The organism is Citrobacter sp. Cb080 (assembly GCF_030334745.1).
Taxonomy (GTDB): domain Bacteria; phylum Pseudomonadota; class Gammaproteobacteria; order Enterobacterales; family Enterobacteriaceae; genus Citrobacter; species Citrobacter braakii.
Genome location: NZ_JAOWDG010000037.1, coordinates 57,672 through 114,746, shown reverse-complemented (window position 1 = coordinate 114,746; position 57,075 = coordinate 57,672). Strand labels below are relative to the sequence as shown.

Below are 57,075 nucleotides of genomic sequence, written 5' to 3'. Positions count from 1 at the left end.
TTCAGCGAAAGTCAAAAATAGTTTTGATGAATTACTACCCGATCCATGGCTTAAGGCTGAAGATGGTATTTTTCGGTTCAGAAGTTACATGCAGGCCAGGGCCGGACGTGAAAAGTATTTTGATCTGTGCGCAGTGGGTGAGTTTTTTCAAGCGGAAAAACTGAACAATTACGCTGGTGGCATTGCAAGAAAATACCCAGAAATAAAACAAGACGTTGCTGAAGAAGTGATGAATCTGGTGTTTCGTAAGCTTTTGCCATTGCTTCCAGACACGACTTACAATATTGGCATTCATCAAATAAGAATAACGACAGATGACCGAAGGCCTGGATATCCCGCTCCAGAGGGTATTCATAAAGATGGTTTTAAGTACATTGCAATCTATTGCAGCGAAATTGAGAATGTGACTGGTGGAGAAACCACGCTTATTCCTAATCATGATGGGGGCAATGATGCCTCTACGTTCAAACTGCATGCGGGCGATGCAGTAATATTCAATGATGTGAATTATCAGCATTATACCGCGGCAGTGGTTCCTTTGTTGCCAGGAAAAGGTTATCGGGATGTATTTGTCATTACATTTGATATTGAATGAGAAAAACAATGAATATCTTGCTGTGTCCACCAAAAATTATTTTTCAGCACTCACGTGAAGAGTGGCAGTCATTGCAATCAGTGGCCCCGGTTCTGATTGCAACGTGCGCAAGCCAGATCGATAATATTCTTGATCATATGAGGGCAGGTTTTTCTTTCCTTTTTTATGAAAACTTTAATGATAATCCCTTCGTGGAAATGGATATTTACCACTACACCCAGGACAATAAAGCAACGGGTATCTTTTACCTCGCCGAAATCGATGTTCTGAGGGCCGCGCGAATCAGCGATCGTCTGGGTTTGACACACGACCGTGAAAAAAAGGCCATGTTCTTCCGTGATAAATTTATGATGAAATCGCTTGTTCAGTCTCATCAGTTACCGGTTCCTGCTATGGCACGCGTCGACAGTGCGACTGCGATGGCGCGATTCATTGCCGAACAGGGATATCCCTGCGTCATCAAACCTAATGATGGGCGTGGATCACAGGGCGTGGTGGTTCTTAAAAATGAAGGCCAGCTTTATAAATATCTGGCGCAGGTTAAGCCGCCAGAGTATCACAATCTGCTCATTGAAAAATTTATCGAAGGCGAAGCTTATCAAATTAATGCGTTGTATTTAAAAGGAAAGGCGATATTTGTTTCTGCATCTCGTGCAACCGTCTCCTGCCTGGATTTTCTATCCGGGAAAACATTAGGTCTGGTTATGGAAGATGACACGCCGCTGCATCGTAAACTGATTGCCTACACCAAATATCTTGCTGAAGAGGTTTTTCCAACGGAAGAAAACGCATTGCTTCACCTTGAAGTTTTTGTTGATAAAGATAACAACATTATTTTTGGCGAGCTTGCTTGCCGATTAGGTGGCTGCTTTGTCAATGAAGAATTAGGGGCCGCTTTTGGTCTTGATCCTCGAATGACCTGGCTTAAAGCCAGTTTATGCGAAATCTATCCGCAGGATTTATCGCAAAGACAACCCGTTTACGGGTTGGCCAATTAAATGTGCCGCCTGCACAGGGCACGCTCCTCTCTATTGCGGAAAAATGTCCATTGCCTTTTGTGGTTAAATATCGGGCAACAGGTGTCGTCGGCCGCCAATATGACGCGATGAAATTAACAAATGGCGAGATCGTGAGTGCTATTGTTCAAGCGGAGTCCAGCCGGGAAATACACGAACGTCTTGATGCATTGACCCAATGGGTTGCTGAAAATACCCTTTGGGTTAACGAAACCGTTCACTGAGTATTTAACACTCCCGGTAGCCAGGAGAAAGGTGTATGAAATTATTGTTAGGTTTTGCTCTTTGTATCCTGGCTGGGTTGGGTTTTACCTATTGCAACGTTCCGTTAGGTATGATGTTTGGCCCCCTTATTACCGTGCTGGTGTTAAAACGTACCGGTCTTTCTGTGCCAGTACTGCCGGGCAGCCTGACGGTGATTCAACTCTCTCTTGGTACGTCAATTGGTCTTTTATTTCGCGATTTTTCTTTTGGGGCGCAAGGAAATATCGCATTTTTACTGGTGTTGTTATTAGTATGCTTATCCCTGCAATTCACCGCATGCTACTTGTGGTGTATTCACCGATTACGCTGGAGTAAGGAAGAGGCGTTATTGGGCGCCGTTCCGGGGGCAATGGCAGCGGTATTAGCGCTAGCGTCCCATGTTAAAACGCCGCCGCAAAAAATTATCATTTCGCACTCGCTTCGGCTCATCACATTGACCTTATTTGCCGGATATATTACCGGCGGTGCGCAAACCCATATGGCCATGCCGCCTGTATTGTTTGCAACGACTAATGTGCTCTGGCTATTGGGTATTGTCTTTGCGGGCTATGTGTTGGGCAAATGCCTTGAACGCTTCCACTTTCCTGCGCCCTTTATGATCACGTCGTTGCTTTGTGCAGCACTCCTGCACCCTTTGTCATCTCAGACTGTGTTTTTTCCCGATATTTTCAATCAGTTCAGTATGATCCTGATGGGCATATTACTGGGGCATCATTTTATTGCGTTTACGTTGACTGCATTTTTGCGTCATCTTTGGTCTTCAATACAGCTCATTGCTATTGGACTGGGTGTGACGGTCATGATGGCATTTACAGCGGCGCATCTTCTGGATTATCCATTTTATGTATTGATGCTCTCCTGGGTTCCCGGGAGCGTGGAATCAATGTCCTTTGCGGCACTGGCGCTTAACGCGAATGCGAGTTTTGTGATGGCAAGCCATATTATACGCATGTTGCTCATCCAAACGATCCCTGCAATAGTTATCTACCGCAAAAGAGAGGTTATAGAAGGTAATAGCGCTAAAACCAGTAAGCCGACGAGGCCGCTGTAGGGGGTTATGACCTCCGTTATGAGCATAACGTTCGTTGCGAATTTTATACAGCTCATCATGAACAGCCCGTAGGTGGACAGGGAGATCATTCCGCTGGAAAACGCAAGTGCCATTGCTTTTGGCGAACGCTTTTTTTGGGTGCAGGCAATATTATATTCCCGCCGCTGGTCGGCATGCAGGCGGGCGCAAACGCCTTTAATGCAGGCTTTGGCTTTATCATCACAGCGGTTCTGTTCCCGGCGCTGGCGATTATTTCCCTTGCCATTAATGGCGGTGATATCGCGGAATTAACGAAACCCTTAGGCAAATGGCCGAGCCTGATTTTTATTGGCATTTGCTTTTTAACGCTGGGGGTTTTATTTGGTACGCCACGCACCGCGACGATTAGCTACGAAGTCATCACCGATGGCGCAGCTAGTTCCCTGATGCAGAAGATTATATTTTCCGCCGCGTTCTTTGGCCTTGCTGGCGCGACGCTGGCTAAGCCCGGAAAACTGCTGGAAATCGTCGGTTTCTTCCTTTCGCCCATTAAAATTAGTGCCCTGATTTTTATCGGCGTATGTGCCTGGTTACATCCGATTGGTGAGCTCACGACCGCCACAACCGCGTATCAAACTCGCGCGTTCGATACAGGGTTCGTCAACGGTTATCAGACCCTGGATGTGATCAGTGCGCTGTGCTTTGGCGCCATTATCACCCACACGCTTAAGCAGCGCGGGATCCACCATCCGCGGGGCATCTTCACCCATTCCATCGCCGCAGCCTTTATCGCCGCTGCAGGTCTGGCCGTGATTTATATCTGCTATCTGTCGATGGGGTCCCACAGCCCGGTGCGGGGCGCAACGAACGGTATGCGGGTGATGAGCGCCTATGTCGAGACTGTTTTTGGCGTTTATGGCCGGGTGTTGTTGGCGGCGATCATTACCCTCGCCTGTCTGGTCACGGCCATTGGTCTGACGACCGGAACGGCGCGCTATTTCAACCAGACGACCGGTGCGTCTTATGGGCTGCTGGTGACGCTCTCCCTGATGGTGTCAGCAGCACTTGCCGTGCTGGGACTGAATTCCCTCACCGCAATGGCGGTTCCCGTGCTGTGCGCCATTTACCCGGCTGCGCTGGTCGTGGTCGCGCTGGGCATCGTTAGAAAATGGACAGACGTGCCGACGAATCTGTATCAGTTGCTTTTCTATAGCGCCCTGGCAGTGGGAATAATGAGCTTGTTTGTAAAATCCTGAATGAACAGCCGCAAGTTCGGAAGATGTCTTTTCATTTTCGCTCAAAGCAGACCAGGCAATCAGTTGGCCTGTCTGCTTCGAGTCAGAAGCTAACATCGATAAAAAATAACTTAATGGTCGAGCTCCACCAACTTCAGACCTTAGATTGCGTATTCAAAGTTTGAGGGTAAGACTGTCACAACGGACATGTAGACTTAACAGGCCGTATATATTACAAATTTAATATCACTTTTCTCTCATAAAGTAAGGGCCTATCCCATGTCTTTAATCATACGACAAGCAACATTAGCCGATTCGGCATTACTAAATGAGCTTGGCTACCGCTTCTATACTGCGCACTTTAAGCATATGTGGAAGTCAGAATCAGAATTTGATAATTATTTGGAGGGTGAATATTCACTTCCTGTTATTGAGCAGAGTATTAATGATAAAAACATTAGCTGGTATATAGTTGAAATCGAGCAGCCGATTGGTTTTGTGAAGCTGACATGGCAAGCAACTGTCCCGAATACAGACATCAGCGGTGTTTTACTTAATAAACTCTACCTTGCCCCAACCAAAACGAATCAGCATTACGGTCAACTAATGTTTAATAAAGTCATAGATCTTGCCCGAAGTCAGGGGAAAAAATATTTATGGCTGGAGGTTCTTGAACAAAATGAACGTGCTCAAAAATTCTATAAAAAGCAGGGAATGAAACACATCAGCGACATCATTTTCGAAACAAATTCACAGAGGAGCATACTCAAGTTAATGGGGATGTGTATATAAGGCCCGCTCCTCGCTCAGATCAGTTACCCTGACACGTGTGCAGCCTGGCCTTCATTCATAAATTCTCAGTGTATCGATAACTGCTCGCAGAGCGGGAGACACATTGCGGTGCGGATAATAGAGAAATGAACCTTCCAGGCGTTGACTGTAGCGTTGTAAAACTCTGATGAGCGAACCCTCTTCTAAATCATCGGACACCAGTTCTTCCGGAACATAAGCCAGCCCCAGCCCCAGTCTTGCGGCTTTGGCTTCCATATAACTGTCAGCAAAAGCCCATTGTCCCTGCGGCTGATGAGTTATTTTTTTACCATCCTGTTGAAGCTCCCATGTATAGAGGCTTCCATCGCCAAATTGATAAGCGATGCAGGGATGAACCGCCAAATCTGCCGGGACTTGTGGAAAGCCATAGCGGCGAAAGTGTTCTGGCGTACCAACAATGGCCATCTCCATGTCGGGGGAAATACGGACCGCTATCATGCCACCGCCAACTTCCGGTCCGAGACGTACACCGGCATCGAATCTTTCCGCAATAATATCGACAAACCGACTTTCGCTGATGAGTTCCAGCCGGATGTCAGGATAGCGTTGCTTAAACACCGCAAGCTTTGGCAGGAGCAGTTTATCAATAGCGTGCTGACTGGCATTAATCCGTACCGTACCTGACGGGGACTGGCGATAATGGGCCAGCGTGGCAAGCCCCATATCTAAAGCGTCGAATCCTGACTCAATGGTCCGGTAGAGTTGTTCGCCGGCATGGGTGAGCGATAGCCTACGCGTAGTGCGAGCCAGAAGCTGAACGCCCAGTCTTTCTTCAAGTTCGCGTACGGAACGGCTTATACCTGATTGTGCCAGGCCGAGTCGTTGCGCCGCAGCGGTAAAACTCCCTTCCCGCACCACCTGCATGAACAGGTATAAATCATTATAGTTTTCCCGTTTCGCCATCACGTTTCCCTCGCTATCGCATCACCATTTAGAACAATATGGTATTAATTCTAGCAATTTTACCCCTCTAATAAGCACTATTACTGCTCACTATAATGCTCGCATTGCAACAAAGCACAGCAGTGTTGTCCGTATGAAACCTGTATCTATCACGTTTTATGAGGGGATTTTGATGACTGCCTTCACCAAAAAACTGACAGCCGCGATACCAGCCATGCTGCTCTGCGCATCATTAAGTGGAGTTACAACGATGAGTTATGCCAATACAACCAATCCGAACGCGCCAGTTTCACTGGTCGAGACATGGGATAAAACCTTCGCTAAAAGTACGAAAGTTAATCACCGTAAAGTGACCTTTCAGAACCGCTTCGGGATCACCCTGGTCGGTGATCTCTACATTCCAAAGGATCGCGGCGAGCGCAAACTGGCGGCCATTGCCATCAGCGGGCCTTTCGGCGCGGTGAAAGAGCAGTCCAGCGGTCTGTATGCGCAGACGTTGGCTGAGCAGGGATTTGTTACCCTGGCTTTTGACCCTTCATATACGGGGGAAAGCGGTGGCTATCCGCGTAACGTTGCCTCTCCGGATATCAACACCGAGGATTTCAGCGCGGCTGTTGATTTCCTTGGCCTGCAAAATGAGGTTGATCGAAATCGTATCGGATTACTGGGTATCTGCGGATGGGGCGGGATGGCCTTAAACGACGCCGCGATGGATACACGCGTGAAAGCGGTGGCGACCAGCGTGATGTATGACATGAGCCGTGCGATGGGGCATGGCGTAGGTGATGGTAAAGACCGTTATACCACTGCGGATCGTCGCGCCGTATTACAGTATCTGAACGCACAGCGCTGGGAAGATGCGAAGAACGGAGCTTTCGCGCCCGGCGGGCATGACATTTATGTTGATGAAAAGGGGAACGTCAGTACGTCGAAACGTATTCTGCCAGAAACGTTACCCACAAATCCCAATCCGGTTCTGAAAGAATTCTTTGATTATTATCGCATGCCGCGTGGTTTCCATGCGCGTTCGGTCAACTCAACCGGGGCCTGGAATGCGACGATGCCGCTGTCATTTATGAATATGCCGCTGCTGAGCTACGCCAATGAAGTCACTATCCCCACGCTTATCGTGACCGGCGAAAAAGCCCATTCACGCTATTTTGCTGAAGATGCCTTTAGGACGATCGGCAGCAATGAGAAAGAGCTGGTGATTGTGCCGGGGGCAAATCATGTTGATCTGTACGACAACGTTGCGGGTAAGATTCCGTTTGCTAAATTTGAGCAGTTTTTCAATACCAACCTAAGATAACCGCCCCAAGCCGCCTGATATTTGCAGGCGGCTGTAAATCGCCTGCACATCATTTTCATCCATGTTTTGACGTGATTTCCTGAATGACGTCTGTCCGGACTGCGCCTGAACCTGGCCGATTCGATATTAAGAGATCTGATAATGTCCACAGTAAGACTAAAACCGCATTACGAAAAAAAGCATGCGCATTGGGGGGGCGTGTTTGCCATGACGCTGTGCGTGTTTGTGGTGATCGCTTCCGAGTTTATGCCGGTCAGCCTGCTTACGCTTATTGCCAGTGATTTACACATTACCGAAGGGCTGGCTGGCCAGGGAATTGCAATCTCTGGCGCGCTGGCGGTCATTACCAGCCTGACTATCTCCCATATTGCCGGAGATCTGAACCGAAAACATCTCCTGCAGGGGCTGACGGTTTTAATGGCCATATCGGGGATAGTCGTCGCCCTGGCACCCAGCTATCCGGTTTATATGCTGGGGAGGGCCCTGCTTGGGGTGGTCATTGGTGGATTCTGGTCCATATCTGCTGCAACCGCCATTCGGCTCGTTCCGCAGCATCAGGTTCCCCGCGCGCTGGCGATTTTTAACGGTGGGAACGCGCTGGCTACCGTTGTAGCGGCACCGCTTGGCAGCTATCTGGGGACGACCGTGGGCTGGCGAGGGGCTTTTTTATGCCTCGTTCCCCTGGCTATAGCCGCGTTCATCTGGCAGTGGGTCAGCCTGCCATCGATGGAAAACGATAAAAAACAAAAATCCCAGAGATCTATGCATCGTCTGTTCCGCATCACCATTGTCCCTGCGGGACTCCTGGCCTGCGGGCTCTTCTTCATGGGGCAGTTTGCCTTATTTACCTACGTGCGCCCCTTTCTCGAAACCGTAACCCGCGTAGGCCCTTCTGGTCTCTCTCTGATTTTGCTCGCAATAGGCGTGGCGGGTTTTGTCGGCACACTGGCCGTATCAATATTCCTGAACACAAGTTTTTATCAGACTTTAATCATGATCCCCCTGCTTATGGCAGTGACTGCCGGGGCGTTACTGCTGGTTGGACACAGCATCTGGGCTGTTGCCGTATTGCTCAGCCTGTGGGGACTACTAGCAACGGCTGCGCCAACGGGATGGTGGACATGGATAGCGCGGGCACTACCCGAAGATGCAGAGGCGGGTGGTGGCTTAATGGTTGCGGTGATCCAGCTATCGATTGCCCTGGGTTCAACGGCAGGTGGGTTGGTATTCGACACTCTGGGATGGCGCAGTACTTTTGGCTTGAGTGGTTTCTTACTTCTGGCGGCGGCAGCAATGACGATTGTCACATCCCGTCAAAACAGCAAAGCAAACTAGAACTATCCATTCATTTCTGGCGTGCTCTCTGTCATGGCATACGGCAGAGAGCCGAGTGTCCGCCCTCGCTGATCGCGGACCTTTAGCCCAGTTATCTTCTATTTTTTCACCAAATATTTTCGCATCAGTGCATTTTGTAATGTCACTCCGCGACAGGCAGGAAACCCACGTTCCACAACATGAAAGCCGTGTCGTAGAAAGAACGCCTCCGCAGCCTTACTGACATTTGAAGTCAGTTCGCCAATTCCACGTTGTCTGGCTTCTTCATGAATGCGATTCATCAGTAGTGTCCCTACTCCCTGTCTCGGGTAGGTTCCCGAGACAAAGAAATGGTCAATGTACCCATTTGGCTGAAGATCTGCATATCCAGCTATTTCACCATCCACTTCAACAACAAAGGGGCGTAATTCCTTCATATGATTGGCCCATTGTTCCGGGTCGATATCCGTTGGGGCCCACGCATCTATTTGTTCCTGTGTGTAGTAATGTGATGCGAGGGTATGTACAGAAGATAAAAAGACGCTGAATAACGAAATTTCATCTCCATTACTAAACCTTCTGATTTTCATAAGACCTCGTCAGGAGAGTGACTTGTAGAACAATACCATTTTTGGTGTAGCAGAGCGTCAGCCCCTCGTGGTGAGTTTAATGGGTCAATGCAACGCTATTCTTAATCAAGGGAGATGCTCAGGCAACGCCGTTGAGTCAACATCAAACCATCGGCCTGTGGCGGTAATGTCGCTACGCCACGGGTAAGGCTTTTTCCAGTTGAGTATGTAATATTGACTTATTGTGTAAAAAGATTACTTTTCAGGACATGAAGAAGATACTCATTATTGTTCCCGATGGCGGTATGCTGTTTGAGTCCGCCGGTATTGCCGACATTCTGATGCAGGCCAACCGCCTGCATCCCAAAGGCGCTACGGAGACGTGTTACCAGGTTCAGTTAGCGACAACGCAACCGCATCAGGTGATCCATGGTCAGTCCGGCCTAAATCTACTGGCAGATCATCGCCTACATGAGATAGATCCTCGCGAACCTCTCGATACCATCATCATCACTGGCAGAGGTCAAAACCCGCAGGAAGGGATTGCAGTGGTTGACTGGCTACGCCTTGCCGCTCCCCACGCCCGCCGCATTGCATCCATTTGCGGCGGCGCGATGCTGCTGGCAGAAACCGGGCTGCTGGACGGCAGACGAGCCACCACCCACTGGAAGCTACTGGAAACTATGCAGGCAGAATTCCCAAAGGTGCGCGTCGAAAGCGGTCCGCTCTATATCCAGGACGAACACATCTGGACATCAGGTGGCGTCAGTTCCGGCTTTGACCTGACGTTAGCGTTAGTTGAAGAGGATTACGGCTTCAGTCTGGCGCGCGACGTCGCTCAGGATTTCGTCATGTACCTGCGCCGTCCCGGGGGACAACTCCAGTTTAGCCGCTACAACCTTCAGCAGACCAGCACCCTGGGCCCGATTAACGATCTGCTCACCTGGCTGCTTGAGAACCTCACCGCCGATCTCAGTGTGGATAAACTGGCGGAAAAAGTCGCCATGAGTCCGCGTAATTTCACCCGCGTGTTTACCCGAGAAACGGGCGCATCACCGGCACGCTATGTGGCTGAAGCCCGTCTGGCCGCAGCACGACAGCGTCTGGAGCAGACCAATGAGACGCTGGAGCGTATCGCCGAACAAACAGGATTTGGTAGCAGCATTAACCTGCGACGGCTGTTTGAAAAACAGCTTCACCTGACGCCTGGTGAATATCGCCAACGCTTTCACTGTCGTAAAATGGCGTAAAGTGATCCTTTTTTGTCATTTACGCCAACACGTGACCGGCCTAAATTTACTCCAGAGACAACAGATAAGGAGTTCATCATGGTAAAGGTCGGTATTAACGGTTTTGGCCGTATCGGACGTAACGTACTGCGTGCTGCACTGGGTAACCCGGAAATCCAGATCGTGGCAATCAACGATCTGACAGACAGTAAAACGCTGGCGCATCTGCTGAAATACGACTCGCTGCTCGGTAAACTCGACGCCGACGTCACCGCCGGTGAGGGGCAGTTGGTGGTTAACGGTAAATCCATCACCGTATTCAGTGAACGCGACCCAGCCAACATCCCATGGCGTCAGCGTGAAGTCGATATTGTCATTGAAGCAACCGGCTTCTTCACTGAACGTGACAAGGCGGCGGTGCATATCCACAGCGGTGGCGCAAAACGAGTGATTATCTCCGCCCCTGGTAAGAACGATGATTTAACCATCGTGATGGGCGTTAACGATCACCTCTACTCCGCGGATAAACACTTTGTCGTCAGCAACGGTAGCTGCACCACTAACGGTCTGGCACCTGCCGCACAGGTTTTGCACCAACATTTCGGCATTAAGCATGGTTTGATGAACACCACCCACGCCTATACCAACAGCCAGGCGCTGCACGACCAGCCGGAAAAAGATCTTCGTGATGCCCGCGCCGCTGCATTGTCGATTGTGCCCTACTCCAGCGGTGCCGCGAAGGCACTTGGCAAAGTCATCCCGGAGCTGGATGGTCGCTTAACCGGGTATTCGCTGCGCGTACCGGTTCCTGTGGTGTCCATTGTCGACCTGACCGTAACGCTTGAGCGGGATGTTACAGCAGAGGAGGTCAATAATGCGTTTCGTGACGCCGCCGCGACAGGGCCACTGAAAGGGATCCTCGGCTACAGCGATGAACCGCTTGTCTCAAGCGACTATCAGGGTGATCCGCGCTCATCCATCATCGACGGCCTGTCAACGCTGGTGATTGGCGGCAATATGGTCAAAATTCTGGCGTGGTACGACAACGAATGGGGATTCTCTAATCGCCTCGTCGAGCTGGCACTGCTAATGGCAAGGCACGAACGTTAATCCCCTGCTCTCACACTCTCTCTAAATCCACGCCAGGCGTGGATTTTTTTATATCTGTTACGTGTTTGTCGCAGTGACAATCGCCCACAACGTCACGTCCCCCATTTTTAGTCGTCACCTAACGATGCTGCTGGGGTGACGCGTTTAAAAAAATTAGCGATAACCCGACAAAATAATAAATCGCCAGCACTTTAACGGTCAGTTTATTAATCAGACAGTTGCGACCATAATAAAATGAGTAATGCGATCTTATTTGAGGATTCCGGCATGATCACCTTTTATCAACTTACAGCCACCCGTCTGCATGGTGAGCCCGTCTCTATGGCCGACTACGCTGGCAAACTGGTTCTGGTGGTCAATACTGCCAGCCATTGTGGCTTCTCGCCGCAATATGCAGGCCTCGAAGCGCTTTACAAGAAGTACGCCGCGCAGGGTCTGGTGGTGCTTGGTTTCCCCTGCAACCAGTTCGGTAATCAGGAGCCCGGCGGGGCCGACGAAATCTCGCAAACCTGTCACATCAACTACGGTGTGAGCTTCCCGATATTTGAGAAAGTGGAAGTCAACGGCGCGGCTACGCATCCGGTGTTTCGTTACCTGAAAAACGAATTACCCGGCGTGCTGGGTGGGCGTATCAAGTGGAATTTCACTAAGTTCCTGATCGGACGTGACGGCAAACCGCTCAAGCGTTTTGCGCCGTTCACTACCCCTGAGAAAATAGAAACCGCGATCCTTGCTGCGCTTAAAGTCTGAGCGCACCTGTCATTCAAACCGTCCCCATTATGCCCCAGCGCACTGTCTGAATAAAAAACACGCTGCAAAATCAACAAAATATAATCAACTTGCTTAATTACTCTGCAATCACGTGAGTTCAGGAAGAAAAATGCTATTTCCCTCTTGCCTCATTCGGTCTGTGCCGCTAATATTCGTCCCCGTTGTCACCTACAACGTTGCGTTCATAGCTCAGTTGGTTAGAGCACCACCTTGACATGGTGGGGGTCGTTGGTTCGAGTCCAATTGAACGCACCATCTTGCGTCCGTAGCTCAGTTGGTTAGAGCACCACCTTGACATGGTGGGGGTCGGTGGTTCGAGTCCACTCGGACGCACCAAATTATTTCTATGATTTGGTGCTATTTCCCTTCGTTGCTCCTCATAATTTATTTTTATCCCCCTGTTCGTAACCTTAAGCTTAATCATTACTCCGTATGATGCTGGCACAAAGCGATGCGCCAAAGCCTTCTAAACGCTATGCTCAGCGCGTATCATTTATCCTCTTCGCAAACCTTTTTCGCCAGAGATCGGATACCATGCCCTCTTCCATTATTCTGTTTGCCGCGGGCAGTTTACGCCTGGCATTTGCCCCTTTGATAAGCCAGTTCTCGCGCCATAGTGGAATAGACGTGAAAGTGGAATATGGTCCGGCCGGTTTATTACGCGAGCGTATTGAAGCCGGTGAACCGTGTGCGCTCTTTGCCTCAGCCAATCGGGAGCACCCGCAACGCCTGCTGGCTTTGCAAAAAGCTGTCCTCACGCAAACCTTTAGCTGGAATCAACTGAGTCTGGTCAGCAACCGAAACGGCGCCTGGCTGGATTTGCTCCGCGACCCAACGCTACGAATAGGTACATCCACGCCCGGCTGCGACCCTTCCGGAGACTATACCTGGGTATTTTTCGACAATATGGATGTACTGGAGCCAGGACTCGGACAACAGCTTAGGGCGCGCGCCATCCCGCTGGTTGGTGGGCGTGATACGGTGAAAATCCCGTCTGGTGAACTGGCGAGCGCTTGGATCCTTCGCCAGGGACTGGCCGATCTGTTTATCGGCTACGCGCATTACGCGAAAACGCTGCGCGCCCAACCCGACGTGCATTATGTAGCTATCCCTGATGAGCACAATATTCGCTGCGAATACCAACTGGCGGTGCTCGAGGCATCCAACGAGGTGATGGCGCTGGTTAAATTCATGCTCTCCAACGGCGGTCAGGCGTTTCTTACCGCCGCCGGGTTTTTACCTCTTAACGACGAACAGAAAACAGCGGTGCGATAAACGGCGTCGGGTGGTTCTCCAGACTGAGTTTTCGCAGCGGTAAGCCATAGGCCTGGAACAGATTCTCTTCCGTCACAATGCTGTCCGTTGGCCCTGCCCGCCATTTTCCTTCGGGGAGCAGCAGCAAAGTATGGGTGGCTATTTGTAACGCATGCAGCGGATCGTGGGTCGAAAAAAGAATGCTGCATCCCTGTAGATGGGCCAGATCGCTGATGAGCTGAAGCACCACCTGCTGATTGGCGAGATCCAGCGCGGAGCACGGTTCATCAAGCAGCAGCGTTTGACACTCCGTCACCAGCGCCCGGGCTATCATCACCAGTTGCTGTTGCCCCCCGGAAAGTGAGCTAAACGAGTGGGAAGCAAGCTGGGCAATATTTAACTGCTCCAGCGCCTGGGTCGCTCTTAGTTGATCCTGCTGGCTGGGTTGCGCAAAAAGCTTCACGTGCTGTGCCCGCCCCATCAGCACCACGTCGCTCACCGTATAAGGAAATGGCAGGTGGCAATGCTGCGCCACAATTCCTATCCCGCCGTCATTTTCAATGCTGCCGTCCAAAGCTGGCAGCGTGCCGGTTAGCGTATCGAGCAGCGTACTTTTCCCCAGGCCGTTACGTCCCAGCACAGCCCAGATCTCACCTTTCTGACAACTGAATGTAAGCGGCTCAAATAGCGGCACGCGATACCCATAAGTAAGCGTATTTACACGCAATGCGGCAGGTTTCATGATGTCCCCCGGCGGCTGGAGCGGATGAGTAAAAAAGCAAACAGCGGCGCGCCGAATATTGCGGTGATGATCCCAAGCGGTATCTCCGCGTGCATCAGGGTACGCGCAATATCATCCACCACAATCATAAAACCGCCTCCCATCCAGAAGGCGCACGGCAGTAGACGACGATGATCAACCCCCACCAGCAAACGCGCCAGATGCGGAATAACCAACCCAACCCAGGCGATACTGCCGCTGACCGCTACCTGAGCGGCGACTAAAAAAGCGCAGCACAGCAAAACGCTGCGTCGCAGAGGAACTACCGCGACGCCTAGCGAACGGGCATCTTTATCATTGAGTGATAACAGGTTTATCCGCCAGCGTAGCTGGTACAAAACTGTCGCAGCGATACCGACTGGAATCGCCAACAGCAGAACTTTATGCCAGTTAGCCGTCGCAAAGCTGCCGAGCAGCCAGAACACGATATTGGGTAACGTTTCTTCGGTATCAGCCTGATACTGAATCAGGCTCACCAGCGCGGCAAAAAAACCACTCAAAATGATACCCGACAGGATCAGCACCAGCGTATTCTCCAGCCCCTGCAGCGCAGCAATGGCATACACCAGGACCAGCGCCGTCAGACCGAAGAAAAACGTTGAACCCATCATCAACCACGGCGACAGGCCGAGCAGAATAGCCAGCGTTCCGCCAAAAGCGGCCCCAGACGTCACGCCAATAATATGCGGGTCGACCAGCGGATTATGAAATACTCCTTGCAGCGTCGCGCCACATAACCCCAACGCACCACCCGCCAGCAGCGCCATCAGAATTCGCGGTAGCCTGACAGTCCAGATAACCTGACCGGCAATCCCTTCAGCGTCGCTATAGTGCATCAGGTGATAAAAGACTTCGCTTAACGACAGCGGATATTGTCCGAGGCACAACGAGCCAAGGCCCAGCAACAGGACCGTCGCGATTAAGAGTGGTTGCTGGAGTAAAATGCGCTTACTTAACTGCATCAGGCTGCCAGTTCACACCATAAAAACGCTGATAGTAGTCTTGCGCCTGCGCATCAACATCCACGTCTTTGTAGGCGTCCGGGTACAGTTTTTTGGCCATCCACAGCTCACCAATCGCTAACGCTTCAGGCATCGGATAGCCCCAGGCTTTGGCGTACTCAGGCATCAACCAGACGCGATGATTTTTTACCGCATCGATCCCCTGCCAGTTAGGATCGTTTTGGATCTCCGTTACCACCTGCGGGTAGCGATCCTGAACAAAAATTACCTGCGGGTTCCACGCCAATACCTGTTCCAGCGCAACCTGACGGGCGCCTTTTACACTGGCAGCCGCCACGTTTAGCCCACCCGCGTGCTGCATCATGAGTCCCGTGTACTTCCCGGAGCCGTAAGTCATCAGGTCGGGGTTAGCCATATAAATACGGACTTTTTGCGCATCCGGGATTTTTGCGACCGGCGCATTGAATTTTGCCCGCGCCGCAAAAACGTAGTCGATTAACGTCTCAGCTTGCGGTTTGCGCCCCACGATGTCCGCAATCAGGCGAATCCCCTGCTTTAACCCTTCGTTGTAGACCTGCTCTTCATCTGCCATGGTCGGGTTCATTTTATTCTGTTGCCCGGCTGCATCCTTGCGCAATGAGATTGCCACGACCGGAATACCGGCGTTCTGAATCTGCTGGATCATCTCCGCTGGCGCATAGTTGGCGACAAAAACCACCTGTGGATGAATCGCCAGTAGGCTTTCAATATTCACGCTGGTGAGATCGCCCGGCGTCGGCAATGTGGCAATTGTCGGCATAAAGCGCGCAAACTCAGGCCCGAGCTGTTTTTTCCAGCTCGACATCACGCCAATAATGTCCTGCTGAGCATTAAGCTGGACCAGAATATTCAGCGTCTGGTGTTGCAGCACGACCACTTTGTCGACGTGGTCCGGAATCGTGACCTGACGACCAAGCTGGTCGGTGATCGTACGGTCGGCCTGGGCAGAAAACGCAAACAACATGCTGGCGCATACCAGCACAAAAGAGCGGAAAGTTAACATGGGATACCATCTGGATAGCGGAGTAAAAACGATGTGTATTAAATTATATAACGATATAACAGGCAACCCATTCGCGATAAATACCGCACGACACACGAGGAAGATCAATTTATGCCGACAAAAAAGCCGACGGTGATGACCACCGTCGGCTGTGGGTAACACCAGGACTAACGGATTATTTGGTTGCCGCTTTAATGATATCGAGCGCTTTGGCGAACTGATCCTGCGGGATCGTCAGCGGATAAAGGAAACGAATAACGTTGCCATACTGACCGCAGGTCAGCAGCAGTAATCCTTGCTCAAGGGCTTTCTTCTGCACGCGTTGTGCGGCGGCTGCGTTGGGTTCTCCCGTCGCTGCATCACAGAATTCAGCGGCGATCATAGAGCCTAAGCCGCGCACTTCGGCCAGTTCAGGACACCCGGTTTGCGCGTCAGTCAGAATGGCGCGCAGTTGTTCGCCAAGAGCTGCCGCACGCTGGCACAGCTGTTCATCACGAATGATATCCAGCACCGCATGAGCTGCCGCAATTGATAGCGGGTTTCCGGCGTAGGTTCCGCCCAGACCACCCGGCGCAGGCGCATCCATAATTTCAGCTTTGCCCACGACGCCAGACAGCGGCATGCCGCCTGCAAGGCTTTTTGCCATAGTCATCAGGTCAGCTTTGTCAGCATAGTGGTCCATCGCAAATAACTGGCCCGTACGGGCAAACCCGCTTTGCACCTCATCGGCGATCATCACGATGCCATGCTCGTCGCAAATACGGCGGATGGCAGCCACAAACTCCGGCGGCGCCACCACGAAGCCCCCTTCACCCTGGACGGGCTCGAAAATAATCGCCGCGACCTGAGTGGGATCGATATCGGCTTTAAACAGGCGCTCAATCGCTTTGATGGAGTCCGCCGTAGAAATCCCCTGCAACTCGCAAGGATACGGCGCGTGGTAGACGGAGCCAGGGAACGGGCCGAACCCTTTTTTATACGGCGCCACCTTGCCGGTTAACGCCATCGTCATGTAGGTACGCCCATGAAAACCGCCGCCAAAAGCAATAACGCCAGGACGGCCGGTATGTGCGCGCGCAATTTTCACCGCATTTTCGACCGCTTCAGCCCCGGTGGTGAAGAATGTGGTTTTGCGCTTGCCGTCGATTGGCGCAACGGCGTTGATTTTCTCCGCCAAAGACACATAGCTTTCGTACGGGACAATCTGATAAGCCGTATGGGTAAAAGCCTGCAGTTGCGCTTCGACTGCCTGCACCAGGCGAGGATGACGGTGTCCGGTGTTCAGCACGGCAATCCCGGCGGCAAAATCAATGTACTGATTGCCTTCGATATCGGTAATTGTGCTGTTTTCTGCTGACTGGGCATAAAAATCACACATTACACCCACGCCACGCGGGGTGGCATCCAGACGACGTTGTTGCAGGTTTTTATTGTTCATTCTCTACACCTTGTCCATTAATACATTTAGGTTGAATTACCCTTTAAATTTAGACGCCATCTGGTACTTTAATCGAGAGCCAAATCGTTTTATTTTAAGGATCCAAATGCGTTCACTTGCCGGAGATGTGATCAAGCAGGCATTTAGCCAGCAGACCGATGAAAAGCTGCATCGTCGCCTGTATGCCGCCATCTGCAGTTGCATCCTCGAAGGTAGCCTGAAACCGGCTACCCGAATGCCTCCGTCGCGTGACCTGGCAGGCGAACTGACGCTATCGCGCAATACCGTCCTGCGGGTTTACGAGCAATTGCAGGCCGAAGGTTATATTTCCGCGCGCACCAGCAGCGGCACGTTTGTCACCGACAGCGTGCTGGACAATCTCGACCTGCGTCCCCACAAAGAGCCCGTTGCCGCCACACTGGAGGATCACACCCGCTTATCTGCCCGCTGCCTTGAGCTGCTGGGCCATGCCAGCGCCAGCCCTCGTCAATGGGGCGCATTTATTCCAGGCGTACCTGATGTGGAGCATTTCCCTCACCGGGTACTCAAAAAAATTCAGGATCGGCTGGCGAGACGGTTGCGCCCGGAGTTTCTCACTTACGATGCCGCAGGCGGCGTGACTGAGCTGAAAGAAGCACTGGCAGACTATCTGCGCACCGCACGCGGGGTGCGGTGTTCACCGGCGCAAATTCTGATTACTGAAGGTATTCACCAGGCGCTGGATCTGGTGACCCGGACGCTATGCAACCCGGGGGATAACGCCTGGATTGAGGAGCCGGGCTACTGGGGAATCAAAAATATTCTGCGCATCAATGCGGTTAACTTTTCGGCGATCCCGGTTGATGAACAAGGTATGGTGCCGCCGGAGGCTGGCGAATCTGTGCCAAAGCTGATTTTTGTGACACCGTCACATCAATATCCGCTCGGTTCGGTAATGAGCCTCAACCGCCGTCGGGCACTTCTCTTTCGCGCACGTGAAACGCGAAGCTGGATAGTGGAAGATGACTACGACAGCGAGTTTCGCTTTTCCGGCCAGCCAATTCCATCATTGCAGGGACTGGAAGAAGAGACGCCGGTCATCTATATCGGGACATTCAGTAAAACACTCTATCCCGCACTGCGGCTCGGTTATGTGGTACTGCCCAAACCGCTCGCCGCGCCGCTGAAGAAGGTTCATAACGACCTCTATCGTGGTGGACATTTGCTGATTCAGGCAGCGCTGGCGGAGTTTATCCGCGAGGGTTACTACGCGGCGCACATTCGTAAAATGCGCCAGTTATACAGTCGTCGCCGCCAGACGTTGGTGGAGCTTATCAGCCGCCAGTTGGGCGAGCAGTATCTTGGCTCCTTCAGCAGCAACGCCGGGCTGCACATGATTCTACAGTTGCCCGTCGGGAGCGATGACGTTGTCATTGCCCAACAGGCAAATGCGCAAGGGCTGCTGGTGCGCCCGCTGTCTCGCTACTACGTGAATGAAGAGAAACGCAGCGGCCTGCTGCTGGGATTTGCCAGTATTGAAGAGCATGAAATGGCGGCGGCGTTTACCCGACTGGTGGGTATTATCAGAGTAAACGCCGTTTAAGCACTGCCGGATGGCGCTGCAAGCACCTTGTCCGGCCGACATGCTGTTTAATGTGACGCTTTTTTAATCCCTGCCAGGTCCTCCTGGCTTACTTCGCCATTCCCTTCTCCCCAACTTTTACGCACGTAATTAATCACATCGCGCATTTCGTTGTCGCTTAACATGCCACCGTAAGCCGGCATCTTAAAGGAGACGCTACCACGCGTTGTCGGTGTTTCTGCGCCGTGGGCAATCACTCTGAATAACGGCGTCGGGTCATCAACCATCACCAGCGGATTGTTGATCAAAGAAGGTGCGTTATCATCCGTACCTTTCCCCTCCAGACCGTGACAGGTGGAGCAGTAGCGGTTATAGGTCACTTTGCCCGCCTCGGGTGAATTCGACCAGGACACCGTAGTTGCCGCTGCGCGCACCGTTTCAGGCTTCTCGCTTTTCAGGCTCAGCAGATATTGCGCGATCGCCGTGGCATCGTCATCGGTCAGGTACTGTGTACTCTGCGTAACGACTTCAGCCATCGAACCTGAAACCGCGGCATGCTTGCTTTTACCGGTCAGCAACAGCGATTTTAATTCCTGCTCAGACATTCCCGTGCCGCGTAGCGAAGGCGCATACCAGCCGTCGATCATCGCGCCGCTCAGGTACTCGGCATCAGCATTAGTATACGCTTTTTCGTTCATCGCCATGCCTCTCGGGGTATGGCAAGAACCGCAATGTCCGGGACCTTCCACCAGATAAGCGCCCCGTTTTACCAACGCAGCGTTGTCATCCGTTTTTGCACGTTCTACAGCCGTCACTGGCGCGTCGGTAAACAGCCAGTTCCAGATATGCAGCGGCCAGCGGGCGGAGAGTAGCCACGGAATGGCATTCTCTTTATTGGGCTGCGCAGAGGGGGTGACATCATGCATAAAATAGCGATACAACGCCTGTACATCGTCATCAGAAAGTTTTGCGTAAGAGGGATAAGGCATGGCCGGATATAACGGATGACCATCTTTAGCAATTCCCTGACGTACGGCCTTGTCAAAATCCTCGTATGAGTAATTACCAATACCCTGGGTCTTGTCTGGGGTAATGTTGGTCGAATAAATATCCCCTACCGGAGTAGGAAACTTTTTGCCACCCGCCATCGCCGCGCCCCCTTCGGTGGTATGACAGGCCACACAGTCAGAGATACGGGCGATATATTCGCCATTAGATTCCGCTGCACTCACAGAGGCGGTAAACAAACAGGCGGCAAGAACGGTTACATTACGCATAGATCACCCCATATCCTTGAGTTCATTAACCGCACGCCATGCCTGGTCGATGGCCGTATAGGCATAAGCGCCCCAGTCAGAATCGGAATTAGCGATGGCAATGCGACCAACTGGCTGACGCGCCCGCTCGATAATTTCTGGCATTTTATCCATATCATCGAACAACGCGTTGGCGTAATACGCATAGCCATGCGCCCAGCGGTTAACCGTAATGGCGGAGATATCGCGTTGATTATCAAAGCCCGTTGAGCCAAACATTTCCTGCAACTGGGAGCGAATCATCTCCTCATGCGTCGCAAATGTGGTCCCCAGTAAATACGCTCGCCCCAGACGGAACTGTTCTCTGGCCGACAAATTACTGCCCGGATAAGTAGGCACATAGACCATGTGAATGACCATCGGATCGTCCGGTGAGGCCGGGTGTTGATACCCGCCGATGCTGACCGGATAGTCGAGCTTAATCCGGCTGTAAGGTGCGGCCGGAGAGTAAAATTCATGCACGCCAAACTGTTTGAACGCCTGCCAGTTTTTGACCACCACGTTGGTGTACACCAGCAGTGCCTTCACGTTCAGTTTGAGATCCGCCTGCTGCTGTTCCGGCATCTCAGGCACCAGATACGGGATCATCATGTTATAGCCCGCCATGATGGTGTTTTTACCGCGCACGCGATGCATTTTGCCGTCACGCAGATAGGTCACCACCACGCCATCCTTTGTGTTGGCCGCATTAATCACCGTGCTGTTCAGACGCAGGCGCGTGGTGTTTTCCGGCAGATCCAGCTTTTCGTAATGCAGTCTGGCAAGGACAGAGTCTTCCATCGTGTTACCCGGTAGCGCATCCGGCAGCATATACCTGACTAACAGTCGGGCCAGCCCGGCGTTACCGTCAGGGAAATGGTAAACATACGGCTCTTCGAGGTCGGCCAGCGACTCGCCGTCCAACGGTGGTATTCCCAGCGCCTCCATGCCGGGTAATGCGCACGCCCTGGCATCGCTACAGGAAATGCCTTCAATGCCGATGGCAAAGAAGTCGTTAGAACTCTGCTGAAAATAGAGCAGCGCCATTTTGCTCAAACCAACTTTTGTGGCCAAAAATTCACTGTAGCTGTGGGTATCCAGCCATTCCATTTTCTCATCGACCGTCATGCCCGGAAGATAGTCGCCAGGATGGACGTGCAGGTCGATCAACGCCTTTCGGTCGTGCTCACTTAGCGGAAAATCATTGATAAAGTCTTCAATTTTACGGCCATTGAGCCTGTTCGGCGGGATATCATCAGATACCGCGCGCCCCGGATCGCCGCTGACGATTTTTGTTTCGCCAAAATTCTTTTTGTCGAAGAACACACCGCGACTGAGCTGCCAGTCGGGGTAGAAGTTTACGTCAAAACTCTCTTTTAACCGCGTGACGCTGACGCCCACGGTTTCCATCAGTTTTTGCACCTCAGGGCTGAAATTGTGCGCGGGCGACTGGAATGCTTCGCTACCGCCATAGCCGAGTAATTTCTTACCTGAGCTCGTAAATTCGTTACGTTTGGCGTGCCCGCCAAAATCGTCATGGTTATCGAGGATCAGGATCCGGCTATTTTGACCGGCAAGCTGGCGCCAGAAACAACCGGCAGCCAGCCCGCTAATACCGCCGCCCACAATCACCAGATCGTACTCTTCCTCAACGGGCAGAGCGTTTAAATCAAAATGTTTATGCTCGCGGCCTACTGCATGCGCCATTTCAAACGTTCCTGGATGATTACCCCGCAGCCCCGTCAGCCCTGGCGGATAATAATTTCCATCTATAAATGCGTTTCCCTTTCCTGCCGCCCTGACCCATTCCAGCGGGGTAAGCCCCGCCGCAATAGTCACCGCGACGCCGTTGAGAAAATCACGTCTGGTAATTGCCATTAACTTTTTTCCTTATTGCTACACACTGCCCTAAATACGACACAAATAAGAGATGTCCCCCTTCATAGTAATAAAGGGGTATAGCCGACTATTTCCCTGGCTTTAACTCTTCATCCAGTTTTTTAGAGTCATAATAATCACCCTGCCAGGTGATTTTACCTGCTTTAACATGAATATAGCTGACACCTTCAAATTTTATCGGATTATTTGTCGGCGGACTCCCTGCCCATTCACCACTATTTTTGCCAGAAAACTCCCAACGAAACGCCACGGTATCTTCGTCGTAAACGGGTTTGCCGACCATTTTCCAGCTCAGATCTGGCACCGCCTTAATAAAGGCACCGATAACCTCTTTTTCAGCTTTTTCTCTGCCATTTATCGGTTCGCCAGCGGCGGCATCATAATAGACTGCGTCATCAGCAAGATATTGCGCGGCTCGCGAAGCATCGTGTGCATTCCAGGCCGCCATGTACTCTTTAACGGTATTCAGCGATGTGCTTTCTGCCAGGCTATAGCCCGAGAACATCACGAATGAAAGCACCGCTATGTTTAATGTTTTCATCGAAATCCTCTCTATTCAGAAATGTCACACATGATATGTTTCACCCGGGTATATTCTTCGAGCGAGTAGGATGAGAGATCTTTGCCATAACCCGATTTTTTGAACCCGCCGTGCGGCATTTCGGCGCACAGAGGAATGTGATTGTTAATCCACACGGTGCCAAAATCGAGGTCAATGCTGAAGCGCTGTGCGCGACCATGGTTACTGGTCCAGACGCTGGCGGCCAGACCATATTCCACATCATTCGCTTTGTGTAGACCCTCTTCATCAGTCGAAAACGGCTGAATAGTCATTACCGGTCCAAATACTTCATGCTGAATAGCTTCGTCATGTTGATGCAATCCGGAGACGATCGTCGGCTCAAAATAGAAGCCCGGACCTGGCCCGGCACGCCCACCCGTTTCAATTTTTGCATGTGCCGGTAAACGCGCAATAAAGCCTTTCACCTGCTCCAGTTGGTTTTTACTGTTCAATGCGCCATATAGCGCAGCCTGATCCGCTGGCGGTCCAAATTTAATACTCTTCGTTTTCTGAACCAGCTTTTCCAGGAATTCAGCGTAGATGGATTGTTCGACCAGAATACGCGTAGCCGCCGTGCAATCCTGGCCGGCATTGAAGAAGCCTGCCGTGGTGATCGTCGCGATCGCCTTGTCCATATCTGCATCAGCAAACACCACCGCAGGCGCTTTCCCGCCCAATTCCAGATGCGCCTTGGTCAGGTTCGCCGCTGCCGAAGCCGCAACCTGTAGACCCGCGCGGACCGAACCGGTAATCGAAACCAGTGAGGCCTTCGGGTTTGAAACCACCAGCGAACCGGTGCTGGCTTTACCTAATACGACGTTAAACGCCCCTCTTGGGAACAACGGCGCGGCCAGTTCAGCCAACAGCAGCGTGCTGACCGGCGTGGTGTCGCTGGGTTTTAATACGACCGTATTGCCTGCCGCCAGCGCTGGCGCAATCTTCCATACCGCCATCATGAACGGGTAGTTCCATGGCGTGACTTGGCCAACGATACCCAGCGGTTCACGGCGGATAGTCGAGGTAAACCCGGCGGAATATTCCCCTGCCGCTTTCCCTTCAAGACAGCGTGCCGCACCGGCAAAAAAGCGGATGGCATCGCAGGATGCCGCGATCTCTTCCTTCTCAATAAAATGGCGAAGCTGACCGGTCTCCTGACTCTGCGCGTTCACCAGCCGCTCAACGTTTCGTTCAATCTCATCTGCCAGCTGCAATAACGCCTTTTGCCGCTGTGTCGGCGTCGATTTCCGCCAGATGCTAAACGCAGCCTCCGCCGCCGAGTAGGCCTGCTCCACCTCTTCCGCATTGGCGTTGGGTGATAATGCGTACGTTTCGCCGTCGACCGGACTCACCAGTTCGAAGGTATCTTCGCTACGACCTGCTACATATTGCCCATTAATAAAATGCTTCAGGGTTTTCATGTCTGTCTCCTGCCCGTTAATACATAAAGAATCTTATGTAATATATATATTGTAAAAGATTTTCAAATGCGCAACATTGACACTATGATAAGCCTCGCATTTTTAACTTAATTTTTACATTTTCGGGATAAGGCTTTTCATCGTGAGCCGAGGCTTTATGCTCAGCTCATCATGAAGTTATCGGGACACACATCCGCTTGTGCAGTGACGTTGCGCATAGGCATGTAAAATAACTCGGCCATTCTTACCTTCCTTGCCTGACGGGCATGTGTTAAAAATGGTCGTTGTTTCAGGGAATTGAGTGCAGAAAAGATTATGATTACTCACGCGGTCATATTTGCGCCTATCGGGCAGGTCAGTCGTTCAGACCAGATAGTGCAGCGCCTGTCAAACGCCATTATCACGGGGTTGCTGGAGCCAAAAGAACAGCTCCCCAACGAAACTGATTTGGCAAAGATGATGGGTGTCTCACATATCACTATCAGAGAAGCGCTAAACACGCTTCGGGCTAATAATCTTATCCATACGGTTCGTGGTCGAAATGGCGGGAGCTTCGTTTGCGAAAATATTGATGGCAAAAACAGCGCCCTGCATCCGTTCAAAGCGATCAGTACGGATTATCTTTCTGACCTGGGCGAAATGCATTGCGCCATTATCAGCCATAGCGCAAGGCTGGCTTCCAGACGGATGACCGGCGCGGATATCGCCAAATTTCGCGAGTTTGTTGAGGTGCTCAGCAAGGCAAACTCACCAGAGCTGATGACCCAGGCCGATATGCGCTGTCTACTGGCGATAGCTGCCAGTTCACATTCGGCGCGACTGGCCAATCAGGAGCTGCAGGTCCAGGCTGAATGGGCATCGCTGGTGGCGATACTTTATCGCGCAGACAACATTCATGCCGAAATTATTGCGCTTTACTCGGCACTGGCCGATGCGCTGGCTGCTCACAACGAGGCAGAATCCGTGCAGCTTGCCACACGGATCATCGACTCGTTTACCTATTACCTTATTGAAAAAAAGCTGAAATATAACTCGAACTGACAATCAGTGAAGGCAGGACAGACAATGAGCTCTTCGACATCCTTAAGCGCATTAATTCGTAAGATTGATGATATTACCGCCTCTACCGTAGATTCTACCGTTGCGCTGGCGAGGAGCATCCATGAGGCGATTTCCGGGGTGCAAAAGGCCTCAGCAGAAGTTGTCCTCGATCCATCGGTGAGATCTACCGTTCAGCAACACATCAAGCGCACCCTCAGTAACAATCATTACTGTTCAGGGGCCGGGTTCGCCAGCCATATTGAGAGCACTGCCACCACAAAAGAGTATTGGCTGCTGGAATGGTGGTATAAGAAAGATAATGGTTTGAGTCAGGCGCACCTCGATTTAGATCAGGCCACCCAGCAACGTCTGGATTTCAGAACCTTCGAGTGGTTTAAGCACTCACCTCCGGCAGGAAAAGCCTATATCCACGGTCCCTACGTCGACTATATCTGCAATATTTCCTACACCCTGACCTCGGCAGTGCCGATCTACTACAACGATCAGTTTCTTGGCGTTGCCGCCGTCGATCTGCTGGTCAGTCAGATAGAGGCCGAACTGCTCTCCTGCGCTCATCCTGACTATGTCATTCTGACCAATCTGGAAAACAGAATTATCTTTTCCAGCTGGCCACGTTTTCGCGTGGGTGAATTACTCTCTCCCGCAAACAGTACCGTTGTTTATCAGAGCGACTACTTTATCCTTTATCACTATCAAAACTAAGGGCCCGAAGGCCCTTAGTGTTTAGTTATCCTGCCCCATATTCAGCTTGTTAGCGTAGGCAATGGCGTCGTTTTCCGGTGCCGCAGAGCGACCAAACGGTCGGGTCAGGAACATATAGATAAGCCCGGAGCCAACGACAATCGCCAGGCCGAACAGTACCGTCCAACGGTCGATAAAATCGCTGCTGTCTGCCGGTTGCGCCAACAACCAGATCCCACACAATCCATAGGCTAGCGCCAGCACGTTCACAATCACGCCCCAACCGCCAATGGTCCACTCCCCAGCCGGTTTCCAGCCTTTCAGGCGCTGGCGCAGTGCGGCAAGCACAACCATCTGGAACGAGATATAAATACCGATGACGGCAAACGCGGTAATACGCGACAGGTTGTCTGGCTGGAAATAAACCCAAACGCAGATGATGACTGGCAGCAGACAGCTAACAACCATGGCATTATCCGGAACGCCATTTTTAGAGATCTTTGACATCCACTCACTTCCCGGCAGCATTCTGTCGCGGGAGAAAGAAAAGATAAGACGGCTTAACGCAGCCTGCAGAGACAAAATGCACGACAGCATCGCCACAATCGCGACGATGATAAAGATAGTTGCGCCAGTTTCACCAAGAGATTCATTAAGGATGGCCGGAATCGGGTCAGACGTTTTGCCATTCACGATACTGACCAGATTTGGTGAAGCCAGGAGGTATCCCATGACGGAAATAATCGCCGAAATCGCACCAAATACGATGCTTAAAATCATCGCAACCGGGATCTTTTTACTTGGATTCTGTACCTCTTCCGCAACGTTACCGCAGGCCTCAAAGCCAAAGAACATAAACAGCCCCATCAGCGCGGCAGACATAAATGCGGTGGAATAGCTGCCGTCATGCGCCAGCACGCCCATCGAATCAAAAATTACGGAGAATGGCTGCGAACGGTGGAATATCAGCAGATAAATTCCCAGCGCAATCACGCTAACGATTTCACACCAGAAGCCAATTTTTGCGACCCGAGCCAGATTTTTAGTCCCGGACATATTAACAGCCATCATCAAAAGCAGCAGCAGGACGGAAGTCGCCAACATAGTGGCTGGCGTCTGACCATAGTGAAAGAGCGACTCAACAAATGTTGAAGTATATTCCGCGATTGACGTAATGGTGACCACCAGTGCCCACAGGTAAATCCAGGCAGCGATCCACGCATATTTCTTGCCCCATAACCTTCTGGCCCACGGATAAAGCCCGCCGGTTATCGGATACTGGGAAGCGACCTCACCAAAAACCAACGCCACCAAAAGTTGTCCACATGCGACGATTAAAATCCACCAGACTGCGGGCGGCCCCGCCAGCGTTACGGCCAGTGCAAACAGCGAATAGACGGCGGTAAGCGGCGAAAGGTAGGTAAAACCCAACGCAAAGTTTGAAATAAGACCGATCGAGCGATTGAACTGTTCTTTGCCATCTTTTTGAAAATTATCGTTTTTCTTATCAGGTATCTGTTCCATATAGCTTTCTCTTTTGTGGAATAGTCGCAGGGTTGAACAATTAATGTATAAAAGATATTAAGTTATATGTATAGTGATTTTGTCGCTAATTTGTTAAAAATGATCGCGCATCACGTTAATTAAAAGGTGGGGGTAGAACAGTCGAGGGCACAAGCATTTTTCGGTATTTCCGCTTCACGGTTCTTTAGCAATGGCGAATTGTTGGCCAACTGGCGGGTAAACAGGCACCCCGAATTGAGTTCGACGCTAAGTAGCAAGAATCGCTGCTGTTAAGCAACATTTTTGCAATATAATAATGTGATGTTAAACGCTGAACCTGAGCAGGTGAATGATGGAAATTGATCTCGATAATCTGGTCTTTGATGGACTGGAAGAAGCGCAAGAGCGTAATGCTGAACGTCTGGAAGATGCAGACAAGAAAGCGCAAGACATTATTGCTGATAATGACTGCGGCGACGCCTGTAAAATCTGATTTCCAAACCGGCGCAATGCCGGTTTTTTTACCGCCAGACTATGCCCCTCCTCTTATCTACATTTCCCATTGCGTTTACCCATTGTTAACACCGCTTTCACTAATAACATTTTGTAAATAGATAAGAATTTTTTCTTATTTTGTCCTGAACGTAAGTTATGGGAGCGTAAAAAGCACAAACCAAAAACGACAGGGATTTACATCATGATGGCAACGAAAACTTACCGCGCTAAAAAAACACTGTTGGCACTCGGCGTGCTGCTGGCCACCGGCATTGCCGCCTCGCAGGCTCAGGCTGACCAACTGGCCGATATCAAAGCCGCAGGTGTAGTAAAAGTTGCGACATTCGACGCGAATCCGCCATTTGGCTCCATCGATACCAAAACGCATAAGATTGTCGGCTATGACGTTGATTTTGCTGAAGCGCTGGCAAAATCCCTCGGCGTAAAACTGGAGCTGGTAGCGACTAATCCGGCAAACCGCATTCCGTTATTACAATCCGGAAAAGCCGATTTAATCGTGGCGGATATCACGATTACGCCTGAGCGGGCGCAGGTCATTGACTTCTCCGTCCCCTATTTTGTTACCGGGCAGCAGTTCCTGGTACCGGCCAAATCCCCGGACCAGCTCGATGCATACAGCAAAGCGCGAATCGGTGCGGTGAAAGGCACTACCGGTGAGCAGGCGCTACATCAGCGCTTCCCGCAGTCACGTGTGCTGGCCTACGACGATATTCCACTGGCGTTAACCGCGCTACGCAATGGCAATGTTCAGGCCATCACCCAGGACAGTACGATTCTGGCCGGTCTATTAAGCGGTGCGCCGGATAAAGCAGATTTCAAAATTCTGCCTGACCTGTTGAGCAAAGAAGAGATTGGCGTGGGAGTAAAAAAAGGTGAGCCAGCGCTGTTAAAAGCCGTCAATGATGAACTTTTGAGGCTGGAATCTACCGGGCAGGCGGCAAAAATTTATGATGTCTGGTTTGGCCCTGAAACCAAAAACCCGCAACCCCGCGCCTTTAAAATAGAAGCTAAGTAATATGCTCTCAGCCCTGTTTCATCGTTGTGCAGTTTCCGCGGCGGATTTTAACCATTTGCGCCAGGCAAGCGTCGAACTGCGCAATGTCATCAAACAGTTTGACACTCACACCGTACTTAACGGCGTCAGCCTGTCAGTTGAACCCGGTGAAGTGGTGACTATTCTGGGCCCTTCTGGCTCGGGAAAATCCACACTTATACGCCTTATCAACCAGCTTGAGTCGCTCAGCGGTGGCGAGATTTTCATTGATGACAAACCAATTAGTCAGTTGCGCGGGGCAGCATTACGCCAGTTACGCAGCCGTATCGGTTTCGTTTTTCAGCAATTCAATCTCTATTCGCATCTGACGGCGCATCAGAACATCTCGCTGGCGCTGGAATATGTTCACGGCTGGAACAAGGCGGCAGCCGCGCGTCGGGCACTCGAATTGCTGGATCAGGTGGGACTGGCAGAAAAAGCGAGCGCTTATGCCGCACAGTTGTCCGGTGGGCAGCAACAGCGCGTGGCCATCGCCCGCGCGCTGGCCTCATCGCCACAAATCCTTCTGTTTGATGAGCCCACCTCCGCGCTGGATCCGGAAATGATCGGCGAAGTATTACAGGTGATGAAAAACCTGGCCCACAGCGGTATCACCATGATCGTCGTGACCCATGAAATGCATTTTGCCCGTGAGATTGCCGATCGCGTGGTATTCATCGATGGTGGAGAAATTCTTGAAGTGGCCGCGCCGGAGGATTTTTTCACCCGACCACAGCACCCGAGAACCCAGCGTTTCCTGAAAAAAGTGCTCGACCCGTTACACCAGGAGTCATCGCTATAATGCTTGCAATGGACTGGCAGGGAGTGCTGAGCGGGCAACCTCTGCAATGGATAATTTCCGGTTTTCTCACCACGCTCTGGGTGACACTGGCAGGTATCGTACTCGCCACGCTCATTGCCATCTTCCTACTCGGCCTGCGTCTGACGGGCAATCGCTTCAACAAAGCGGTGGTCAGTGTATGGGTTTCGGTGTTTCGCAACACGCCTTTACTGGTGCAACTGATGTTCTGGTATTTTGCCGCATGGAACTGGCTGCCCCGCAACGTCATTACCTTCATCAATGCAGAGCATCCCTGGTCTATTCTGCCAGGCGATGTCTGGTGGTTAACACCAGAGTTTATCTGTTCAGCATGGGGGCTGGGCGTATTTACCTCGGCATTTTTGGTCGAGGAGATCGCCTCTGGTTTACAGGCGGTTTCTGCCGGACAACGTGAGGCTGCCGTGGCGCAGGGTTTTTCATCCTGGGCGACGTTTCGTCACATTCTGCTCCCTCAGGGACTGGCGAACGCCTGGCAACCCATTGTTGGGCAATACCTTAACCTGATGAAACTTTCCTCGCTTGCCAGCGGTATTGGATTTGCTGAGCTCACCTACCAGGTGCGGCAAATTGAGAGCTACAACGCGCACGCGCTGGAAGCCTTTGCTGTTGGCACTGCGCTCTATCTGTTCACAGGCATCGTTCTGGGTATGCTGCTTACGCGTCTTGGCCCACGGCCTGCATCGGGTAAATCGTCCAAGGTTAAAACGCGTATCTTCAGCGTCAGGAGCATACTGCATGATCGCTAATATTTCGGTCATTACCGACAATCTTGATTATCTCCTGTGGGGACGGGTGGCCCAGGGACAACCCGGCGGCGTTCTGCTCACGTTGTTGATGGCTCTCGGCGCAGCGCTGCTGGCCTTGCCTGGTGGGATAGTTCTTGCCTGCTGCGCCTGGCGTTTTCCGGGCACGGTTCGCAACGGGTTGTTTATCTGGGCGGAGTTTATTCGCGGCATTCCGCTAATCTTTGTGATTTTCTGGATGTGGTATTTGCTACCCATGCTGACCGGAAGCGATCTCCCCGGAGCCGTTACCGTGACGCTGGCGCTGGCATGGTTCACCGCTGCCTCGGTCATGCACTCAGTGTATGCAGGAATTAGCGCGCTGCCTGGCGGGCAATATGATGCTGCCGTGGTTCAGGGTTTTCGCCCGTATCAGGCCCTGTGGCTTATCTTATTGCCGCAGGTGCTGCGTAACGTACTGCCATCGCTGACGGGGATTTTTATTGGATTACTGAAGGACACGTCGCTGGCGTTTATCGTTAACGTGCCGGAACTCACAACGGTTGCGGGTCAGGTTAACAGCCGGGTACAAATCTATCCGGCAGCCATTTTTATTTTTACGGGACTGGTCTATTACCTGCTGTGCCTGAGCCTGGAGAAAATCACCCAACGCCGCTTCGCGTTAAAATGAGATCACGGCTCAACATTCCACAAACTGGTGGTCTTCGTTGAGCCGATATTTCACGCCCGCCCGGATGTTATTTTCCCCCTCAACGGCAAGCGCAAAACGCATTCTCTCGCCATCGTGATAGGCCAGCGCCGCGCAGCCGCCGGGACCGAGTATTATCGAATCGACAACACCGGTACTGGCAACAACGGCGTTCTCTCCGCTGGCAATAATGTGGATGTTGTCGGCGCAGTTGGCGATTTTAGACTCTGCGCCAAAACAGGCCAACTGGGTTAAATCACCACCGCAGGCAATCCGATTTCTGTCGCCGAGCGAACTGATGCGTACGCGCATGCCGGTACTGGCGATACGCGTCCCGTCACCCACACTACTGATACGTGCCGAATTTCCCGCAACCGCAATTCGCCCGCGATCGCCTGAACTGCCGATATGCGCGTTATAGCCTACGCTACCAATACGTGCGCTGTAACCTGCGCTGGCGATCTGTGCGGCATACCCGGCGCTGGTGATTTTAACGTTATCGCCTGCACAACTGAATCGGGCGTTATCTTCCGCACTCGCCAGCGGACGGCTGATTTCCCCCGCCGTTTGCACACGGGAAATATTCCCCATCGCGCGAATATCCTGCTGGGCAAAACTCGCCTCTTCCCGCCATTTTGACCAGCCGTATTCCACCAGGCTATTTGCCCAGTCTGTATACCCATCCCGCTGGAGCGCACGATGGACATCAGCGTAGCTTCCGCCAGTTGGAAACGCGCGTAGAAACCAGCGATACATTACGGGCCCAACGCGCCAGGCCCGTAAGTCACTTCGCGTAATCATCATCGCTTAATGCCGGTGATAGCCATCCACCATACACTTGAAGGTTTCGCCCGGCGTACGACCTGTCGTGCAGAGATAAAGATGCCCAAAAATGAAAAACAGACTGATTATTGCCAGCGCGAAGTGCGCCTGGAGCAACCAGTAACGCACGCCGGGGAACAGGTCACCGACAACCGTCGGATAGAGCGATAACAACCCTGAGATCAGCAGCAGTGGCAGTAAGCCATACATCACGCCAACATAGGCCGCCTGCTGTAGCGGGTTGAATTTACAACGCTTTGATGCCGGGAATGGGTGTGACTCGCCCTGCATAATGCCAAACAGGTAAAAACGCGTTTGTCTTTGCGCTCGTCCGATCCAGCCCTGACGTTGAATAATATAGTGATGCCCGTTGCCGCCAATCAGATTGATCAGGACAAAGCCAATCCAGCAAGCGAGCAGCAAAAAGCCGCAGACCTCATGCACGGTAAGCAGGCTTTTCATCACCGACGCACTGACGACGGAAAAGTGATTGACCAGGCCACTGACCAGAAGTAGCAGAAATAGCAGCGCATTCGACCAGTGCCACAAACGAACGGCCTTCGAGTATAAATAGACTTTCTCACCGTGCCCTGCCGACGCTTTATGTGCGGCCCGAAAGCGCAGCATGGCGTGTAGCGCCAGCACCAGCCACATCCCCACCAGCATTAATCCGGCGATGACCAACCACACAGGCCAGTAGTCCGGTGAAAACAGGGGAACATACTGCGCAAGCTGGGCGTGAAACTGTTCGGCATTCTGCGACGCGTTCATACATTTTCCTTTTTAATCAAATGTTGACCGAACCGACGATACAGATGGGGTTTCCCGGCGCCTGCAAGTTGATGCTCGTAATACTTATTTTCTCTCAACCAGGTCTGAATTTCCGGGCTATCTTCGCGACCAAAAATCAGCGCATGTTCCGGGCAGGCGTTAACACAGATCGGCGGGAAACCTTTCGCCAGACGAGATTCAGCGCAGAAGTCGCATTTATCCGCCACTTTGGTCTGCGGGTTGAGATAACGCACCTGATAAGGACACGCGCCAATACAGTAACTGCAGCCGATACAGGAAGACGTGTCTACCCGCACAATGCCGTTGTCATCTCGCCATGAGGCGCCGGTCGGACACACCTCAATACAGGGGGCATCATCACAGTGCTGGCAGGACTGACGGAAGTAGTGATACAGCGTTTCGTTGTCGTTGTCCGAAACCGGAATATGAGCTATCGACAAACGGCTACCCTGCGCAGGAACATGGTTGGTTTTCCTGCATGCGCGGGCGCAGATATTACATCCGTTACACAGTGATTCATCGTGAATCATGACGTAATGTACGTCTTTAGAACTCCTGGTACTCGCTAACAGATTTTGACCTGGGCCAGTGAAAAAAATCACCGTCCCCATGCCAATGACAAATTTTCGTCGGGTGAAGGACATCGGGTTATCCTCTAATACTGTGACAGTGGTCGTCCACACGTTCCATGACATCAACCTGAATAATTCAGGGGTTCTGATACTGCTCAACCTCAAGCCATTCGCACAGGCCGTACGCTTTGCCATAACTCATAAAACGTTCGCTGAACAAATAAGGCTCCGCATTTGACGATTCCACAGTCCATATATCTGCATAATCAGGATGCGTTTCCATGGCCGTGAGCGCAGCGGCAATCTGTTGAGACTCAAAGCGATACGGCGGTTGCGTCAACATGGCGACCTTATAAGGGCGAGGATACGTTCGACAGTCGAAGCGTACCGCCTCGGCAATCGCACGGCAGATGTCGTTTTCCACCACCTGCACACACATGTCGGCGTAATTTGCCGTCATGGTTTGCGTCGAATAGAAATATGCTTCTTCCGCACCCTGCACACAGGTGATATCCGCACCATTCGCGTCCTGGCCCAGCACATCCAGCAGCGCGGAAAGATCGGTTTCAGGAACCGAATAAGGCGGCAGCAAAAAGACACTGCGCGCCACCAGTTGCCCCGATGCTGAATGCTGACGGATAAAATCTGCCACAATCGACTCCGGGCTGGCTGGTTCCTGAACCTGGGGCGCATTCATCTGTTCTACAGGCGGGTGAAACGCCTGCAGCCACTGTCTCTTTCGGCTATCCACTTCGTCAGGAAACGCCTCAACGGGGGTCAGAACGTCGCTCACGTTAGTCATCTCGCATTCCTTACGCCGGCAACAGATCTTGTGCAGCCAAATCAGCGGCTACATCTTCAAGTCCGAGTCGGTTCAGGGTTTCATGCGTTGGGCAACCCAGCTCTGGATCCCAGCCCATTTCCTGATAGAACATCGTCAGCGACTGACGCATATCTTCCCTGTCCATCTTGTCGGTCCCTTCAGTGAAGACCGGGATCTTCGGATCTTTATCAAACACCCAGGAGCAGATGAGATCGTGCTCATTGCGCATATCTTTGGTTTGCATCAATTTGACCGTATAGGCACGGTGCAGGGTAAAGATGCGTTCAGCGGCCAGGTCCAGACTCTCCTGCGTGGTTTCATCGCCGGTGACCGCCTGGAAGAATTTTGCTTCCAGATCCAAATCTCCGCGATAGTTACGGCTCTTGAGTGGTGAAACCGTCATCGGCCACACCCAGTTGCACAGCGTAACCGCGTTATGCAGACAGACTTTCAGCAACGTCCATTTGGCATATTTGATCTTGGCGGCATTGATCGGGGTGTAGTTTTTGGTTTCGTCGTATGCATCCTGCGAACCAAATAGCTCGCCCGCCACTTCGCGCTGTAATTTCAGCGGTAAACCGGAACCGATGAAGTTGATATGGGTGTGCGCCATACAGTCACGGTTAAACATACAGTTGGTGATCGCCCCCACCTGTGCAGAGGCCTCGTTTGCATGGTGGACAGGAAAACCAAACGGCGACCACAGTTTATTTTTGGCATAACCCCAGTACTCTTCGCCCAAATTCCAGCGTTCAGCAATGGCATACGATCCGTCCGCAAGATGGCTGAGCTCCCCCACGCGATGCGCCAACCGGTAGTAAAAATCCTTAATAAAATGAGGATCGCCCGCTTCCAGCTGATCCCAGCGGATCTCCGCATACTCTTCAGCTGGCAGTACGCGCTTAAAAACGCCTTTCGAATAGCAGTAAGTAAAATCACGGTGCAACTGCCCGTAGTTACACCAGATGCCATAATCGTCAAACAGGTTCAGGCCAATCAGATTTCCCACCACGCGCCCATCGTCTTTATCGTCGAAATCTTTCGGGCCATTGGGGAAAATGGTGGTGTGGACAAAGTTCGCCACGCAGGTGTTACCGCCAGTACTTGGCACGCCAAAATCTTTCACCCGCGGGACATTGAGCTGCGACATACAGCGAATGGGGCATGAATGGCAGCCGCTCATTTTGACCGTGTATTTCTCAGCGGCTGGCCCCAGATCGAATACGGATTTATAGGTACGGAAACCCACGGTATTCTGGTTACCCGGCGGGATTTCCCCGGTTTCGATTGGTCCCCCTTCTGCCGCGCCCCAGAACAGTCCCTTACGGGCCGTCCAGCGCGAGTTTGGCGAAGAGTATTCTGCCCAGGCCTGCGGGGTGCTTGGCACAACGTGGTTGTTGTTGGCACCGATGAGCTCGGTCATCATGTAATCATTGAGCCGCTTCATCTCTTTACGATCGGCAATATTGACCCCTTTGGTCCCTTCTACCGCAATGGCCTTCAGGTTTTTCGACCCCATTACCGCGCCAGTACCTGCGCCTCCGCTGTGGTTGCGACTGTTGATCATGCAGGAGAGCGGCACCAGATTTTCACCCGCCTGACCAATAGCGGCGACGCAGGTTTCCGGGCTGGTAATACGGCAAATCTCTTCGGTTGTGGCGCGCGTTCCCTTACCCCACAGGAAATCGGCTTTTTCGATGCTGACCTTTTCGTCTTTAATGTTGATCCAGACAGGCGTCGCGGACTTGCCTTCGATAATAATGGCGTCGTAACCGGCGAATTTCATTTGCGCAGCAAAGAAGCCGCCCATATGAGCATCCACCACTAAATTGCCTTTGGTAAAAGTCGATAAGGAGGTGATATTGACGCGGGAGCTACAAGGGGCACCAGAGCCCGTTAATGGCCCGGTGGCGAAAACCAGTTTATTCCCTTCATCGAAAGGCATGGTGCCTGGCGGGACTTCGTCGTACATAATTTTATAACCAAAGCCCATCCCGCCGACAAATTTTTTAAATTTACTGGAATCTTCAAGGGTGATATTCCCCGTGGTGAGATTGACCCGTAAAATATTACCTGTCCAACCATTAGCCATCATGTTTTCCTTTGCAAGAAGGTTTAATAGATATACCCGCCATCCTTCAGGCAGTTTTTTTGCAAAACTGCGATATTTTTGGCAATTAATGACGCGTATCAGGCATACCTGCTATCTATCAAACAGTAATATCTTTCCACTCGATAATTTTTAATGCCCCAGTCGGACAAGCATTGGCGCACTCCCCACATAACACACATTTTGAGGATTTTTTTGTTTCGGTATTCACGGTCGCCATCATCCACGGGCAGGCGGTGGTACAAGCGCTGCAGCCAATACAACGTTTATGATCCACCGCAATACAGCCGTCTTCCTGTTTCCAGGTAATAGCGCCAATGGGGCAGACCTTCATGCATTGCGGATCTTTGCACTGACGGCAGGTATCAGCGGTATAGTTTAAATCGCCATAAAGTCCGCCACCGGACCCGACGCCATCATCGCCAAAGAAGAAGTTGCGATGGATTTTTATACGGGAAAAGAAAGTCCCCACGGCACCATCGTTATAATTGGTACAGGAAATTTCACAGCGGTGGCAGCCAGTACAGCGCGCTCGCTGGGTCACCAGCACCCCTTTCGGCGTATTGATAAGCCCCACGGTACCGCTGTCGATATCTTCCTGCTTACAGCCAAAAAGTGATAACAGTGCAGGGGCGATGGTTAATCCCGCCAAACCTTTTCCTGATATCCGCAGAAATTCAAGCCGCGTTAAACCACAATCTAAAAATGGACGATCAACCTGATTCATTTATTTCGCATCCTCTTCGCAAACGCTGTGTTAGCAACACCTCCAGGCTAAATTAAACCCGTGCAACTCAAGCCATTTCGGGCGGTTAATGTTGCCAACAACACGTAAATTTTTGCCCTAACCTGATCGCGTAAAATGACGGTGGTTAAACTGAATGAATCTAATCCTTTAGGGTTAGGCGTAAAGATAATGTGGTTATTCAGCGCTCATAGTTTTGATCGTCATCAATTAAAAAACGGAAGGGAAATAATAAATGCGGAGTGAGATTTATTATCATTAAGATAAGTTGAAATAATATTTCACATGCTTTGCAAATATTTGTGACTCTACTCGCATATATATTTTAATATATCACTCGGGATATAACTTAATATACAGCGAAGATTACTCCTCTAATTGCAGCACTAAATTATATATATTGATAAATTAACGTGACGAGAATAAAAGGACGGCGAACGAGACCACCATCCTCTTTTTGTGGATTAACCGGCTAATGCTTTAATTACGGTCTCAATAGCCTGTTTTTCTAACTCGCTGCGCTTCACGCGCTGGTTGGCGAGGGTGGTTCTCAGTACTCCCGCAATGACGATATGCTTAGGCTCTTGTCCCAGATCGCGCATTTCCAGCACTACTTTACCGACTACTCTGCACATTTCACGGTACAACTCATCGTCTTTGGTCTGATTTCCCATTTTTCCCGCTCGTCATTAACTCAAACCAACAGCATATATCAGTCTGACGGATTAGACAAAATTCAATGAAAATCAAATAAATGTCATAAATTTACTGAATCCTCTGCAGTCGATTAACCAGTTCAGCAAGACTCCCCGCCTGCATTTTTTCCATCACCCGCGCCCGATGAACCTCAACCGTGCGCACGGCAATATTCATAGCATCAGCAATTTCCCGATTCATTAACCCTTTTGCTACCAGTTGCGCCAGTTCTCGCTCCTTTGGCGTAAGCTGCTGATAGCAAACCACGATCTCTTGTCGCGAAAAGGCGGCGTGAGAAATCTGCACTGCATGCTCTAACGCCGCTTGCAGAGGCGCGGCGGAAACCGGCTTTTGCAAAAAATCGACCGCACCGCGTTTCATTTGCTCAACCGCCATCGGCACATCGCCATGCCCGGTGAGAAATACCACCGCCAGCGTACTCTCACGCTGGCGCATGGCTTCATGCACAGCATGCCCATCCATTACAGGCATACGCATATCCAGCAAAAGTACGCCCACCTGGTGCAGATTTGCCTCGGTGAGGAATGTTTCGCCTTGCTCCCAGCAACACACCTCATATCCCAGACTTTCCAGTAAAAACGCGCAAGCCTGGGTGACGGCAATATCGTCATCCAGCAGATGAATGATTGCCACGACGGCCTCCCTCCGGGTTTTGCTTAAAATGTAATGTCACCACCACGCCCGCTTTTTCATCTGGAGCCTGATGATTTTTGATCTCAATGTCTCCGTTTGCGTAGCGCACCAGCCGCTGACAAATGGCTAACCCCAGCCCCATGCCCTCTTTACGGGTGGTCATAAACGGCTGAAAAGCCTGGTACAGCTGCACCTCATCAATACCTCCGGCGTTATCCTGCACCTGAATACTCACATCACCATCCTCACGCTGAGCGCAAAACCACACGGTGGTTGCCCCCGCCTGGGCGGCGTTGAGAACCACATTAGCCAGTACCTGTTCGAGGAGAACACTCGGCAACGTTAATGTTAACGCCTTACCGATCTGCGTTTGCAGCGCTACCGCCGGGAATTGCTGTGGCATGCGTAATAATTGCCAGACGTGATGGATAGCATCGTGAACGTTAACAACTTGCCAGTCATCGGTCATCACCGGATTGCCCTGTGCCTGGCTGACCCACTGGCGAAGATTGTGCAGCGTATCAGCCCCCCGCTGCGCCTGGGTATCAATGTGCTCCAGCGCGGGCAGCAGCGGATGCTGTTGATCCTGACTACGCAGGCGGATCAGACAGCCCTGCGCATAATGACGGATAGCCGATAGCGGCTGATTGAGCTCGTGGGCAAAACCCGACGTCATCTCGCCAAGCACGCTCATTTGGCGAGCGGTTTCCAGCTCCTGTTCCTGTTTGCGCAACAATACGTTTTTTCGCTCCAATTGCCTGCCGCGTCGGCGGACCAGCAGCATCACCCAGATGTAATTGAGCGTCAGCAACAACAGTACGAGAGCCGCGGCCCCCATCGCCAGCCGATGTTGAATAAACCAGCTTTTGACATCCAGCCACAACTGGCGCTGCTGCGGATGCTGGCGGACATCGCGCAGCAACGCTTCCACTTCGCGGGTCGAGGCGGGCGCCCCCCAGCGAAACGTCGCGTTCTGCGGCGCATTGAACAGGGCCCGCGTGACGCGATCGGCCAGCTCGTCGCTTACCGCAGGCAGTGCCGCAAATGACCAGTCAGGATAGAGCGGCGTACTGGTTAAACAGGGAATCGACGTAGGATGGTTAAGCACCGCCGTAAAATCTGTTTTACGAATAAGCCCTTCTTCGTCCATTTTTTCCAACAGGCACACCGGCACAATCACCGCCTGCACGGCTTTTTCGCGTAATAAATAGAGTAAGGCATCGGCGGGAAATCCGGTAAACGTCAGGCGCAAATCGCGCTCCGGGCGCAGCCCGGCATCGCTGAGCGCTTTATATCCCAGCAAATAGCCGCCAAATGCCTGAGCATCAATGGCACCCACCGTTTTGCCGATCAGATCGTGTGCGGAGGTTATCCCGCTATCGCGCCTGACGAGGATCGCGCTGCCAATCACATTACTGGTGGCTTTCCCCCCGCGAGTAGAACGGAGTGACGCCAGCCAGCGTAGCGCAGCGCGGCTGTTTAGTTGAACAAATTGCGCCGGATTCGTGACCACAAATTGTACCGTTCCACGATTCACCGCCTCCTGCATTTGCCGTAGGTCCAGTGGTTGAATGTGAAACTGTTCGCCGGGAATTTGCTGATTCAACAGGGTTTCCAGCGGCTGCCAGTGATTACGTGTGGAGACCTCCCCACGCATCGCCAAAACGCCAATGTTCCATGTCTGAGCCCTGACCACACCGCTTAGCATCCATAGCGACACCAGCACCGTCAGACATTTTGCTACGTTGCGTCCCACTCAATTATCCCTGTCAATTATGTTGTTTTAGATCAACAACAAGCCGGGTATGTGGTTAACCACAATAGAGTACCCCCCGTCACGATTTTTACACTGTAAATCATCAAGATTCTTTATTCATCACACGCAAACCAACGGCGTGACCAATGTTTCGTTGTTGCATCGTGACGGGAGAAAATATGGACAGCAGTAAACGGCAGTTTCTCCAGCAACTGGGCGTCCTGACCGCTGGCGCATCACTGGTACCCTTGGCTCAGGCGCAATTTCCCTTCTCGCCTGAACGCCATGAAGGCTCACTTCAGCATCGCTACGCCATGCTGGTTGACCTGCGACGCTGTATCGGCTGCCAGGCCTGTACTGTCAGTTGCGCCATTGAAAACCAGACGCCGCAGGGTGAATTTCGCACCCTCGTTAACCAGTACCAGGTGCAGATTGAAGGTCAGCAGAGCGTCACCAACGTCCTGCTGCCGCGGCTGTGCAACCATTGTGATAATCCTCCCTGCGTGCCCGTTTGCCCGGTACAGGCTACTTTCCAACGCGAAGACGGCATTGTGGTGGTCGACAACACGCGCTGCGTGGGCTGCGCCTACTGCGTGCAGGCCTGCCCTTATGATGCGCGGTTCATCAACCATGAAACACAAACCGCCGATAAATGTACCTTTTGCGTTCACCGCCTCGAAGCAGGCCTGCTCCCGGCCTGCGTGGAATCCTGCGTCGGCGGCGCGCGCATCATAGGCGATATCAAAGATCCGCACAGCCGAATTTCTCAAATGCTGCGTGAACACCATGACGCCATCAAAGTCCTGAAACCGGAAAACGGGACATCACCGCACGTGTTCTATCTGGGTCTGGACGAAGCGTTTGTAACCCCGTTGATGGGACGTGCTCAACCCGCTCTCTGGCAGGAGGTTTAAATGAACCATTCACTGGTTATTGAAGAGGTTCTGGCCCATCCCCAGGACGTAAGCTGGTTACCCTGGGCCGTACAATATTTCTTTTTCATCGGCATTGCCGCCTGCGCCGCGCTGTTCGCCTGCGTACTTCACTGGCGTAAACAAGAGATGCCGGAGCTGGAAAATCTGACGCTGTTAATCGCCCTGACCTGCGCGATTACCGCGCCGCTGGCGCTGACCGCTGACTTACACCAAACCGCCCGCGTCTGGCATTTCTACGCCTGGCCGACGCCGTGGTCCTGGATGCCCTGGGGCGCGCTGTTTTTACCACTCTTTACCGGCTTCTTAGGTCTGTGGTTTCTGGCGCAGCATGTTAAACGGTTAACGCTTAAAAGTTACAGTGTCACTAAGTGGCTGGCGATAGGTAGCGCCTTGTCAGCCATCGGGTTGCTGGTATACACCGGCCGCGAAGTGTCGGTAGTGCAGGCGCGTCCCGTCTGGTTCAGCTACGCCTTTCCGGTTGCGATGTTCCTCAGCGCGCTGCAAACGTTTCTCGCCCTGCTCATCGCCGCGACAAAACGCGAGGGAACATTGACCCGCAAACTGGCGTGGGGGCAGACAGTCACCCTGATGGTGCTGGCTTTAGTCGTAGTGATATGGGTGAGCGGCAATACGCTTTCCGGTTCGGCTATTCGCCAATGGCTGAACGTTGCCCCGTTAGCACGACACTACGCCATCGGTTGGGTTGCGCTATGGCTTGTTTCGCTTGTCCTGTGCGGGCTGGTGCTCCGTAACCCCTTATCGCTGCCGCTGCGCATATTACTTGCATTTAGCGCGATGGCGCTGTGCTGGCTGATGCGCTGGACGTTACTTATCCAGGTGCAGACCATACCGAAATTTAACGCGCTGTTTAATCCTTACACCCTGCCCGGTGGTACCGATGGCTGGCTGGCCATTGTGGGCACCTTCGGCCTGTGGATAGCACTGATCATTATTGTTCGTGAAGCCCTGAACGCGATCGCAAGGAGAATGCAACATGGCTAATTTAACCCGTCGTCAGTGGCTTAAAGTAGGCCTTGCCGTAGGTGGCATGGTGACTTTTGGCCTGAGTTATCGGGATGTGGCAAAGCGCGCGATAGACGGTTTGCTGGACGGCTCCTCGGGCAAAATTACCCGAGACCGCATCTTTGGTAACGCCCTCATCCCCGAAGCCAATGCCCAGCCGCGCTGGCAGCAGAACCCGCAGCAGGTTATCTCCATGACGCAGTGCTTCGGCTGCTGGACGCAGTGTGGCGTGCGGGTGCGCGTTGACAGCGAAAAAGGCAAGGTGTTGCGCATTGCGGGCAACCCCTATCACCCATTGTCTCACGAGCACCATATTGACGCCTCCGTCCCCTTTGCCACCGCAATGGAACAACTGGCGGGCGAAACGGGTCTTGACGCGCGTTCCACGGCCTGCGCCCGTGGCGCAACCTTACTTGAAGGTTTATACAGCCCGTTACGCATTCTCCAGCCCATGAAACGTGTCGGCAAACGCGGTGAGGGAAAATGGCAGCGCATCAGCTTCGAACAGCTGATCAAAGAGGTGGTGGAAGGCGGCGACTTGTTTGGTGAAGGCCACGTTGACGGCTTGCGGGCAATCCATGACACCAACACGCCGCTTGATGCCAGGCATCCCGGCTTTGGCCCTAAATCCAATCAACTGCTGGTCACCAATACCAGCGATGAAGGACGTGATACATTTTTGCGCCGCTTTGCATTAAATAGTTTTGGCAGTAAAAACTTCGGCGCTCATGGCGCTTACTGTGGTCTGGCATACCGGGCCGGTTCCGGTGCGTTAATGGGCGATCTGGATAAAAATACCCACGTGAAGCCCGACTGGGACAATGTCAAATTCGCGCTATTTATGGGAACGTCTCCGGCGCAATCCGGTAACCCGTTTAAGCGCCAGGCTCGCCAACTGGCCAGCGCCCGTTTACGCGACGACTTCCGTTACGTGGTGGTGGCACCGGCCCTGCCATTGACCACGGTGCAGGCTGACAATCGCGGCCACTGGCAGCCTGTACGACCGGGAAGTGACTCCGCGCTGGCGATGGGGATGATCCGTTGGATTATCGAAAAACAGCGTTATAACGCCGATTATCTCACCATTCCCGGCGTACAGGCCATGCAGCAGGCCGGGGAAAAAAGCTGGACTAACGCCACGCATCTGGTGATTACCGATGAGCTTCCAACCCTTGCCGGACAGCATTTAACCCTCGCGCACCTGAGTGCAAACGCCGCCCAGGAGCCGGTGGTCATTAACGAGGCCGGCGAAATTGTCGCCGCCAGCAGTTGCCCACGCGCGCAGTTGTTCGTCAGCCGCCAGGTCACGCTGGCAGACGGTCAGACGGTGACGGTAAAAAGCAGCTTCCAGTGTCTGAAAGAGTCCGCCGGGAAACTAACGCTGACGCAGTACAGCCAGCAATGCGGCGTGTCTGAAGCTGACATTGGCGCCCTGGCCGACGCGTTTACCCGCCATGGCCGCCAGGCAGCGGTGATTACGCACGGTGGAATGATGGCAGGCAATGGATTTTATAACGCCTGGTCGGTGATGATGCTCAATGCGCTGATTGGCAATCTCAGTCTTGAAGGCGGCGTATTTGTCGGCGGCGGCAAGTTCAATGGCGCCACCGACGGTCCGCGCTACAACATGGACAGCTTCGCCGGGAAGGTAAAACCAAAAGGATTAAGCATCGCGCGCAGTAAAACTGCTTATGAGTCTTCCGAAGAGTATCGCAATAAGGTGGCGGCCGGACAATCGCCCTTCCCGGCCAAAGCCCCGTGGTATCCGTTTGTCGCAGGCCAGCTTACCGAACTCCTCGTCTCGGCGCTGGAAGGCTACCCTTATCCGCTGAAAGCCTGGATCTCCAACATGACCAACCCGTTCTACGGCATCGCAGGGTTGCGCGGCGTGGCGGAAGAAAAGCTCAAGGATCCTGCGCGTCTGCCGCTGTTTATCGCTATTGACGCCTTTATGAACGAAACCACGGCGCTGGCCGATTACATCGTGCCGGATACCCACAACTTTGAAAGCTGGGGATTCAGCGCCCCGTGGGCCGGCGTTGCCAGTAAAGCCACCACCGCGCGTTGGCCGGTAGTGACAGCGGCAACCAGCAGTACCGCTGATGGTCAACCCGCCTCGATGGAATCTTTCTGTATCGCAGTGGCAAAACGCATCGGGCTCCCCGGATTTGGTGACAATGCGATTACCGATCCGCAGGGCAATCACTATCCGTTGAATCGTGCGGAAGATTACTACCTGCGACTCGCCGCCAATATTGCGTTTATGGGCAAAGCGCCGGTCGCTGAAGCGCAACCGGAAGACCTGGCGCTGACTGGGGTACAGCGGATCGTGCCGGTGATGACCCAAACGCTGAAAGCCGATGAAATCAGCCGGGTGGCGTTTATCTACTCCCGCGGTGGGCGTTTTGCGCCAGACAACAGCGGGCGGGTTGAGAATCGGATAGGCAATGCGTGGGAAAAACCGCTACAAATCTGGAATGCGGACGTCGCCGCGCACCGCCATGCAATTACCGGCGAGCGCTACAGCGGCTGCCCGGCCTGGTATCCTTCACGCCTGTCAGATGGGCGTGCGGTCGAGGAGTTGTTCCCGGAACAAGAGTGGCCGCTGAAACTGATTTCTTTTAAATCCAATACCATGTCCAGCGCCACGGCGGTGATCCCACGTCTGCATCATCTGAAGCCGGTTAATCTGGTGGCGCTTAATCCGCAGGATGGTCAACGATATGGTTTAGCGCACGGCGATATGGTGCGTATCACCACGCCTGGCGGTCAGGCGCAGGCGCAGATAAGCCTGCTTAATGGCGTGATGCCGGGCGTGATCGCCATTGAACACGGTTATGGGCATAAAGAAATGGGCGCGGCGCAGCATACGCTCGACGGCAAGCCGATGGCGTTTGACGCACAAATAAGGTCGGGGATTAATCTCAACGATTTGGGCTTTGCGGATCCTACCCGGCAGGTAGCCAATACCTGGCTTGACTGGGTGTCAGGTGCAGCGGTGCGCCAGGGGTTGCCAGCGAGGATTGAGCGAGTGAAACTCTAGCGCCGGATGGCCACGCCAACGCGTTTTATCCGGCCTACAGAACGTCGTAGGCCGGATAAGGCAACGCCCGCGGATCAGTTATTTACCGGGATCACCGCACCTTTATATTTGGTGCGGATCCAGTCCTGGATCTCTTTTGAGTGCAGGACATCAACCAGCGCCACGATATCTTTTTTCTTCTCGTCGCCACGATGCACGGTAATGATGTTGGCATACGGGTTGTTTTCACCACTTTCGACGGCGATAGGATCTTTCACCGGATCCAGCCCGGCGTCGATGGCGTAGTTGGCGTTAATCACCACCGCATCGCCTTCGTCGTTGTTATACATCTGCGGTAACAGCGCGGCTTCCACGTTAGGCAGGAACTTCAGTTTTTTCGGGTTCTCGACGATATCGCTAATGCGCGCGGTGACTTTATCCACGCCCGGCTTCAGCTTGATTACGCCCTCTTTTTCGAAAATCGACAGAATACGGCCTTCCTCAGATACCGCATCGCGCATGATGACCTTGCCGCCTTCCGGCAGATCTTTAAGCGATTTCACTTTTTTCGAATAGATCCCAATTGGCTCGATGTGAATCGCTCCGGCGCTGACGAAATCATACGTTTTATCGCCCGCATGATCTTTAATCACGCTGTTCAGGTATGGAATATGCTGGAAGTAGTTAGCGTCAATCTCACGGCCAGCCAGCGCGGTGTTGGGCAGAATGTAATCCTGGAACGGTTTAATCTCTAAATCGATCCCCTGCTTCGCCAGAATAGGCTTAGCCTGCTCAAGGATCTCCGCGTGCGGCACGTTTGAGGCGCCAACGGTCAGAGTATCGGCCCAGGAGGCAAAGCTCAGGGCGCTTAAGGTTGCTGCGGCGAGTAACGTCAGTGATTTTTTCATGATAATGGTTTCCGTATTTTATTAGCGTTTATCTAACAGAGAGGTGATCACATCGCCGCAAAGCTGGATGATGAAGACAATGAGCAAAATCGTCACCGTCGCCACCAGCGTGACGTCGCTGTGGTTGCGCTGAAAACCTTCCAGATAGGCAAGATTCCCTAAACCACCGGCGCCAATTACCCCTGCCATCGCGCTGTAGCTGACCAGCGCAATCAGCGTCACGGTGATCCCGGACACCAGAGCAGGAGAGGATTCCGGCAGTAAAACCCGAAAAATAAGCGTGCTTAGCCGTGCGCCCATCGAACGCGTCGCCTCAATAACCCCTTTGTCGACTTCACGCAGGGCAATTTCGACCAGACGCGCATAAAACGGTGCGGCCCCTACGATCAGCGCAGGCAACGCGGCATTAGCGCCGAGAATGGTGCCAACCATCGCTTTGGTAAACGGGATCAGCAGCACGATCAGAATGATGAACGGGATGGAACGAAAGATATTCACCACCAGCGAAATAACGCTATACACCGCGCGATTGTGAAACAGTCCGCCGCGTGCGGTCAGGAACAGAGCCAGACCAAGTGCAACGCCCAGGACAAAGGTCGCTGCGCCAGAAAGGACCGTCATGTAGAGCGTTTCCTGGGTTGCTGCCAGCAGTTGCTCCCACTTCAGATGAGGAAACAGTTCTTCAGCCATGGTTGATCACCTCGCCTTCAATGTCGCTCTGGCGCAGATCGGCCAAAATATTGTTCAATTGTTCCTCAGAGGCCACAACGTGCACCCAAAGCTGACCAAATACACCGTGCGCGGTTTGCGTCATCTTGCCGTGTAAAATGTTAAACGGCAGGCCATAGCGCAGAGTCAATTCGCCAACCACAGGCCGATGCGTACGTTGCCCGGTAAACGTTAGCTTGATCACCACACCGCCCAACTCGCGGGCCAACTGTGGGTTAAACTCGTCTTCCTCGGTGTACTGACTCACCTGACGAACGAACTGTCGGGTGATCGGCTGCTGCGGATGGGTAAAGACGTTGAGCACGTCGCCTTCCTCAACGACCCTGCCGTTTTCCATTACCGCGACGCGATCGCAGATTTTTCGTACCACGTGCATTTCATGCGTGATCAGCACAATGGTTAATTTGAAGCGGCGATTAATATCGAGCAGCAAATCGAGGATCTGATCGGTAGTTTGCGGATCCAGCGCCGAGGTGGCTTCGTCACACAGCAGAACGTCAGGATTGTTCGCCAACGCACGGGCAATTCCTACCCGCTGTTTTTGCCCACCGCTCAGCTGAGACGGATACGCATTTTCACGACCGCTCAGCCCCACCAGCGAAATCAGTTCAGCAACTCGCGCTTTAATTGATGCTTTTGGCGCTCCAGCAATTTGCATAGAGAACGCAATATTTTCACTAACCGTTCGTGACCACAGCAAATTGAAGTGTTGAAACACCATGCTGATTTTCAGTCGCGCCTGACGTAAAGATTCCCCACGGGCGGCAGAGATATCGTGGCCGTTAATCGTTACGCTGCCTGAAGTCGGTTTTTCCAGACCATTAAGTAAGCGTATTAAGGTGCTTTTCCCCGCCCCGCTGTAACCAATAATTCCGTAAATCTGTCCCTGTTCAACCGTCAGGTTGACGTTATCGACAGCGGTAATGGCAAGCCTGCCTGGCGTAAACACTTTCGAAATATTTTTCAGGACAATCATGTCGTTTAGGTATCCGCTGCTGCTTATTGTTCTGCTGCTAGCGCTTTTGGCTGTTTAGCAGTATGGATGTCCAAACGAGTGTAATCAGTGAGATTGGCTTTTAAAATGAATTAAAACGCATTTGATATAACTTTTAGAAATATGTCGATTTGGTCGGCGTTATACACAAAAAGTCAGGGATTGGGATGACAATTACACCTTGTTGCGCAACAAATGCTGCTGCGAATAACCTCTTTATCCATACCTGGAAACAAATTAATGAATATTTTCTGTAAAACTGCACAGAAGTGTTTTGAAACGCTGTTTCCATTTTCCTTTTTGATAATTTTCAGCGTATAATGCGCGCCAATTGTCTCTTGAATGGTTTCAGCACATTGACCTGTAAAACTCAACGACTACAAAACTCACCATCCCGTTGGGCTGAAACACAAGCACACATTCCTCTGCACGCTCTTTCGATGTCACCTATCCTTAGTGCGAGGCATCACAACTTTCGTAACTCAGGTTTAGCTTCCCGTCCGTGCGCGGCGGGAGCCAGATTTCCATATCCTTCTCAACTTAAAGACTAAGACTGTCATGAAAAAGACGAAAATTGTTTGCACCATCGGTCCGAAAACCGAATCCGAAGAGATGTTAACCAAAATGCTGGACGCGGGCATGAACGTCATGCGTCTGAACTTCTCCCACGGGGACTATGAAGAACACGGTCAGCGCATCAAGAATTTGCGCAACGTCATGAGCAAAACCGGCAAGAAAGCCGCAATCCTGCTCGACACCAAAGGTCCGGAAATCCGTACCATCAAACTGGAAGGCGGTAACGACGTTTCCCTGAAAGCGGGCCAGACCTTCACCTTCACCACCGACAAATCTGTCGTCGGCAACAACGAAATCGTTGCTGTTACTTATGAAGGCTTCACTAAAGATCTGTCCGTCGGCAATACCGTTCTGGTTGACGATGGTCTGATCGGCATGGAAGTTACCGCTATCGAAGGTAACAAAGTTATCTGTAAAGTGCTGAACAACGGCGACCTGGGCGAAAACAAAGGCGTTAACCTGCCGGGCGTTTCCATCGCGCTGCCAGCACTGGCTGAAAAAGACAAACAGGACCTGATCTTCGGTTGCGAGCAAGGCGTTGACTTCGTTGCAGCATCCTTTATCCGTAAACGTTCTGACGTCGTTGAAATCCGTGAGCACCTGAAAGCGCACGGCGGCGAAAACATCCAGATCATTTCCAAAATCGAAAACCAGGAAGGCCTGAACAACTTCGACGAAATCCTCGAAGCATCTGACGGCATCATGGTTGCTCGTGGCGACATGGGCGTTGAGATCCCGGTTGAAGAAGTTATCTTCGCGCAGAAGATGATCATCGAAAAATGTATCCGTGCACGTAAAGTCGTTATCACTGCGACCCAGATGCTGGACTCCATGATCAAAAACCCGCGTCCGACCCGTGCTGAAGCCGGTGACGTAGCGAACGCCATCCTCGACGGTACCGATGCAGTCATGCTGTCTGGCGAGTCTGCAAAAGGTAAATACCCGCTGGAAGCCGTCACCATCATGGCAACCATCTGTGAGCGTACCGACCGCGTGATGACCAGCCGTCTGGACTTCAACAACGACAGCCGTAAACTGCGCATCACCGAAGCCGTTTGCCGTGGCGCGGTTGAAACTGCAGAAAAACTGGATGCTCCGCTGATCGTTGTAGCAACCCAGGGCGGTAAATCTGCTCGCGCAGTACGTAAATACTTCCCGGATGCCACCATCCTGGCACTGACCACCAACGAAACTACCGCGCGTCAGCTGGTGCTGAGCAAAGGCGTTGTTGCACAGGTAGTTAAAGAAATCAGCTCTACCGATGATTTCTATCGTCTGGGTAAAGAAGTCGCTCTGGAAAGCGGTCTGGCTCAGAAAGGTGACGTTGTGGTGATGGTTTCCGGTGCACTGGTTCCGAGCGGCACGACCAACACGGCATCCGTTCACGTGCTGTAATAATTCCAACGCGAATTAATTTGCTTAAAAAAGCGCCCTGGTGGCGCTTTTTTTATTTTATCGATAGCTACAATTAATAAAAAATCAAATCGGATTTCACTATCTAATCCGTGATTATCTAAGATGAATCCGATGGAAGCTTTCTGTTTTCACTCGGGTTTTTAGCCGTTTTTGCACAATTCGATGCTTCTTTGAGCGAACGATCAAAAATAAGTGCATTCCCATCAAAAAAATATTCTCAACATAAAAAACTTTGTGTAATACTTGTAACGCTACATGGAGATTAACTCAATCTAGAGGGTATTAATAATGAATCGTACTAAACTGGTACTGGGCGCGGTAATCCTGGGTTCTACTCTGCTGGCAGGTTGCTCCAGCAACGCTAAAATCGATCAGCTGTCTTCTGACGTTCAGACTCTGAACGCTAAAGTTGACCAGCTGAGCAACGACGTGAACGCAATGCGTTCCGACGTTCAGGCTGCTAAAGATGACGCAGCTCGCGCTAACCAGCGTCTGGACAACGCAGCTACTAAATACCGCAAGTAATAGTATCTGTGTAATAAAAATGGCGCACATTGTGCGCCATTTTTTTGCTCTGAATTTCCCTTCCCTGTTATTGCGTAGCACGCACCTCTGCATCCTCTCCCGGCACGCCATTCTGTGCAGACTTCACTTCCGCGCCATTGCTTACGACCGACGCTTGCCCGGCCGTTACGGTGACCGGATAGCCCGCACGACGATACAAGGCTCTTTCCACCAAACTGTTATCCACGGCTTTATTGTCTTTAAACTGGGTAAAACCGGCTGGCAGCACATACGGCATGGTCTGGACGTTTTGCTCCTCTTCCGGCGACAGCGGTCGATGCACCTCGACATAGCGCATTCCGTTCGGCTCTATCGAATATTTTATCGGCTCATTAATCACCCGAACCGGCGTTCCTGTCCGGACCTGAGCAAACAGTGCTTTGATATCCGGCGCATTCATGCGAATACACCCAGAACTTACGCGCAGCCCCACGCTGTCCGGCGCACTGGTGCCATGGATCAGATATTCACCGTTTCCATGCGCCAGACGCAGTGCAAAGCGTCCTAACGGGTTATTTGGCCCGGCAGGCACTACCGGCGGTAATGTTATGCCGCGCTCCAAAGAGCGTTTACGGATGCCTGCTGTAGGGGTCCAGGTCGGATTCGGGATTTTCTGCCCAACCCGGGTTTCCATTACCGGCGTTTCCAGCCCCTGCAAACCGATACCAATTGGGAAAACCTGAACAATATTCTCTCCCGGCGGGAAGTAATACAGACGCAGTTCCGCCAGATTCACAATAATGCCTTCTCGGGGTGCATCCGGTAGCAGTAGTTGCGAGGGAATAGTAATTAGCGTTCCGGGTTTAGGTACGGGGGCAATCGTATTATTGGCTTCAAGGATCAGCATTGCGGCGGTATCAAACTTACGGGCAATCGCCTGTAGGTTTTTATCGCCTTCCTGCACGGTGTAAGTTTGATTTTGCCCAACAAGACGGCTGTTCGCCTGAGGCAAAGGATAATCGACCGCCCATGCGGCCTGAATAGCGCTGTAAGCGCCGATTAGCATTAACGTAATAACAGACGCGCGTTTCATACTCACCCCCCTGGCGTTCCTGCCGGACGGCGTCGAGCGCCCGATCCGACCTACGAGTCACTGCGTTGCACTACCTCACTCTTTCACGTCGAGCTGAAAATTGACGTGTTTTATCAGTTTAGCTAAGAGTTGCGGCTTTGGTGCGAATAGCCCGAATCATCGCCTCCAGCCCTTGTGAACGAGACGGTGTGAGATGCTGTGCGAGCGCCATTTTTTCAAACCACGGACGCACATCAAAATTCACAATATCCTGGGCGGTCATGCGGTCATATAAAATGAATACGACAGCGATAAGCCCTTTCACAATTGCCGCATCGCTGTCGCCCTGTAATTCAATAATTCCTTCAGCATTCTGACGCATGACAATCCATACCTGACTTTGACAGCCCTGGATGCTATTTTCCGTATTACGATCGTCGTCGTTTAATTCCGGCAAACGCTGACCCAGTTCAATAATGTACAGGTATTTCTCTTCCCAATTAGCGCAACGCAGAAAATTACGCAACAACTTTTCTTTATCCGGCAGCGCAGCCATAACGCCTCCCTGTTATCCCAGTAAGTGATGAATACGCTTGAGGCCCGTTACCAGGCGATCCACTTCTTCGTGGGTGTTGTACATGGCAATCGACGCCCGGCACATCGCAGGAACGTTATAGTAGGCCATCAGCGGCATAGCGCAGTGATGCCCTGTCCGCACGGCGATGCCATAGTTATCAAGAAAACTTCCGACATCATAGGCATGATGTTTGCCGAGGTTAAACGCAATCACCCCCAGACGATTATCCGGCCCGTAGAGCGTTAAATCCGGCACATCCGCCAGCTGTTCCAGCGCATAGCGCATCAGGAATTGTTCATATTCGCTGATTTCAGTAAGCCCCAGCGCGGAAACATATTCAATAGCCGCGCCGAGTCCAATAATTCCCCCGGTGTTTGGCGTTCCGGCTTCAAACCGCCAGGGGGCTTTGGCCCACGTCGTCCCCTGGCTCAGGCTCACCGTCGCAATCATCGACCCACCGCCTTCCCACGGCGGCATCTCCTGCAGCAATGACTCTCTGGCATACAGAACGCCAATACCGGTTGGCCCGTAGAGCTTGTGCCCAGAGAAAACATAGAAGTCGCAATCCAGCGCCTGCACATCCACCTGATGATGCATAACTGCCTGTGCGCCATCCACCAGCACTTTCGCGCCGTATTGATGCGCCAGCTCAATCATCTCAACCAATGGGTTTTCCGTGCCCAACACGTTAGACACATGGGTAATCGCCAGCAGTTTCGTGCGATCGTCAAACAGCGTCGGCAGCGTTTCCAGTTGCAACGTACCCTCTGTATTGAGCGGAATAACGCGCAGTTCTGCACCTACGCGGGCGCACAACATCTGCCAGGGCACAATATTGGCGTGGTGCTCCATTTCGCTGATGATAATGTTATCGCCCGCCCGCACATTGCTGCCGCCCCAGCTGTTAGCTACCAGGTTGATACCTTCCGTTGTGCCGCGAACAAACACCAGTTCTTCAGCTGAACGGGCATTGATAAACAGCGAGGCGAGCTTGCGCACATTCTCCATTTTTTCCGTGGCCTGCGCGCTCAGCGTATGGATCCCGCGGTGGACCGCGGCATAGCCGTGACGGTAAAACTCGGCTTCGGCATCAATCACCTGGTTAGGCTTTTGCGCACTGGCGGCGCTATCCAGATACGCCAACGGTAAACCGTTCACTTCACGCGTCAGGACCGGAAAATCAGCCCGCACTTTTTCAATGGGAAATGTCATGCTACGCCTCCCGGCAAGCGTTGGGCGATCCGTGCCAAGACCTGTTGTTTCAGCGTTTCCTCGCCCAGGGCTTCCGTCAGCTCAGCGGCAAACGCATAGAGAATCATTTGTTGGGCATCCTGCTGGCCGATCCCGCGCGAACGCAGATAGAACATCTGCTCGTCGTCGATCCGCCCTACCGTCGCCCCGTGGCTGCATTTCACGTCGTCGGCATAAATTTCAAGCTGCGGTTTGGTATCTACTTCCGCCAGTTTTCCGAGCAGCAAATTATTGTTGGTCATCTGACCGTCGGTTTTAATGGCGTGCTGAGCGACGTTGATCAGGCCATTGAATACCGCCCGCCCCTTATCGCTGACAATCGTTTTATGCAGTTGTCGACTGTTGCAATATCCCTTGTTGTGCGCAAGCCAGGTGCGGGTATCGCAGACTTCATTTTTCACCGGCATCGCCAGGCTGTTAAGCCGAAGCGTGGTGTTTTCGCCGTTAAGCTGGGTGCTGGTGTTATGGCGCAACACCGCATCACCGAGTAAAAAGCTGTGGCTGGCGGCCGTGGCATCAGCGCCCAACTGAATATCATTATGCGCGAAGTGGTGGCTGAGCGGATTCTCAAACGCCAGTTTGATGTGACGCAAGTGTGCGTTTGCCGCGACGTTCATCGTTAATCGTGCACCGGTAAAATGGCGATATTCGCTGAGGCTGACATAGTGTTCAATGACGGTGGCTTCTGCGCCTTCTGCCAGATCCAGATGGTGGCGATAGTGCGCCGTGTTCACCTCATCACCCGCCAGCCCCTGGGTAATGTGCAGCAGCAGCAACGGTTTTGCCGGTCGCTGGTTACGCTTCACCTGAATGTGCGTTACGCTGCGGGAGAGGCTTTCGGTCAGGTGCAGAAAGACTTCCGGTTGGATAGCCGCCGGTAGCGACTGGCGCACATCATCAACGGTAATGTTAAACCCGCTACCTTCCACGCTGTCGCTGAGCGTTGGACAGAATTGCCCGTCAACAAACACCAGGCGGACAGCATCAATAGCCGGCGCTAACGCTTCACACTGGGCGGACGTTATCTCAGTGACATGACTGACAAACTGGCTGTTGGTTAATCCTTCCAGCGGTGTGTATTTCCAGTCCTCATGCTTACGCGTTGGCAGTCCCAGACGCAGCATCTGCTGCAGGTGCTGATGGGCATGGTGCGAGCGCGTCTCCCCTTGCGTTTCAAACAGATGATGCCACTGTTGCAGCACGTTACTGCTGTTCGCTAAGCCAGCCATAACCTTGCTCCTCCAGTTGTTTGACCAGCGTGAAATCACCGGATTTCACAATTCGCCCCTGGTAGAGAACGTGCACATAATCGGGTTTGATGTAATCCAGGATGCGCTGATAGTGGGTGACGATAATGAATGAACGTTGCCCGTCGCGCAGCGAGTTCACGCCATCCGCAACGACTTTCAGCGCGTCGATATCCAGCCCGGAGTCCGACTCATCAAGAATGCACAGCTGAGGTTCCAGCACCGCCATTTGCAAAATGTCATTACGCTTTTTCTCGCCACCTGAGAAACCAACGTTGACCGAACGCGTTAGCAAATCTTCCGGCATCTTCAATAACGCGATTTTCTCTTCCATCAGATCCTGGAAGTCAAACCTGTCCAGAGACTCTTCGCCACGGTAGCTGCGCACCGCATTCAGTGCCGTTTGCAGGAAAAACTGATTACTGACGCCGGGGATTTCTACCGGATACTGAAATGCCATAAAGATCCCTTCACCGGCCCGGTCTTCGGGTGACAGTTCCAGTAAATCCTTACCGTTAAATTCTACCGTCCCGCCGGTGACTTCGTAGTCATCGCGCCCGGCGAGCGTTGCGGAAAGCGTACTTTTCCCGGAACCGTTCGGCCCCATAATGGCGTGTACCTCTCCGGGGCCAATATCCAGGCTCAGCCCACGCAGGATCGCCTTATCTTCCACACTGACCTGTAAATCTTTAATGCTTAACATGTGCTTTCCTTAAATTTTAACCGACGCTGTGTTCAAGACTTATGGCGAGAAGTTTTTGCGCTTCAACGGCAAATTCCAGCGGCAGTTCAGAGAACACGTCTTTACAGAAACCATTGACGATCATCGAAATGGCATCCTCTTCGCTGATGCCGCGCTGCAAACAGTAAAACAGCTGGTCTTCACCAATGCGCGAGGTCGTGGCTTCATGCTCAAGCTGGGCGCTATTGTTACGACACTCCACATACGGGAAGGTGTGCGCTCCACAATCCGCGCCAATCAGCATCGAGTCGCATTGGGTATAGTTGCGGGCGTTGGTTGCGGTCGGCATGATCTTCACTAAGCCGCGATAGCTGTTTTGACTGTGTCCCGCAGAGATCCCTTTCGAGATAATGGTCGATTTGGTGTTCTTGCCGATGTGGATCATCTTGGTGCCGGTATCGGCCTGCTGATAACCACTGGTCAGCGCGACGGAGTAGAATTCGCCGATAGAGTTGTCGCCGCGCAGAATACAGCTTGGGTATTTCCAGGTAATGGCCGAGCCGGTTTCCGACTGCGTCCACGACATTTTGCTGTTTTCGCCTTCGCACAGAGCGCGCTTGGTGACGAAGTTCAAAATGCCGCCGGTGTTACCATCACCAGGGAACCAGTTTTGTACCGTCGAGTATTTCACTTCGGCATCTTTGTGGATGATGACTTCTACCACCGCGGCATGCAGTTGGTAGCTATCGCGTACCGGGGCTGAACAGCCTTCGATATAGCTGACGTAACTGCCCTCATCCGCAACCAGAATGGTGCGTTCAAACTGACCGGTTTTTTCCGCATTTATACGGAAATAGGTCGACAGTTCCATTGGGCAACGCACACCTTTCGGGACATAAATAAACGTGCCGTCGGAGGCCACCGCCGCATTTAGCGCCGCAAAGAAATTGTCATTACCCGGGACAACCGTACCCAGATATTGTTTTACCAGCTCAGGGTGATCGTGAATCGCCTCACCAAACGAACAGAAAATAATGCCCTGTTCCGCCAGTTTATCGCGATAAGTTGTCGCCACCGACACCGAGTCAAAAATGGCATCAACCGCCACCTCTTTGCCTTCGCGGACCGGCACGCCAAGCTGCTCGAATGCGTCCTCAACTTCTTTACTTAAAAACGCATTTGCCCCCGTTTGCTGCACCGCGCCCGGCTCAGACGCGCAGGTTTCATCGCAATTACCGCAGGACGGCGCGGAGTAATAACTGTACTCCTGGTAGTTCAGCTTATCGTAATGCGCTTTTAGCCAGTGCGGCTCTTCCATGGTTAGCCACGCTTTAAAGGCATTCAGGCGAAATTCCAGCATCCAGTCGGGTTCATTACGTTTTGCCGAAATCGCGCGCACGACATCTTCGTTGATCCCTTTCGCCAGCTCATCGGTTTGTAGATGGGTGAAGAAGCCCTCTTTGTAATTAAGGTGCCCGCCAGCCCAGGTGTTGACATCGTCAGTTGCTTCAGTATTACGAGACATAGTACCGCCTATACCCCAAAACTTTCGCCACAGCCGCATTCGTTCTGGGCTTTCGGGTTATGAAATTTAAATAGCTGATTTAATCCTTCGCGCACGAAATCAACTTCTGTGCCGTCGATAAACGGCATCGCCTGTAACGGTACATAAAGTCTGGCCCCCTCCGTTTCAAACAGCAGATCGTCTTTTTCC

At 52.2% G+C, this 57,075-nt stretch carries 56 protein-coding genes and 2 tRNA genes (2 of these 58 running past the window's edge); 28 read left to right on the top strand and 30 right to left on the bottom strand.

All coding sequences use genetic code 11. The features are described from left to right. From OGV38_RS07560 to OGV38_RS07535, 6 genes are all read left to right on the top strand, one after another. A protein-coding gene (locus OGV38_RS07560) for a 2OG-Fe dioxygenase family protein (protein WP_016156404.1) crosses the window boundary here: on the top strand, positions 1-595 show its 3' portion. Its footprint begins 35 nt before the window's first position; the window shows 595 of its 630 coding nt (coding positions 36-630); the start codon falls outside the window, past its left edge; its stop codon occupies positions 593-595. Positions 596-603: 8 nt separating this feature from the next. Then, positions 604-1,593 carry an ATP-grasp domain-containing protein gene (locus tag OGV38_RS07555; RefSeq protein WP_286473123.1) on the top strand — a complete coding sequence of 330 codons (990 nt, stop codon included), beginning with the start codon at positions 604-606 and terminating at the stop codon, positions 1,591-1,593. Next, positions 1,533-1,835 carry a hypothetical protein gene (locus OGV38_RS07550; protein ID WP_286473132.1) on the top strand — a complete coding sequence of 101 codons (303 nt, stop codon included), beginning with the start codon at positions 1,533-1,535 and terminating at the stop codon, positions 1,833-1,835. The genes OGV38_RS07555 and OGV38_RS07550 overlap by 61 nt, the downstream gene beginning before the upstream one ends. Before the next feature lie 35 nt (positions 1,836-1,870). Continuing rightward, entirely contained in the window at positions 1,871-2,926 is a 1,056-nt protein-coding gene (locus OGV38_RS07545) for an AbrB family transcriptional regulator (RefSeq protein ID WP_016152957.1), read from the top strand. Between the two features lie 134 nt (positions 2,927-3,060). Then, positions 3,061-4,161 (top strand): branched-chain amino acid transport system II carrier protein, encoded by a 1,101-nt coding sequence (gene brnQ / locus OGV38_RS07540; RefSeq protein ID WP_269517296.1) that lies wholly within the window; start codon positions 3,061-3,063, stop codon positions 4,159-4,161. Between the two features lie 258 nt (positions 4,162-4,419). Then, positions 4,420-4,932, top strand: coding sequence for a GNAT family N-acetyltransferase (locus tag OGV38_RS07535; RefSeq protein WP_053389360.1), 513 nt, complete (start codon positions 4,420-4,422; stop codon positions 4,930-4,932). A 51-nt stretch (positions 4,933-4,983) separates the two neighbouring features. Here the strand turns inward: OGV38_RS07535 and OGV38_RS07530 are convergent, their stop codons facing one another. After that, the gene (locus OGV38_RS07530; protein WP_016152950.1) at positions 4,984-5,874 is read right to left on the bottom strand and encodes a LysR family transcriptional regulator; all 891 of its coding nucleotides are present in this window, start codon (positions 5,872-5,874) and stop codon (positions 4,984-4,986) included. Between the two features lie 172 nt (positions 5,875-6,046). On the opposite strand from OGV38_RS07530, the gene OGV38_RS07525 reads away from it, so the two are divergent. Then, positions 6,047-7,183 (top strand): alpha/beta hydrolase, encoded by a 1,137-nt coding sequence (locus OGV38_RS07525; protein WP_286473122.1) that lies wholly within the window; start codon positions 6,047-6,049, stop codon positions 7,181-7,183. 141 nt (positions 7,184-7,324) lie between these two features. Continuing rightward, positions 7,325-8,518 (top strand): MFS transporter, encoded by a 1,194-nt coding sequence (locus tag OGV38_RS07520; RefSeq protein WP_269517297.1) that lies wholly within the window; start codon positions 7,325-7,327, stop codon positions 8,516-8,518. 98 nt (positions 8,519-8,616) lie between these two features. Here the strand turns inward: OGV38_RS07520 and OGV38_RS07515 are convergent, their stop codons facing one another. Next, positions 8,617-9,087 carry a GNAT family N-acetyltransferase gene (locus tag OGV38_RS07515; RefSeq protein ID WP_046274913.1) on the bottom strand — a complete coding sequence of 157 codons (471 nt, stop codon included), beginning with the start codon at positions 9,085-9,087 and terminating at the stop codon, positions 8,617-8,619. Positions 9,088-9,335: 248 nt separating this feature from the next. On the opposite strand from OGV38_RS07515, the gene OGV38_RS07510 reads away from it, so the two are divergent. The 6 genes from OGV38_RS07510 to OGV38_RS07485 all read left to right on the top strand — a co-directional run bounded on the left by OGV38_RS07510 (position 9,336) and on the right by OGV38_RS07485 (position 13,451). Next, complete coding sequence (locus OGV38_RS07510; RefSeq protein WP_016156397.1) at positions 9,336-10,316, top strand: GlxA family transcriptional regulator; 981 nt, start codon at positions 9,336-9,338, stop codon at positions 10,314-10,316. A gap of 78 nt (positions 10,317-10,394) precedes the next feature. Further along, positions 10,395-11,405 carry a type I glyceraldehyde-3-phosphate dehydrogenase gene (gene gap / locus OGV38_RS07505; RefSeq protein WP_286473121.1) on the top strand — a complete coding sequence of 337 codons (1,011 nt, stop codon included), beginning with the start codon at positions 10,395-10,397 and terminating at the stop codon, positions 11,403-11,405. A gap of 267 nt (positions 11,406-11,672) precedes the next feature. Then, the gene (locus OGV38_RS07500; protein ID WP_155574195.1) at positions 11,673-12,155 is read left to right on the top strand and encodes a glutathione peroxidase; all 483 of its coding nucleotides are present in this window, start codon (positions 11,673-11,675) and stop codon (positions 12,153-12,155) included. A gap of 199 nt (positions 12,156-12,354) precedes the next feature. Continuing rightward, positions 12,355-12,431: transfer RNA gene (locus OGV38_RS07495), tRNA-Val, on the top strand. 4 nt (positions 12,432-12,435) lie between these two features. Further along, a tRNA-Val gene (locus OGV38_RS07490) sits at positions 12,436-12,512 on the top strand. A gap of 198 nt (positions 12,513-12,710) precedes the next feature. Further along, complete coding sequence (locus OGV38_RS07485; protein WP_269517330.1) at positions 12,711-13,451, top strand: substrate-binding domain-containing protein; 741 nt, start codon at positions 12,711-12,713, stop codon at positions 13,449-13,451. Here OGV38_RS07485 and OGV38_RS07480 read toward each other — a convergent pair. The 4 genes from OGV38_RS07480 to puuE form a co-directional block, all read right to left on the bottom strand. Further along, positions 13,420-14,172 carry an ABC transporter ATP-binding protein gene (locus OGV38_RS07480; RefSeq protein ID WP_103283860.1) on the bottom strand — a complete coding sequence of 251 codons (753 nt, stop codon included), beginning with the start codon at positions 14,170-14,172 and terminating at the stop codon, positions 13,420-13,422. The genes OGV38_RS07485 and OGV38_RS07480 overlap by 32 nt on opposite strands. Continuing rightward, positions 14,169-15,173 carry a FecCD family ABC transporter permease gene (locus OGV38_RS07475; RefSeq protein WP_047417753.1) on the bottom strand — a complete coding sequence of 335 codons (1,005 nt, stop codon included), beginning with the start codon at positions 15,171-15,173 and terminating at the stop codon, positions 14,169-14,171. The genes OGV38_RS07480 and OGV38_RS07475 overlap by 4 nt, the downstream gene beginning before the upstream one ends. Further along, positions 15,160-16,215 carry an ABC transporter substrate-binding protein gene (locus OGV38_RS07470; protein WP_286473120.1) on the bottom strand — a complete coding sequence of 352 codons (1,056 nt, stop codon included), beginning with the start codon at positions 16,213-16,215 and terminating at the stop codon, positions 15,160-15,162. The genes OGV38_RS07475 and OGV38_RS07470 overlap by 14 nt, the downstream gene beginning before the upstream one ends. Before the next feature lie 175 nt (positions 16,216-16,390). Next, a complete protein-coding gene (gene puuE / locus OGV38_RS07465) occupies positions 16,391-17,653 on the bottom strand; it encodes a 4-aminobutyrate transaminase (protein WP_269517298.1) in 1,263 nt (420 codons plus the stop codon). A gap of 106 nt (positions 17,654-17,759) precedes the next feature. On the opposite strand from puuE, the gene pdxR reads away from it, so the two are divergent. After that, a complete protein-coding gene (gene pdxR / locus OGV38_RS07460; RefSeq protein WP_269517299.1) occupies positions 17,760-19,235 on the top strand; it encodes a MocR-like pyridoxine biosynthesis transcription factor PdxR in 1,476 nt (491 codons plus the stop codon). A gap of 47 nt (positions 19,236-19,282) precedes the next feature. Here the strand turns inward: pdxR and OGV38_RS07455 are convergent, their stop codons facing one another. From OGV38_RS07455 to OGV38_RS07440, 4 genes are all read right to left on the bottom strand, one after another. Further along, positions 19,283-20,491, bottom strand: coding sequence for a c-type cytochrome (locus OGV38_RS07455; RefSeq protein ID WP_141895095.1), 1,209 nt, complete (start codon positions 20,489-20,491; stop codon positions 19,283-19,285). A gap of 3 nt (positions 20,492-20,494) precedes the next feature. Next, positions 20,495-22,387 (bottom strand): NAD(P)-binding protein, encoded by a 1,893-nt coding sequence (locus tag OGV38_RS07450; protein ID WP_286473117.1) that lies wholly within the window; start codon positions 22,385-22,387, stop codon positions 20,495-20,497. Between the two features lie 88 nt (positions 22,388-22,475). After that, complete coding sequence (locus OGV38_RS07445; protein WP_016152935.1) at positions 22,476-22,949, bottom strand: ester cyclase; 474 nt, start codon at positions 22,947-22,949, stop codon at positions 22,476-22,478. A gap of 11 nt (positions 22,950-22,960) precedes the next feature. Further along, positions 22,961-24,388, bottom strand: a complete 1,428-nt coding sequence (locus OGV38_RS07440; protein ID WP_269517301.1) for a gamma-aminobutyraldehyde dehydrogenase — start codon at positions 24,386-24,388, stop codon at positions 22,961-22,963. 315 nt (positions 24,389-24,703) lie between these two features. Here OGV38_RS07440 and OGV38_RS07435 point away from each other — a divergent pair, with 315 nt between their 5' ends. Together OGV38_RS07435 and OGV38_RS07430 are read left to right on the top strand one after the other, a co-directional pair. Continuing rightward, positions 24,704-25,429: a FadR/GntR family transcriptional regulator gene (locus OGV38_RS07435; RefSeq protein WP_016152933.1), complete on the top strand. Its 726-nt coding sequence runs from the start codon at positions 24,704-24,706 to the stop codon at positions 25,427-25,429. 24 nt (positions 25,430-25,453) lie between these two features. Then, positions 25,454-26,152, top strand: a complete 699-nt coding sequence (locus tag OGV38_RS07430) for a cache domain-containing protein (RefSeq protein ID WP_016152932.1) — start codon at positions 25,454-25,456, stop codon at positions 26,150-26,152. A 21-nt stretch (positions 26,153-26,173) separates the two neighbouring features. On the opposite strand, the gene OGV38_RS07425 is transcribed toward OGV38_RS07430, so the two are convergent. Continuing rightward, the gene (locus OGV38_RS07425; RefSeq protein ID WP_269517302.1) at positions 26,174-27,655 is read right to left on the bottom strand and encodes an APC family permease; all 1,482 of its coding nucleotides are present in this window, start codon (positions 27,653-27,655) and stop codon (positions 26,174-26,176) included. Between the two features lie 331 nt (positions 27,656-27,986). On the opposite strand from OGV38_RS07425, the gene OGV38_RS07420 reads away from it, so the two are divergent. From OGV38_RS07420 to OGV38_RS07400, 5 genes are all read left to right on the top strand, one after another. Next, positions 27,987-28,127, top strand: a complete 141-nt coding sequence (locus OGV38_RS07420; protein WP_016152930.1) for a hypothetical protein — start codon at positions 27,987-27,989, stop codon at positions 28,125-28,127. Between the two features lie 204 nt (positions 28,128-28,331). Continuing rightward, a complete protein-coding gene (locus OGV38_RS07415) occupies positions 28,332-29,165 on the top strand; it encodes an ABC transporter substrate-binding protein (protein ID WP_269517303.1) in 834 nt (277 codons plus the stop codon). A gap of 1 nt (position 29,166) precedes the next feature. Beyond that, positions 29,167-29,985, top strand: a complete 819-nt coding sequence (locus OGV38_RS07410) for an amino acid ABC transporter ATP-binding protein (RefSeq protein ID WP_016156382.1) — start codon at positions 29,167-29,169, stop codon at positions 29,983-29,985. Continuing rightward, the gene (locus tag OGV38_RS07405; RefSeq protein WP_047417776.1) at positions 29,985-30,770 is read left to right on the top strand and encodes an amino acid ABC transporter permease; all 786 of its coding nucleotides are present in this window, start codon (positions 29,985-29,987) and stop codon (positions 30,768-30,770) included. Before OGV38_RS07410 ends, OGV38_RS07405 begins: the two co-directional genes overlap by 1 nt. Next, entirely contained in the window at positions 30,760-31,437 is a 678-nt protein-coding gene (locus OGV38_RS07400; protein WP_016156380.1) for an amino acid ABC transporter permease, read from the top strand. The genes OGV38_RS07405 and OGV38_RS07400 overlap by 11 nt, the downstream gene beginning before the upstream one ends. Before the next feature lie 9 nt (positions 31,438-31,446). Here the strand turns inward: OGV38_RS07400 and ydhT are convergent, their stop codons facing one another. The 9 genes from ydhT to ttrS all read right to left on the bottom strand — a co-directional run bounded on the left by ydhT (position 31,447) and on the right by ttrS (position 40,377). Continuing rightward, positions 31,447-32,259, bottom strand: a complete 813-nt coding sequence (gene ydhT / locus OGV38_RS07395) for a protein YdhT (RefSeq protein ID WP_019076691.1) — start codon at positions 32,257-32,259, stop codon at positions 31,447-31,449. A 3-nt stretch (positions 32,260-32,262) separates the two neighbouring features. Further along, on the bottom strand, positions 32,263-33,048 hold the full coding sequence (gene phsC, locus OGV38_RS07390; RefSeq protein WP_019076690.1) for a thiosulfate reductase cytochrome B subunit: 786 nt from the start codon (positions 33,046-33,048) through the stop codon (positions 32,263-32,265). Beyond that, entirely contained in the window at positions 33,045-33,713 is a 669-nt protein-coding gene (locus tag OGV38_RS07385; protein WP_016152923.1) for a 4Fe-4S dicluster domain-containing protein, read from the bottom strand. The genes phsC and OGV38_RS07385 overlap by 4 nt, the downstream gene beginning before the upstream one ends. Positions 33,714-33,777: 64 nt before the next feature. Then, positions 33,778-34,443, bottom strand: a complete 666-nt coding sequence (locus OGV38_RS07380) for a YdhW family putative oxidoreductase system protein (protein WP_153646493.1) — start codon at positions 34,441-34,443, stop codon at positions 33,778-33,780. A 10-nt stretch (positions 34,444-34,453) separates the two neighbouring features. Further along, positions 34,454-36,556: an aldehyde ferredoxin oxidoreductase gene (locus OGV38_RS07375; RefSeq protein WP_286473130.1), complete on the bottom strand. Its 2,103-nt coding sequence runs from the start codon at positions 36,554-36,556 to the stop codon at positions 34,454-34,456. Between the two features lie 118 nt (positions 36,557-36,674). Next, complete coding sequence (locus OGV38_RS07370; RefSeq protein ID WP_016152920.1) at positions 36,675-37,301, bottom strand: ferredoxin-like protein; 627 nt, start codon at positions 37,299-37,301, stop codon at positions 36,675-36,677. Positions 37,302-37,783: 482 nt separating this feature from the next. Beyond that, a complete protein-coding gene (gene fumD / locus OGV38_RS07365) occupies positions 37,784-37,993 on the bottom strand; it encodes a fumarate hydratase FumD (protein WP_003029345.1) in 210 nt (69 codons plus the stop codon). A 91-nt stretch (positions 37,994-38,084) separates the two neighbouring features. Next, on the bottom strand, positions 38,085-38,669 hold the full coding sequence (gene ttrR, locus OGV38_RS07360; RefSeq protein WP_019076688.1) for a tetrathionate respiration response regulator TtrR: 585 nt from the start codon (positions 38,667-38,669) through the stop codon (positions 38,085-38,087). Then, positions 38,644-40,377, bottom strand: a complete 1,734-nt coding sequence (gene ttrS / locus OGV38_RS07355) for a tetrathionate respiration histidine kinase TtrS (RefSeq protein ID WP_269517331.1) — start codon at positions 40,375-40,377, stop codon at positions 38,644-38,646. The genes ttrR and ttrS overlap by 26 nt, the downstream gene beginning before the upstream one ends. Before the next feature lie 227 nt (positions 40,378-40,604). Between ttrS and ttrB the strand changes: the two genes are divergently transcribed. From ttrB to ttrA, 3 genes are read left to right on the top strand one after another with little or no spacing between them, the layout of a single operon-like run. Beyond that, entirely contained in the window at positions 40,605-41,339 is a 735-nt protein-coding gene (gene ttrB / locus OGV38_RS07350; RefSeq protein ID WP_019076686.1) for a tetrathionate reductase subunit TtrB, read from the top strand. After that, positions 41,340-42,362, top strand: coding sequence for a tetrathionate reductase subunit TtrC (gene ttrC / locus OGV38_RS07345; protein WP_104651772.1), 1,023 nt, complete (start codon positions 41,340-41,342; stop codon positions 42,360-42,362). It abuts the gene before it with no gap. Next, positions 42,355-45,426, top strand: a complete 3,072-nt coding sequence (gene ttrA, locus OGV38_RS07340) for a tetrathionate reductase subunit TtrA (RefSeq protein WP_269517304.1) — start codon at positions 42,355-42,357, stop codon at positions 45,424-45,426. The genes ttrC and ttrA overlap by 8 nt, the downstream gene beginning before the upstream one ends. Before the next feature lie 74 nt (positions 45,427-45,500). On the opposite strand, the gene OGV38_RS07335 is transcribed toward ttrA, so the two are convergent. From OGV38_RS07335 to OGV38_RS07325, 3 genes are read right to left on the bottom strand one after another with little or no spacing between them, the layout of a single operon-like run. Continuing rightward, complete coding sequence (locus OGV38_RS07335) at positions 45,501-46,313, bottom strand: MetQ/NlpA family ABC transporter substrate-binding protein (RefSeq protein ID WP_003029358.1); 813 nt, start codon at positions 46,311-46,313, stop codon at positions 45,501-45,503. A gap of 21 nt (positions 46,314-46,334) precedes the next feature. Beyond that, on the bottom strand, positions 46,335-47,003 hold the full coding sequence (locus OGV38_RS07330; protein ID WP_016152914.1) for a methionine ABC transporter permease: 669 nt from the start codon (positions 47,001-47,003) through the stop codon (positions 46,335-46,337). Further along, positions 46,996-48,018, bottom strand: a complete 1,023-nt coding sequence (locus tag OGV38_RS07325; RefSeq protein ID WP_016156371.1) for a methionine ABC transporter ATP-binding protein — start codon at positions 48,016-48,018, stop codon at positions 46,996-46,998. Before OGV38_RS07325 ends, OGV38_RS07330 begins: the two co-directional genes overlap by 8 nt. A 338-nt stretch (positions 48,019-48,356) precedes the next feature. Here OGV38_RS07325 and ynhH point away from each other — a divergent pair, with 338 nt between their 5' ends. The 3 genes from ynhH (at position 48,357) to lpp (ending at position 50,553) form a co-directional block, all read left to right on the top strand. Next, the gene (gene ynhH / locus OGV38_RS25070; protein WP_419095934.1) at positions 48,357-48,587 is read left to right on the top strand and encodes a protein YnhH; all 231 of its coding nucleotides are present in this window, start codon (positions 48,357-48,359) and stop codon (positions 48,585-48,587) included. A 7-nt stretch (positions 48,588-48,594) separates the two neighbouring features. After that, positions 48,595-50,007, top strand: coding sequence for a pyruvate kinase PykF (gene pykF, locus OGV38_RS07320; RefSeq protein WP_016152912.1), 1,413 nt, complete (start codon positions 48,595-48,597; stop codon positions 50,005-50,007). A gap of 309 nt (positions 50,008-50,316) precedes the next feature. After that, a complete protein-coding gene (lpp, locus tag OGV38_RS07315; RefSeq protein ID WP_003029373.1) occupies positions 50,317-50,553 on the top strand; it encodes a murein lipoprotein Lpp in 237 nt (78 codons plus the stop codon). Between the two features lie 67 nt (positions 50,554-50,620). On the opposite strand, the gene ldtE is transcribed toward lpp, so the two are convergent. From ldtE to sufA, 7 genes are all read right to left on the bottom strand, one after another. After that, entirely contained in the window at positions 50,621-51,625 is a 1,005-nt protein-coding gene (ldtE, locus tag OGV38_RS07310) for a L,D-transpeptidase LdtE (protein ID WP_016152911.1), read from the bottom strand. Between the two features lie 118 nt (positions 51,626-51,743). After that, positions 51,744-52,160: a cysteine desulfuration protein SufE gene (gene sufE, locus OGV38_RS07305; RefSeq protein WP_016152910.1), complete on the bottom strand. Its 417-nt coding sequence runs from the start codon at positions 52,158-52,160 to the stop codon at positions 51,744-51,746. A gap of 12 nt (positions 52,161-52,172) precedes the next feature. Continuing rightward, positions 52,173-53,393 (bottom strand): cysteine desulfurase SufS, encoded by a 1,221-nt coding sequence (gene sufS, locus OGV38_RS07300; RefSeq protein WP_016156370.1) that lies wholly within the window; start codon positions 53,391-53,393, stop codon positions 52,173-52,175. Beyond that, positions 53,390-54,661: a Fe-S cluster assembly protein SufD gene (gene sufD, locus OGV38_RS07295; RefSeq protein WP_016156369.1), complete on the bottom strand. Its 1,272-nt coding sequence runs from the start codon at positions 54,659-54,661 to the stop codon at positions 53,390-53,392. The genes sufS and sufD overlap by 4 nt, the downstream gene beginning before the upstream one ends. Then, complete coding sequence (gene sufC / locus OGV38_RS07290) at positions 54,636-55,382, bottom strand: Fe-S cluster assembly ATPase SufC (protein WP_019076682.1); 747 nt, start codon at positions 55,380-55,382, stop codon at positions 54,636-54,638. The genes sufD and sufC overlap by 26 nt, the downstream gene beginning before the upstream one ends. 16 nt (positions 55,383-55,398) lie before the next feature. Next, positions 55,399-56,886, bottom strand: coding sequence for a Fe-S cluster assembly protein SufB (gene sufB, locus OGV38_RS07285; protein WP_016152906.1), 1,488 nt, complete (start codon positions 56,884-56,886; stop codon positions 55,399-55,401). 8 nt (positions 56,887-56,894) lie between these two features. After that, on the bottom strand, positions 56,895-57,075 hold the 3' portion of the coding sequence (gene sufA / locus OGV38_RS07280) for a Fe-S cluster assembly scaffold SufA (RefSeq protein WP_016152905.1). Its footprint extends 188 nt past the window's final position; only the last 181 of its 369 coding nucleotides appear in the window; its start codon lies beyond the right edge, outside the window — the gene reads right to left on this strand; the stop codon is at positions 56,895-56,897.

Excerpts from the sequence above, each read along its gene's own strand:
- puuE (WP_269517298.1), bottom strand. The coding sequence starts at position 17,653 with ATGAACAATAAAAACCTGCAACAACGTCGTCTGGATGCCACCCCGCGT.
- OGV38_RS07525 (WP_286473122.1), top strand. The coding sequence starts at position 6,047 with ATGACTGCCTTCACCAAAAAACTGACAGCCGCGATACCAGCCATGCTG.
- OGV38_RS07445 (WP_016152935.1), bottom strand. The coding sequence starts at position 22,949 with ATGAAAACATTAAACATAGCGGTGCTTTCATTCGTGATGTTCTCGGGC.
- OGV38_RS07545 (WP_016152957.1), top strand. The coding sequence starts at position 1,871 with ATGAAATTATTGTTAGGTTTTGCTCTTTGTATCCTGGCTGGGTTGGGT.
- ynhH (WP_419095934.1), top strand. The coding sequence starts at position 48,357 with ATGCGCGCCAATTGTCTCTTGAATGGTTTCAGCACATTGACCTGTAAA.
- OGV38_RS07550 (WP_286473132.1), top strand. The coding sequence starts at position 1,533 with ATGCGAAATCTATCCGCAGGATTTATCGCAAAGACAACCCGTTTACGG.
- OGV38_RS07555 (WP_286473123.1), top strand. The coding sequence starts at position 604 with ATGAATATCTTGCTGTGTCCACCAAAAATTATTTTTCAGCACTCACGT.
- OGV38_RS07325 (WP_016156371.1), bottom strand. The coding sequence starts at position 48,018 with ATGATTGTCCTGAAAAATATTTCGAAAGTGTTTACGCCAGGCAGGCTT.
- OGV38_RS07410 (WP_016156382.1), top strand. The coding sequence starts at position 29,167 with ATGCTCTCAGCCCTGTTTCATCGTTGTGCAGTTTCCGCGGCGGATTTT.
- sufC (WP_019076682.1), bottom strand. The coding sequence starts at position 55,382 with ATGTTAAGCATTAAAGATTTACAGGTCAGTGTGGAAGATAAGGCGATC.
- gap (WP_286473121.1), top strand. The coding sequence starts at position 10,395 with ATGGTAAAGGTCGGTATTAACGGTTTTGGCCGTATCGGACGTAACGTA.
- OGV38_RS07480 (WP_103283860.1), bottom strand. The coding sequence starts at position 14,172 with ATGAAACCTGCCGCATTGCGTGTAAATACGCTTACTTATGGGTATCGC.
- OGV38_RS07520 (WP_269517297.1), top strand. The coding sequence starts at position 7,325 with ATGTCCACAGTAAGACTAAAACCGCATTACGAAAAAAAGCATGCGCAT.
- OGV38_RS07535 (WP_053389360.1), top strand. The coding sequence starts at position 4,420 with ATGTCTTTAATCATACGACAAGCAACATTAGCCGATTCGGCATTACTA.
- OGV38_RS07515 (WP_046274913.1), bottom strand. The coding sequence starts at position 9,087 with ATGAAAATCAGAAGGTTTAGTAATGGAGATGAAATTTCGTTATTCAGC.
- ttrB (WP_019076686.1), top strand. The coding sequence starts at position 40,605 with ATGGACAGCAGTAAACGGCAGTTTCTCCAGCAACTGGGCGTCCTGACC.
- sufS (WP_016156370.1), bottom strand. The coding sequence starts at position 53,393 with ATGACATTTCCCATTGAAAAAGTGCGGGCTGATTTTCCGGTCCTGACG.
- OGV38_RS07400 (WP_016156380.1), top strand. The coding sequence starts at position 30,760 with ATGATCGCTAATATTTCGGTCATTACCGACAATCTTGATTATCTCCTG.
- OGV38_RS07385 (WP_016152923.1), bottom strand. The coding sequence starts at position 33,713 with ATGTCCTTCACCCGACGAAAATTTGTCATTGGCATGGGGACGGTGATT.
- phsC (WP_019076690.1), bottom strand. The coding sequence starts at position 33,048 with ATGAACGCGTCGCAGAATGCCGAACAGTTTCACGCCCAGCTTGCGCAG.
- OGV38_RS07430 (WP_016152932.1), top strand. The coding sequence starts at position 25,454 with ATGAGCTCTTCGACATCCTTAAGCGCATTAATTCGTAAGATTGATGAT.
- ldtE (WP_016152911.1), bottom strand. The coding sequence starts at position 51,625 with ATGAAACGCGCGTCTGTTATTACGTTAATGCTAATCGGCGCTTACAGC.
- OGV38_RS07330 (WP_016152914.1), bottom strand. The coding sequence starts at position 47,003 with ATGGCTGAAGAACTGTTTCCTCATCTGAAGTGGGAGCAACTGCTGGCA.
- ttrC (WP_104651772.1), top strand. The coding sequence starts at position 41,340 with ATGAACCATTCACTGGTTATTGAAGAGGTTCTGGCCCATCCCCAGGAC.
- OGV38_RS07425 (WP_269517302.1), bottom strand. The coding sequence starts at position 27,655 with ATGGAACAGATACCTGATAAGAAAAACGATAATTTTCAAAAAGATGGC.
- OGV38_RS07370 (WP_016152920.1), bottom strand. The coding sequence starts at position 37,301 with ATGAATCAGGTTGATCGTCCATTTTTAGATTGTGGTTTAACGCGGCTT.
- OGV38_RS07380 (WP_153646493.1), bottom strand. The coding sequence starts at position 34,443 with ATGACTAACGTGAGCGACGTTCTGACCCCCGTTGAGGCGTTTCCTGAC.
- OGV38_RS07435 (WP_016152933.1), top strand. The coding sequence starts at position 24,704 with ATGATTACTCACGCGGTCATATTTGCGCCTATCGGGCAGGTCAGTCGT.
- sufB (WP_016152906.1), bottom strand. The coding sequence starts at position 56,886 with ATGTCTCGTAATACTGAAGCAACTGACGATGTCAACACCTGGGCTGGC.
- lpp (WP_003029373.1), top strand. The coding sequence starts at position 50,317 with ATGAATCGTACTAAACTGGTACTGGGCGCGGTAATCCTGGGTTCTACT.
- OGV38_RS07375 (WP_286473130.1), bottom strand. The coding sequence starts at position 36,556 with ATGGCTAATGGTTGGACAGGTAATATTTTACGGGTCAATCTCACCACG.
- OGV38_RS07405 (WP_047417776.1), top strand. The coding sequence starts at position 29,985 with ATGCTTGCAATGGACTGGCAGGGAGTGCTGAGCGGGCAACCTCTGCAA.
- OGV38_RS07335 (WP_003029358.1), bottom strand. The coding sequence starts at position 46,313 with ATGAAAAAATCACTGACGTTACTCGCCGCAGCAACCTTAAGCGCCCTG.
- sufD (WP_016156369.1), bottom strand. The coding sequence starts at position 54,661 with ATGGCTGGCTTAGCGAACAGCAGTAACGTGCTGCAACAGTGGCATCAT.
- ttrS (WP_269517331.1), bottom strand. The coding sequence starts at position 40,377 with ATGCTAAGCGGTGTGGTCAGGGCTCAGACATGGAACATTGGCGTTTTG.
- pdxR (WP_269517299.1), top strand. The coding sequence starts at position 17,760 with ATGCGTTCACTTGCCGGAGATGTGATCAAGCAGGCATTTAGCCAGCAG.
- OGV38_RS07450 (WP_286473117.1), bottom strand. The coding sequence starts at position 22,387 with ATGGCAATTACCAGACGTGATTTTCTCAACGGCGTCGCGGTGACTATT.
- OGV38_RS07485 (WP_269517330.1), top strand. The coding sequence starts at position 12,711 with ATGCCCTCTTCCATTATTCTGTTTGCCGCGGGCAGTTTACGCCTGGCA.
- fumD (WP_003029345.1), bottom strand. The coding sequence starts at position 37,993 with ATGGGAAATCAGACCAAAGACGATGAGTTGTACCGTGAAATGTGCAGA.
- sufE (WP_016152910.1), bottom strand. The coding sequence starts at position 52,160 with ATGGCTGCGCTGCCGGATAAAGAAAAGTTGTTGCGTAATTTTCTGCGT.
- OGV38_RS07415 (WP_269517303.1), top strand. The coding sequence starts at position 28,332 with ATGATGGCAACGAAAACTTACCGCGCTAAAAAAACACTGTTGGCACTC.
- OGV38_RS07530 (WP_016152950.1), bottom strand. The coding sequence starts at position 5,874 with ATGGCGAAACGGGAAAACTATAATGATTTATACCTGTTCATGCAGGTG.
- OGV38_RS07455 (WP_141895095.1), bottom strand. The coding sequence starts at position 20,491 with ATGCGTAATGTAACCGTTCTTGCCGCCTGTTTGTTTACCGCCTCTGTG.
- OGV38_RS07440 (WP_269517301.1), bottom strand. The coding sequence starts at position 24,388 with ATGAAAACCCTGAAGCATTTTATTAATGGGCAATATGTAGCAGGTCGT.
- pykF (WP_016152912.1), top strand. The coding sequence starts at position 48,595 with ATGAAAAAGACGAAAATTGTTTGCACCATCGGTCCGAAAACCGAATCC.
- ttrA (WP_269517304.1), top strand. The coding sequence starts at position 42,355 with ATGGCTAATTTAACCCGTCGTCAGTGGCTTAAAGTAGGCCTTGCCGTA.
- ydhT (WP_019076691.1), bottom strand. The coding sequence starts at position 32,259 with ATGATGATTACGCGAAGTGACTTACGGGCCTGGCGCGTTGGGCCCGTA.
- OGV38_RS07500 (WP_155574195.1), top strand. The coding sequence starts at position 11,673 with ATGATCACCTTTTATCAACTTACAGCCACCCGTCTGCATGGTGAGCCC.
- OGV38_RS07475 (WP_047417753.1), bottom strand. The coding sequence starts at position 15,173 with ATGCAGTTAAGTAAGCGCATTTTACTCCAGCAACCACTCTTAATCGCG.
- OGV38_RS07420 (WP_016152930.1), top strand. The coding sequence starts at position 27,987 with ATGGAAATTGATCTCGATAATCTGGTCTTTGATGGACTGGAAGAAGCG.
- OGV38_RS07470 (WP_286473120.1), bottom strand. The coding sequence starts at position 16,215 with ATGTTAACTTTCCGCTCTTTTGTGCTGGTATGCGCCAGCATGTTGTTT.
- OGV38_RS07510 (WP_016156397.1), top strand. The coding sequence starts at position 9,336 with ATGAAGAAGATACTCATTATTGTTCCCGATGGCGGTATGCTGTTTGAG.